Raw genomic sequence first — 57,671 nt, 5'->3', positions numbered from 1 at the left:
CTTATCGGCTGTTAATTTTTAAAGATCATCCGCATCAAACGCGCCTTGCGCTGTTTGCATCGCTGCGAATCGTTTTGTTCGTCAGCAGCAGAGAAGCGAGATTATGTAGCAGTTAGTTCATCGCGTCAACTACTTTTTTGCGATTCGTTTTAAATTTTTTCGTCTTCGCTTTTACTGCCTGCTCGACTACTTTCATTTAAAACGTACTTCAAACTGCTTCACTACTCACCTGCTTCGCCCACCTTCGTCGCTTTGTTTTTCAACTTCGCTTCGTGTGTCGCGTCAGCAGGGGGCGAACTATAGCAACGCTCCCCACACCGCGCAAGCACTTTTTGAAAAATATTCGAAAATAATTTAGCCAAGCCGGGAACCCAGCATGGTCGATGCCACGCAAACCCTTGCCCGGCATGGCTTTGAGCTCAAAATCTGGAAACAGAGACCCTACAAACAAAAATGGCCGCCCTGGCGGGCGGCCATTTTTCATCTTATCTATTCAGGCATTCTTGAAGACTGCCGGCCGCTTTTCCAGGAAGGCTTTCATGCCCTCCTTCTGGTCTTCCGTCGCAAAGCAACTATAGAAGAGTGCGCGTTCATACCGGATGCCATCGGCCAGGCTGCTCTCAAAGGCCCGGTTGACGGAATCCTTCACCATCATCGCTACCTGACGCGGCATCTCGGTAATGGCCACTGCCGCCGCCATCGCCTCTTCCATCAGCTTGTCTGCGGGAACGATGCGCGACACCAATCCGGCGCGCTCGGCTTCCTGCGCATCCATCATGCGCGCCGTCAGCGCCATGTCCATGGCCTTGGCCTTGGAAACGGCACGTGGCAGACGCTGCGTGCCGCCGGCACCGGGAATGATGCCCAGCTTGATTTCCGGCTGACCGAACTTGGCGTTGTCGGCGGCAATGATGAAATCGCACATCATCGCCAGCTCACAGCCGCCACCGAGCACGTAGCCGGCCACCGCCGCAATGACCGGCTTTCGGATGCGACGCACGGTTTCCCAGTTACGGGTAATGAATTCCCCGTTGAAGACGTCCATATAGTCATAGCCCGCCATCACGCTGATATCGGCGCCGGCGGCAAATGCCTTCTCGCTGCCGGTGACGATGACGCATCCGATCTCATCCTGGGCATCGAATGCCAGCAGGGCCTCGCCCAATTCGATCATCAGCGCATCGCTCAGTGCGTTGAGCGCCTTGGGGCGGTTCAGGCGGATCAGGCCAACCTGGCCGTGAGTCTCAACCAGGATGTTTTCGTAGCTCATGTAGGTCTCCTTCTTATGGATGAATCGGGGGAACCGCCCGGACGTGGCACAAACCCGGTACGGCGATGTGCAAGAATAAGCCAAAAATAATGAGGAAGTCCGACCTGGCGCAATGACTGCCGATAATTTCATGCGGGCAAGGCGGCACCAGACTATATTGGAGTCATCTAACCAACGTCACGCGTGAACCCAACTTCATCGACAAGGAGGCCTCCATGTTCAAGACCATACTCGTGCCCACCGACGGCTCCGAACGTTCGGACAAGGCCATCGCCACCGCAGTGGATTACGCCAGGCACTGCGGCGCCCGCCTCATCGGCATCTCGGTCGCAGAACCGTATCCGTTCTCTCCACTGGCCGAGAGCTCGATGGCGATCGATCCCGCCCTCTATGAGGAAAACGTCAAGACCCTGGCCAACCAGCACATCAAGAAAATCTCGGATGCCGCTGCAGCAGCCGGCGTGCCATGCCAGACCGAGATCGTCATGTCCTTCAACCCGGATGAGGAAATCATCAAGGCCGCCCAGCTTCATGGCTGCGACGCCATCTTCATGGCATCGCACGGTCGCAGCGGGCTCTCGCGCATGTTCCTCGGCAGCAAGACCCAGAAGGTACTGGCCCACTCCACCATTCCGGTGCTGGTACTGCGCTGACTGGCCCCTTCAACGGAAAAAGCCTGGTCCATCTCCGGACCAGGCTTTTTTATTACTTCGAGGAAATCTGAAGTTCAGTTACCACCAGGCGGATTCATCCCCTTAGGCAGCAGCACCCACATCATCCCGCGCTGCTTCATCGAGCCCGCGCGGTCCTCGGCTTCGTCGCCAAAGCCCCAGAAGTAGTCTGCGCGCACCACGCCGCGAATGGCACCGCCAGTATCCTGTGCCACCACCAGGCGCTGGAGCGGCCTATCGCTATTGGGAAGGGTCGTTGCCAGGAAGACCGGTGCACCCAGCGGGACGTGCTGCGGATCGATAGCGATCGAGCGCTGCGGCGTCAGCGGGATACCCTGGGCGCCCTTCGGCCCCTTGGACGGATCGGGCAGCTTTTCCTCCTTGAAGAAGACATAGCTGGGATTGGCGTTGAGCAACTCTTCCTTGCGCGCCGGATTTGCCTGGACCCAGGCCTTGATGTTCTGGGCCGACGCCTGGGACAGCTCCATCTCTCCCTTGTCCACCAGATAGCGGCCTATGGATTTATAAGGGCGGCCATTCTGGTCAGCATAGGCCAGGCGAATGGTCTCGCGTGACTCCGGCAGATAGACCCGGCCGGAGCCTTGTACCTGCAGGAAGAAGGCCTCCACTGGATCATCCACCCATACGATCTCCTTCCCAGCCAGATTATTGCCCTGCATCAGCTCGGCGCGGGTGGGATAGGGCACTACCTTGCGCCCCACCACCTTGCCGCGCAGGCGCAGGTTCTTCAATTCCGGATAGACGCTGGCCATGTCGATGGTCAGCAGGTCGTCCGGCGCCTGGTACAACGGCGTCTGGTAAGGCCCGGCACGACGGCGTGAGCCACGCAGCAGCGGCTCGTAATAACCGGTGACCAGACCGGTATCGGTCCCGTCCGGGTTGAACAGCTGGTAAGGCGTGAAATAGGTCTCGAAATACTGGCGCAGGAAACCGAGGTCGCCGGCATTGACCTGTTGGGCTGCACCACAGGCGGCGCGCCACTCCGGCTTGCGGATTAGCACCGAGCAGGAAGACTGCAAGGCCGGCCAGGCCTCGCGCAGGTCATCATTACCCCATCCCGGCAGCTGCGAGAAGGTGGTGGCGCGCATGGTCGGCCCCGGCTGGGCGGTCGGCTTGGCCGGCGGCTGGCTCACGGGCGGAGTGGTCAGCGGCGTGGTCTGGCAGGCCGCCAGCAGGACGGCGACCGAGACTGCCAATGCGGGTACACTGAGGCGCCTGAGCGAGGCCAGGCTGAAGGAACGATTCAAGCGATTCAAACGATTCAATGACATCGGAGACAAATTCATGTTGTGGTTGATCCTGGAGGCCTGCGCCGCCTTCTTTCTGCTGGTCTTCATCGTCTGGTGGACCATGTTCTCGGGCCGCAAGGAAAAGAACGGCAGGCCAGTCACCCGGCAACAGCAGGCGCAGCAGCAGGCACGAGAGCAGACAGACAGCGACCAGCGCTGAAAAATCCGCTGGACACCTCCAAAACCTTCATTTCAATGCAGCGTGCGCGGAAGGGAAAGGACGAACTCGGGAATCCGGGCGTCGAACTGTTCGCCATCCTCGGCCACGCAGAAGTATTCGCCGTGCATGCTGCCCTGCGGCGTCTTGAGCGAGGTACCGCTGGTGTATTCGAACTGTTCGCCCGGTTGCAGGAAGGGCTGATGGCCTACCACACCCAGCCCGCGCACTTCCTCGACGTGGTTGTTGGCATCGGTGATCACCCAGTGGCGCGAGATCAGCTGGGCCGGCACGGTGCCGGTGTTGGCGATGGTGATCGCATAGGCGAACACGTAGTGCGAACGCGATGGATCGGATTGTTCCTCCAGGTACTGGGTCTTGACCGTCACCGTGAACTCGTACGCTGCCATGGGATTTTTCCTGTGTTGTCGTTATGTCGGGCCGCGCATGAAGAAAACTCGCAGCGACCATCCCCGATTGCACACGAATTCGTCACGCAGCGCAAGCCGCAACGTTCCGTCAGCGCGTCAGCGCCCGGCGACAGGGTAAAATAGCAGCTTTGCCGCCTCCGTGCCGAGCGCCGGGGCCGCCGTCGATTCAGCCATCCTTTCTTTACAGCCATGCCGACCTATCGTATCGCCCCCAGCATCCTGTCCGCCGATTTCGCCCGTCTGGGTGAAGAAGTGCGCAATGTCGTCGCCGCCGGCGCCGATTTCATCCACTTCGACGTGATGGACAACCATTACGTGCCCAACCTGACCATCGGCCCGCTGGTGTGCGAAGCGATCCGCCCGCATGTACAGGTCCCCATCGACGTGCACCTGATGGTCAAGCCGGTGGACCGCATCATCCCCGACTTCGCCAAGGCCGGCGCCAACCTGATCACCTTCCACCCGGAAGCCTCCGAGCACATCGACCGCTCGCTGCAACTGATCCGCGACAACGGCTGCAAGGCCGGCCTGGTGTTCAACCCCGGCACGCCACTGCACTATCTGGATCACGTCATGGACAAGCTGGACATGGTCCTGATCATGTCGGTGAACCCCGGTTTTGGCGGCCAGTCCTTCATTCCCGAAGCGCTTAAGAAGATCGCCGAAGTGCGCCGCCGCATCGATGAATCCGGCCGCGACATCCTGCTGGAAGTCGATGGCGGCATCAAGGTCGAGAACATCGCCGCCGCCGCCCGTGCCGGCGCCGACACTTTCGTGGCCGGCTCCGCCATCTTCGGCAAGCCCGACTACAAGGCCGTGATCGACGCCATGCGCGCCGAACTGGCGCAGGTCTGAGCCCGCCCCTTCTGCCTTTGTCCCAACCCGCCACCCATTGACGAACCGACCACGAGGTTTCCCGCGCACATGAGCAAGCTGACCAACATCAAAGCCGCCATCATCGACCTCGACGGCACCATGCTGGACACCGCAGCCGACTTCCATGTCGCAGTCAACCGCATGCGTGCGGAGTTGGGCCTGACGCCCCTGTCGCAGGAAACCATCGTCAACTTCGTCGGCAAGGGAACGGAAAACCTGATCCGCCGGGTACTGGCCGTGGACTATGCCGAAGACGAAGCGGCGCAATACTTCCAGCAGGCACTGGATGCCTATACCGAGCAATACCTGGCCATCAACGGTGACTACTCCTCGCTCTACCCGGGCGTGCTCGAAGGCTTGCAGGCCATGCGCGAGAAAGGCCTGCGCCTGGCCTGCGTGACCAACAAGCCGCTGGCATTCGCCGTGCCGCTGCTGGAAAAGAAGGGCCTCTCCGGCTTCTTCGAGATCGTCTATGGCGGCGACTCCTTCCCCAGGAAGAAGCCCGACCCCATGCCGCTGTTGCAGGTATGCGAGGATTTCGCCCTGACCCCGGCCCAGGTGGTCGCCATCGGCGACTCCAGCAATGACGCCCAGGCCGCCCGTGCAGCGGGATGCCGTGTCCTGAATGTTCCGTATGGATACAACCACGGTGAATCTATACACGACGTCGATTCGGATGGTATAGTTTCGACGCTTGTAGAAGCAGCGCAGCAAATCTCGGTGGATTGACACCCTGTCAGCCACCGGTCGATAGACCAAAGATCGAACCGCGACCCCACATCCATGTTTCGCAACAACAAACGTACCGCACAAACTACAGCCGCCCCTGAGGCCTGGCTGTGGCGACGCTGGCAATTCCAGGCTCAGTGATTGACGCCTGGACCTGGCCGCACCTGCGCGCCGGGTCGTTTGTTGTAGTACCGCATCCCCTGCATTTCCCGCAATTCAAACAACGACACCGCTGACGAGAGTCCGCACCTGTCCACGTGCTTCGTGTGCATCGCGCTCATTGCGCCTGCGCGCCGCCCGGTGGCCAGCGCCGCGTACCCTACAATGGCGGTCTGGAGTGAAACATGACCGAACTCGAATTCAAATCGCTGGCCACCGAAGGCTACAACCGCATCCCCCTGATCGCCGAAGCCTTCGCCGACCTGGAAACCCCGCTGACGCTCTATCTCAAGCTGGCCCAGAGCCACAACACCGGCAAGAACACCTTCCTGCTGGAGTCGGTGGTCGGTGGCGAGCGCTTCGGCCGCTACTCCTTCATCGGCCTGCCCGCCTCCACCAAGATCCGCTGCAGTGGCAAGCAGATCGAGGTCCTGAAGAATGACGTCGTCATCGAAACCGCCGAAGGCAATGCGCTGGAGTTCATTGCCGAATACCAGTCCCGCTTCAAGGTCGCCATCCGCCCCGGCATGCCGCGCTTCTGCGGCGGCCTGGCCGGATACTTCGGCTACGACGCCGTGCGCTACATCGAAAAGCGCCTGGAAGACAGCGCCCCGCCCGATACCCTGGGCCTGCCCGACATCCAGCTGCTGCTGACCGAAGAACTGGCAGTCATCGACAACCTCTCCGGCAAGCTCTACCTGATCGTCTACGCCGACCCCACCCAACCGGAAGCCTTCTCCCGCGGCCGCCAGCGTCTGCGCGACCTGCGCGCCATGCTGCGCCGTCCTGCCGATGCGCCGGTCACCACCGGCTCGGTGCGCACCGAGACCATCCGCGAATTCCCCAAGGATGAATATCTCAAGGCTGTGGCCCGCGCCAAAGAATACGTGATGGCCGGCGACCTGATGCAGGTGCAGATCGGCCAGCGCCTGAAGAAGTCCTATGTCGATTCGCCGCTGATGCTGTACCGCGCGCTGCGTTCGCTGAACCCCTCGCCCTACATGTACTTCTACAACTTCGGCGACATGCAGATCGTCGGCGCCTCGCCGGAAATCCTGGTGCGCAACGAATCCATCGGCGAAGGCCAGAAGAAGATCACCATCCGCCCCCTGGCCGGCACCCGACCGCGCGGCTCCACCATCGAGCGCGATGAACAGCTGGCCCGCGAACTGCTGGCCGACCCCAAGGAAATCGCCGAGCACGTCATGCTGATCGACCTGGCCCGCAACGACATCGGCCGCATCGCCACCACTGGCAGCGTCAGGGTCACCGACCAGATGGTCATCGAGAAATACTCCCACGTACAGCACATCGTCTCCAACGTCGAAGGCATCCTCAAGCCCGGCATGTCCAACCTGGATGTGCTCAAGGCCACCTTCCCCGCCGGCACCCTGTCGGGTGCGCCCAAGGTACGGGCCATGGAAATCATCGACGAGCTCGAACCCAGCAAGCGCGGCATCTACGGCGGCGCCTGCGGCTATCTCTCCTTCGGTGGCGAGATGGACGTGGCCATTGCGATTCGCACCGGCGTCATCAAGGATGGCACGCTGTACGTGCAAGCCGCCGCCGGCATCGTGGCCGACTCGGTGCCGGAAATGGAATGGGAAGAAACCGAAAACAAGGCGCGCGCCGTATTGCGTGCCGCTGAACAAGTGCAAGACGGCCTGGACGGAGAAATCTAAATGCTGCTGATGATCGACAACTACGACTCCTTCACCTACAACCTGGTGCAATACTTCGGCGAACTCGGCGAGGAGGTCCTGACCATCCGCAATGACGAGATCACGCTGGATGACATCAAGAAGCTCAATCCCGAGCGCATCTGCCTCTCCCCCGGCCCTTGCAGCCCCAAGGAAGCCGGCATCTGCGTAGACCTGTTGAAGGAATTCTCGGGCAAGCTGCCCATCCTGGGTGTCTGCCTCGGCCACCAGGCCATCGGCGAAGCCTTCGGCGGCAACATCGTGCGCGCCAAGCAGGTCATGCATGGCAAGACATCGAAAATCGCCCATACCGGCGTGGGCGTCTTCAAGGACCTGCCCTCGCCCTACACCGTGATCCGCTACCACTCGCTGGCCATCGAACGCGCCACGCTGCCGGACTGCCTGGAAGTGACCGCCTGGACCGATGACGGCGAGATCATGGGCGTGCGCCACAAGCAGTTCGAGCTGCAAGGCGTGCAGTTCCACCCCGAGTCCATCCTTTCCGAGCACGGCCACGCCCTGCTGAAGAACTTCCTGACCGGCAGCGCCCACGGCTGAGGCCGCGCCGGGACCACAACACCAAAAAGAGACCAGACATGCCTATCACCCCGCAAGAAGCGCTGTTGCGCTGTATCGAACACCGCGAAATCTTCCACGACGAAATGCTGACCCTGTTCCGCCAGATCATGGGCGGCGAGATGTCGCCGGTCATGATCGCCGCCCTCACCATGGGCCTGCGTGTGAAGAAGGAAAGCATCGGCGAGATCGCCGCCGCCGCGCAGGTCATGCGCGAATTCGCCACCAAGGTGCCGATGGCCGACACCACCGGCCTGCTGGACATCGTCGGCACCGGCGGCGACGGCGCCCACACCTTCAACATTTCCACCGCCTCCATGTTCGTGGCCGCCGCTGCCGGCGCACGCGTGGCCAAGCACGGCGGGCGTAGCGTGTCCTCCTCCTCGGGCAGCGCCGACGTGCTCGAAGCCCTGGGCGCGGACATCAACCTGCAACCGGAACAGGTGGCGCAATCGATCGCCCAGAGCGGCATCGGCTTCATGTTCGCGCCCAATCACCACGCCGCCATGAAGCACGCCGCCCCGGTGCGCAAGGAGCTGGGTGTGCGCACCATCTTCAATATCCTCGGCCCGCTGACCAATCCGGCCGGCGCCCCCAATATCCTGATGGGCGTGTTCCATGCCGACCTGGTCGGCATCCAGGTACGCGTACTGCAACGCCTGGGCGCGCAACACGCCATCGTGGTCTGGGGGCGCGACAACCTGGACGAAGTCACCCTGGGCGGTGCCACCATGGTGGGCGAGCTGGTCAATGGCGAGATCCGCGAATATGAAATCCACCCGGAAGACTACGGTCTGTCCATGTTCGCCAGCCGCAACCTGCAGGTGGCGAACTCGACCGAGTCCAAGGAGAAGATCTTCGAAGCCCTGCGCGGGGAACCCGGTCCGGTGCACGACATCGTACTGATCAATGCCGCCACCGCCCTGTATGCAGCCGGCGTGGCCCCCTCGATTGCCGATGGCCTGGCCACCGCGCGCGCCACCATCGCCTCCGGCGCCGCCCGCGCCAAGCTGGACCAGTTCGTGCAAGTCACGCGCCAGCTTGGCGGCAAACACTAATCCGACAAGGAAGCCCATGTCCGACATCCTCAACAAGATCCTCGACGTCAAGGCCGAGGAAATCCGCATCGCGCAAAAGCAGCGCGACCTGGCCAGCCTGCGCCGCGACGTCGAAACCGACAGCGAACTGCGCTCCGAACTGCGCAACTTCGAAGCCAGCCTGCGCGACAAGATCGCCAACGGCCAGGCCGGCGTGATTGCCGAGGTCAAGAAGGCCTCTCCCTCCAAGGGCGTGATCCGCCCCGACTTCAAGCCTGCCGAGATCGCCGTCAGCTACGCCACCCACGGTGCGGCCTGCCTGTCGGTCTTGACCGACGAGCAGTTCTTCCAGGGTTCACCCGACTATCTCAAGCAGGCCCGCGCAGCCTGTGCGCTGCCGGTCCTGCGCAAGGATTTCATGGTCGATCACTATCAGATCTACCAGGCCCGCTCCTGGGGCGCCGATGCCATCCTGCTGATCGTGGCCGCCCTGGACCACGGCCTGATGGCCGACATGGAAGCCTGCGCCCACGAACTGGGCATGAGCGTGCTGGTGGAAGTGCACGACCGCGCCGAACTGGATGCGGCACTCAAGCTCAAGACCCGCCTGCTGGGCATCAACAACCGCAACCTGCGTACCTTCGAGACCACGCTGGACACTACGCTGGGCCTGCTGCCGCGCATCCCGCCGGAGAAACTGGTAGTCACCGAGTCGGCCATCGCGACCCCGGACGACGTCAAGCGCATGCGCGACGCCGACGTCCACGCCTTCCTGGTCGGCGAAGCCTTCATGCGGGCGCCGGAACCGGGCGTCGAACTGGCACGACTGTTCGCCTGAACTGATCTTCGCGTGCAGGAAAAAACCTCGCCCGGTGCAAACCGGTGCGAGGTTTTTTTTGCTCTCGGGGAGGACGCAGATCAGGCTGCGAAACCGCCGTCGATGGTCAGGTTCGCGCCGGTGATGTAACCCGATTCCGGACCGGCGAGATAGGCCACGAAGCTGGCGATTTCCTCGGCCTTGCCGTAGCGCGGCAGGGCCATCAGGCCGGTCAGAGCGGCAGCGAAGTCACCGCTGGCCGGGTTCATGTCGGTATCGACCGGACCGGGCTGCACATTGTTGACGGTGATGCCACGCGGACCCAGGTCGCGTGCCAGGCCCTTGGTCAATCCCACCAGGGCCGACTTGCTCATCGCATACACGGCGCCGCCGGCGAAGGGGATGCGTTCGGCGTTGGTGCTGCCGATGCTGATGACGCGACCGCCGTCGCCCATGTAGCGGGCGGCTTCCTGGGTGGCGACGAAGACGCTGCGCACGTTCACGGCGAGGGTGCGGTCCAGATCTTCCAGCTTGAATTCATCGATCGGGCCCATGGCCAGCACACCGGCATTGTTCACCAGGATATCGAGACGACCGAAGGTTTCTGCAGCCAGGCGAATGGCTTGCTGCAGCGCGGTCGCGTCCGAGCTGTCGGCCTGGATGGCCAGGGCGCGGCCACCGGCGGCTTCCACGCTGCTGACCAGGGCTTGCGCCTTGTCCGGCGAGCTGACGTAGGTGAAAGCCACGGTGGCGCCTTCGGAGGCCAGACGCTGCACGATGGCTGCGCCAATGCCGCGCGAACCGCCCTGGACGAAGGCAACCTTGGACACCAGGGTGTTATGGGAAGTCGTAGTGATTTGCTTGGTCATGATCTTGCTCCTTGGATAGATGCGTAAGTGATTGCGTAGGGTTGAACCCGTTGGCGCGTTTCTGTTTGCGTCTGGGTTGAAGCAAGTATCGGCGTTTGATTATGTTGCGACTAGCCTGCAATCACTATCTTCTTTTTAAACAAATGGTTTAGAATCAGCCCATGGAAACCATGACCAGCATCGAATGCTTCGTCGCTGCGGCCAATGCCGGCAGCTTTTCGGCGGCAGCCCGCCAGCTAGGCCTGACGTCGGCCGCGGTCGGCAAGAACGTGGCCAGGCTGGAATCTTCATTGGGGGTGCGCCTGTTCCACCGCAGCACCCGCAAGCTGTCGCTGACCGAGGCGGGCGAACGCTTCCTGCAGGAGGTGGCCGGCGGCCTGCAGGCCATCCGCAGCGCCGTGGCCAACCTGGCCAGCGCCGGCGGGCAGCCGGCGGGCACGCTCAAGGTCAGCATGGGAACGGGGTTCGGGCGCCAGTACATCCTGCCCTTGCTGGGGGAATTCCTGGGCCGCTATCCGGGCATTCAGCCGGACTGGCATTTCGAGAATCGCCCGGTGGATCTGATCACGGAAGGATTCGATGCCGCCATTGCCGGCGGTACCGAACTCTCGCCCGGGGTGGTGGCGCGCGAACTGGCGCCGGCACACCGGGTATTGCTGGCTTCGCCGGCCTATCTGGAGACGCACCCGGCGCTGCGCTCGCCGGCCGATCTGGCCGACCATGCCGGCGTGCTGATCCGCTCGCCGCAGACCGGGCGCATCCGCCCGTTCTCGCTGCGCGACCGCCATGGCCAACAGGCGCCGGTGACCTTGCAACAACGGATGACCATGAGCGACGCCAACGCCGCCTGCGAGGTGGCCGAGGCCGGACTGGGCATCACCCTGGTCTCGATGCCGCATGCCCTGATCTACCTGGATCGCGGCACCCTGGTGCGGGTATTGCCGGACTGGTACGTCGATACCGGCATGCTGTCGCTGTATTTCACGGCGGCACGGCTGTTGCCGGCCAAGACCCGGGTCTTCGTCGATTTCGTGGTGGAACATTTCCGCCAGCAGCGGCTGGCGCAGCGCTTCAACGCACTGGGCTGAAGATCGCCCTCACGCCTTGCCCTGCCGGGTGGCGCGCATGCCGCCGCCAATATTGCTGCCGGCATCGTGCGACAGACCACGGTAGCCGATCACCGAGACCAGCGTCACCAGGCCGGCCATTGCGAAGGCCCACTGGAAGTCGCCCAGCGTAAAGTGGGCGCCGCTGGCGTCCACCTCTTCCCCGCGCAGATAGGCCGCCACGCGCAAGGCCAGCGCGCCAAAGGCGATGCCCATGCCGATGGTCATCTGCTGCGCCACGCTCCAGAGCGTGCTGGCGGAGGATTTGCGGGCATCGCTGATGTCGGCATAGGCCAGCGTGGCGAGCGTGGAAAACTGCATCGAGCGCGACAGGCCGTAACAGAAGATCACCCCCAGGATCACCGGCAAGGGCGTGCCCGGCGTGAGCAGGCCGCAGGCAATGATGAGACAACCGGCGATGGCCGCATTGTTCAGCGCCACGCTGCGGAAACCAAAACGCTGCAGGATGCGCGTGGTGAATGCCTTCATGCCCAGGTTGCCCAAGGCGGTCGCCAGCAGCAACAGCCCCGACTGGAACGCCGTGAGGCCGAAACCGATCTGGAACATCAGGGGCATCAGGTAAGGCACCGCATCCACACCGATGCGCGTGAGCGAACCGGTCAGCACGGTCACCGAATAGGTCGGAATGCGCAGATTGGAAAAGTCCAGCAGCGGATGTTCGATGCGCTGCATATGCCACCAGGCGCACCCGCCCAGCACCACCCCCAGGGCCACGAAGCCCAGCGCCACCTTGATGTTGGATTCCATGTGGCTGGCGATCTCGGTGCCATACAGCAGCGAGGTCAGCGCCGCGCCCGAGAGCAGGAAGCCAATCAGGTCCAGCGGCCGCCGGCTGTGGCCATGCTCGTTGCGCACCACCGTCATCACCGCGATGAAAGCGGCGATACCGAACGGCACATTCATCAGGAAGATCCAGTGCCACGAGGCATAGGTGGTGATAAAGCCACCGATGGATGGCCCCACCACCGGCGCCACGATGGCCGGCCAGGTGATGGTGGCGATGGCCTTCATCAACCGCTCCTTGCCGGTGCTGCGTACCACGATCATGCGTCCGACCGGCACCATCATGGCCCCGCCCAATCCCTGCAAGACCCGCGCCGCCGTGAATTGCCAGACATTCTCCGAATACCCGCACAGGATGGACGCCAGGGTGAAGATGACGATGGCCATGCCGAACACGGTACGCGACCCGAAGCGGTCCGCCACCCATCCACTGATGGGAATGAACACCGCCAGCGTGAGCATATAGGCGGTCATGCCCAGGCTCAGTTCGTTGGGACCGACACCGAAGGACTGAGCCATCTGCGGCAAGGCCGTGGCGATGATGGTGGTGTCCAGGTACTCCATGAAGAAGGTCGCCGCCACGATGTAGGGCAACATGCGCACGCGCGCGTCCGGCAAGCTGTTGTCGTTGGTTCCCACGTCCTCTATCCCTGTCTGCTGGTCCGACATGCGAAACGCCGGCATGTGCCGGCGCTTCTTTTCGAAATTATTTATATCATTTACAAAACCGGCCCTGCATCAATAGAACCTCAGCACATGCATCAGTACCTGGATCACGATGATGCCGCCGATCAGCCCGCCGCCAAAATAGACGATCACCCCGAGCAACATGTTGGTGCGACGCTGCTCGGCAAGGAGCTTGCGCATCAGTTCGGTATTCTGCGGCTGGCCTTCGCCGTTGGTGTAGCGGGTCAACGCCTGATGTGCCAGACGCGGCAGCTCGGGCAGCAGACGGCTGTAGCGCGGCACCTCGACCTTCAATTGCTCGACGAAACCACGCCAGCCGATCTGCTCGCTCATCCAGCGTTCCAGATAGGGCTTGGCAGTCTTCCACAAGTCCAGGTCGGGATCGAGCTGGCGGCCCAGGCCTTCGACGTTGAGCAGGGTCTTCTGCAGCAGCACCAGTTGCGGCTGCACCTCGACATTGAAACGGCGCGAGGTCTGGAACAGGCGCAGCAGCACCTGGCCGAAGGAAATGTCCTTCAGCGGACGATCGAAGATGGGCTCGCAGCAGGCGCGCACGGCCGCTTCCAGTTCATCGACGCGGGTATCCTTGGGCGCCCAGCCGGATTCGATGTGGGCCTCGGCCACGCGCTTGTAGTCGCGACGGAAGAAGGCCAGGAAATTCTGCGACAGGTAATCCTTGTCGAAATCGTTGAGCGTGCCGACGATGCCGAAGTCCAGTGCGATGTAGCGACCGAAGGTCTCCGGCGCCACCGAGACCAGGATATTGCCGGGGTGCATGTCGGCATGGAAGAAGCCATCGCGGAACACCTGGGTGAAGAAGATCTCCACGCCGTCCCGCGACAGCTTGGACAGGTCCACCCCTTCCGCACGTAGGCGCTCGGTCTGCGAGATGGGGATGCCATGCATGCGCTCCATCACGATCACCGAGGGCGAGCAGTAATCCCAGTACATCTCCGGCACCATCAGCAGCGTGGATTCGGCGAAGTTGCGGCGCAGCTGGCTGGCGTTGGCGGCTTCGCGCATCAGGTCCAGTTCGTCGTGCAGGTACTTGTCGAACTCGCCCACGACTTCCTTGGCCTTGAGGCGGCGGCCATCCGCCCACAGACGCTCCAGCCAGTCGGCGGCCACGTGCATGAGGCCGATGTCGTGGTCGATGATGTCGCGCATGCCGGGGCGCAACACCTTGACCGCGACTTCCTTGCCATCCTTCAGGGTGGCGAAGTGGACCTGGGCAATCGAGGCCGAGGCCACCGGGGTGCGTTCGAAGCTGGCGAAGAGTTGGTCGGGATGGGCGCCCAGCGATTTCTCGATCTGCCTGACGGCCAGTTCGGATTCGAACGGTGGCACGCGGTCCTGCAGCAGCGTGAGTTCGTTGGCGATGTCGGGCGGCATCAGGTCGCGCCGGGTCGACAGCACCTGGCCGAACTTGATGAAGATGGGACCCAGGTCTTCCAGTGCGCGACGCAAGCGCTCGCCGCGTGGCGCGGACAGGTCGCGCCAGAAGAAGATGCGGTTGACGATGCGGGCGAAGCGCGGCGGCGCGAATTCGGAGGCGACGATTTCATCCAGGCCATAGAGAATGGCGACGCGGATGATCTTGAGCAGACGCATGGAACGCAGCAGCATTTAGCGACGCTCCAGTTTCTCGATGCGCTTGGACAGACGTTCCAGGTCATCGCGCAGGCGCACGACGTCGGCAGAAAAGTCCTGCAGCTGGCGGGGGCGGATCAGCATCGGTTGTTCTTCCAGGAAATACTCGGCCAGGTTTTCGGTCAGCTTGCGCTGGGTGGTGCGGGCAGCCTCGAACAGGCCGCGCGCGCCGGAGACGATGCGAGTGGCGGCGACATCGCCGACCACGCGTGACAGGTCATCCTCGGCATCCCAGCGCAGCTTCTGGCTCAGTTGCGAAATGGCATTGGCAAAATCGGCATCGCCCTCCAGCTTGACGTAGGACACCGCGCGTTCGCGGTTGGCGGCGAGCAGCGGCAGGTCCGACAGTTTCAGGCGGATGGTGACATTGGCCGGCGCGTCGGCGGGGACATCCTGCAGGTAGCCGTCACCGGCCACCTTCAGGCGCAACTGCATGACGCCGGTATCGATGCAGGCGACCTTGCCGGCATGGGTGATGAGGGTATTGCGCGCCCACGGCTCCTGCGCCAGCAGATGGTTGATCACCGCCGCAGCGGGTTTCATCGGGTCGAGGGCCAGGGTGGACGGGTCGGGCAGCACGGACATGGGTTCCAGAGACGGGTTGAGCCGGGGACAGCAATAAGAACGCGGAAGCGGCGAAGAATTCACCAATATTCAGCTCCGCAAAAACAAAACCGCCCGATCAAGCGGGCGGTCTCAAGTGTAACAGCTTGGCGCACCGGCAAGGTCCACGCACCGCGTGTTCCTTGATCCAGCGCCGCCCGGCGCCGCTACACCTGCTGGATACCGGCCAGCACCCAGCCGCCGCTGCCGTTGAGCGGCTTGGACAGGTTCCAGATCTCGGCGAAGGGCTCGGCCGAGGCGTCCGGAGCTTCCTTGATCAGCCCCTGGAAGCGCACGGTGGCGAGGTAATCGAAGGCCATGGTCTCGATGCCCAGCAGTTCGGCATCCAGCTGCACGACATCGGTGGCATTGGGCGCGGCGCCGCGTTCGGTGAGCTGCATGCGCAGTTCGGCGAACATTTCGGGCGTGGTGAATTCACGGATGTCATTGGCATCGGCGCGATCCCAGGCGGCTTGCAAACGGATGAAGTAGGTCTTGGCATTGCGTACGAAACCGGCAGTGTCGAAGCCCTCAGGGATGCCCCAGTGCTGGATCTGCGCGGGTTGACCAGTGCCACCGTAGCCACCCTGGCCGCTGCCTTGCAGCGCGGCCGGGGAGTTGCCGGGGGCGGCTGGCGGCGGGTTGATGTCACGCAGGCCCGAGCCGATTTCTGGTGTCGCACCGGCGGCGCTGCCGATGGGGCTCACGCCCGGCATCGGCGTGGCATAGGCCGGATTGCTGTTCTGCGCCTCGCGCCCACGGGCAAACATGCGGATCAGGAAGATCACCGCCGCGCACAGCAAGGCGATGGTCAACAGAGAACCCAGCATGCCACCCAGCGCTCCGCCGATGCCGAAGTGCGACATCAGCGCGCCCAGGCCGAAGCCCAGCAAGGCGCCGCCCAGCACGTTGCGCCAGGGGCTGGCAGGCTTGGGCAGGGGGGCGCTTTGCGGCGTGGCAGCTGGCGTCGCGGGCCGATACGGCGTGGCGGCAGGCTGACTGTATGAGGGCGAAGACGGTGCCGCCTGGCGCGAATAATTGGACGATTGCTTGCCAAAGGAACCACCGCCGCCCAGGCGCTTGGCCTCGGCCGGTGACGTGAGCAGGGCTAGCGAAGTCATCGCCAGCAACAGTGCGAGCAGGAATTTTTTCATGGCTTACCTCTTGTGGATGTTGCCGTCAGTGCGGGATGCCGGAGCGCAAAGCAGATTGGCGATCCGACAGGATCATTGTCACCCGGCAAAATTAAGCCAGCCTTAATGCCGGGCCACGCCAGGTCAGCCGCTGCCCGCCTGGCTTACATCTTGATGCCGGTATGCAGCGCGGCCACGCCGGCGGTCAGGTTGAAATACTGCACGCGCTCCAGACCGACCTGTTCCATCATCTGCTTCAGGGTTTCCTGGTCGGGATGCATGCGGATCGATTCGGCCAGGTAGCGATAGCTGTCGGCGTCGTTGGCGACCTTCTTGCCCAGCCACGGCAGGACCGAGAAGGAGTACACGTCGTAGGGCTTCTTCAGCGGCTCCCAGACCTTGGAGAATTCCAGCACCAGCAGCTTGCCACCGGGTTTCAGCACACGGCGCATCTCGGCCAGGGCGGCATCCTTGTGGGTCATGTTGCGCAGGCCGAAGGCCACCGAGACGCGGTCGAAATAGTTGTCCGGGAAGGGCAGCTTCTCGGCGTCGCACAGCATGGTGGGGGTGACGATGCCCTTGTCGAGCAGGCGGTCGCGGCCCACGCGCAGCATGGATTCGTTGATGTCGGTCAGCCAGACTTCGCCGCTGGGACCGGCCTGCTTGGCGAAGGCCTTGGACAGGTCACCGGTGCCACCGGCAATATCAAGTACCTTGAAGCCGGGGCGGATACCGGCCTGGGCGATGGTGAAAGCCTTCCAGATGCGATGCAGGCCAGCCGACATGAAGTCGTTCATCACGTCGTACTTGGCGGCGACGGAGTGGAACACTTCCGCGACCTTGCGGACCTTCTCTTCTTCTTTGACGGTTTCGTAACCGAAATGGGTGGTGTTGGTCATGGCTAGGCCTGTAACGTTGAAGACGACATTATAAGAGACCGGCCACGCTGCGGTTTGCCCTGGATCAGCATGGCCTTGCAGTGTTCAGTGCGAGTGGCCGCAGCCGTGACCACCTGCGGCCTCGGCCTGATGGTCGCGCCCGCTCTCGCGGGTGAAGCCGGCCGCTTCCAGTTTCTGCAGATAGGTTTCCCACATTGCGGACTGGTCACGGCCGAGCTGGTAGAGATAATCCCAGGTGAAGATACCGCTGGCATGGCCGTCCGAGAACAGCGGTTTGACGCCGTAGTTGCCGACCGGTTCGATGCCGTTGATCTCGACCTCGCGCTTGCCGGTCTGCAGCACTTCCTGGCCGGGACCATGGCCGCGTACTTCGGCCGAGGGGGAATACACGCGCATGAGCTCGAAGGGCAGCGAAAACATCACGCCATCATCGAACTCGACCTCCACCACGCGCGAGAGCTTGCGCACCTTGAAGGACACCGGAACCGGAGAAGTCTGGGCGCTCATGGGCTATCCCTTGTGAAATGTGTGAAATCGGTGAGAGGAGAAATGACGCTGGCAGGCTTGCAGCATCACCCATCCGCGACATCTGTGACAGCGGCCGCACCCGGACGCGATGGATCACGCCCGGCGCGACAAAGCCAGCGCAATCAGGCCGTCAAACCCGCCGCATCCAACTGCCGGCGCACGGCTTCGCGCAGTTGCGGCAGCAAGGCGCGACGCGCGGCAAGGCTGGCGACATCGGCCGACCGGCGTGGCTCGGCCCATACCGGACTGGGGAAATGACGATCATCGAGGAAGCGCGGGATCACATGCCAGTGCACGTGCGGGGTCATGTTGCCCAGCGTGGCCAGGTTGACCTTCTCGGGTTGCATGACTTCGCGCTGCGCCGCTTCCACCGCCCAGACGGCGTTGGCCATGCGCGTGCGCTGGGCCGGTGCCAGGTCGGTCATTTCCTTGACGTGGGTGTTGCAGATCACGCGGCAGAAACCGGGGTAATCCGGCTCATCGACCAGCACCACCCGGAACTCCGGATGGCGCCACAGCACTTCGCCGCCGTCACCGGCGCACAGTTCGCATGCAGGGGTCTGGCTCATCATGGGCTCCCGTGCTTACACCAGGATGCGTTCGATGCCGCCATTGTTGGCGCGCTCGACGTATTCCGGCATCCAGTTCTCGCCCAGCAGGTGACGCGCCATCTCGACCACGATGTAGTCGGCAGTGGTGCCGGCATCCTCGTTGTAGCGCGACAGGCCCTGGAAGCAGGACGGGCAGGAGGTCAGGATCTTGACGTCGCCGGTGAAACCATCGGCGCGCACCTTGTCGCTGCCCTTCTTCATTTCCTCTTCCTTGCGGAAGCGGACCTGGGTCGAGACATCCGGACGCGACACGCCGAAGGTACCCGACTCGCCGCAGCAGCGGTCGTTCTTCTCGATCTTCTGCGCATCCACCGTGGTGATGAGCGAGTTGACCGTCTTCAGCGGGTCCTGCAGCTTCATCGGGGTGTGGCAGGGATCGTGGTACATGTAGCGGGTACCGGTCACGCCTTCCAGCTTGACGCCCTTTTCCAGCAGGTATTCGTGGATGTCGATGATGCGGCAGCCGGGGAAGATCTTCTCGAATTCATAGCCCTGCAACTGGTCGTAGCAGGTACCGCAGGAGACCACGACGGTCTTGATGTCGAGGTAGTTCAGGGTGTTGGCCATGCGATGGAACAGCACGCGGTTGTCGGTGATGATCTTCTCGCCCTTGGCGAAGTCGCCGGTGCCGCGTTGCGGATAACCGCAGCACAGGTAACCCGGCGGCAGCACCGTCTGCACGCCCACGTTCCACAGCATCGCCTGAGTGGCCAGGCCGACCTGCGAGAACAGGCGCTCCGAGCCGCAGCCGGGGAAGTAGAACACCGCCTCGGTATCGGCCGTGGTGGTCTTGGGATTGCGGATGATGGGGACGATCTTGTCGTCCTCGATATCCAGCAAGGCACGCGCGGTCTTCTTGGGCAGGTTGCCCGGCATCTTCTTGTTGATGAAGTGGATCACCTGCTCCTTGATCGGCGCCTTGCCGACCGTGGCTGCAGGTTTCTGGGTCTGCTTCTTGGCCAGCTTCTTCAACAGGTCATTGCCCAGGCGCTGCGCCTTGAAGCCCCACTGCGTCATCACCTTGCGGGTGGCGTTGATGGTGGCCGGGTCGGTGGCGTTCAGGAAGAACATGGCCGCATTGGTGCCGGCATTGAAGGACTTCTTGCCCATCTTGCGCAGCAGGTTGCGCATGTTCATCGAGACATCGCCGAAGTCGATATCGACCGGGCAAGGCGTGACGCACTTGTGGCAGACCGTGCAGTGGTCGGCCACGTCCTCGAACTCTTCCCAATGCTTGATGGAGACCCCGCGACGGGTCTGCTCTTCATAGAGGAAGGCTTCCACCAGCAGCGAGGTCGCCAGGATCTTGTTGCGCGGTGAGTACAGCAGGTTGGCGCGCGGTACGTGGGTCGAGCAGACCGGCTTGCACTTGCCGCAGCGCAGGCAGTCCTTGACGCTGCTGGCAATGGCACCGATGTCGCTCTGCTGCATGATCAGCGATTCGTGACCCATCAGGCCGAAGGACGGCGTATAGGCATTGCGCAGGTCGGCTTCCATGCCGGGCAGGTCCAGCAGCTTGCCCTTGTTGAAGCGACCTTCCGGATCCACGCGCTTCTTGTAGTCACGGAACTCGCCGATCTCGTCCTCGGTCAGGAATTCCAGCTTGGTGATGCCGATGCCGTGCTCACCCGAGATGACGCCATCCAGCGAACGCGCCAGCTTCATGATGCGGGCCACGGCGACGTGGGCATCCTGCAGCATTTCGTAGTGGTCGGAATTGACCGGGATGTTGGTGTGCACGTTGCCATCGCCCGCGTGCATGTGCAGCGCCACGAAGACCCGGCCACGCAGCACGCGCTTGTGGATGGCCTGGCATTCTTCCAGGATCAGCTTGAAGGCCGCACCCGAGAAGATCTGGCGCAGTTGCGCGCGCACTTCCTGCTTCCAGGAGATGCGCACGGTGCGGTCCTGCACCACGTGGAAGACGGCGGCTCCGGGCTGGTCGAGCAGGCGTTGCTCAAAGACCGGCAGCATCTTCTCCAGGCCCAGTGCAGCCAGTTCGGCCTTGGCCTCGGTCAGCGGCTTGTCCAGGTTGGCCAGCAGATAGGACCAGCGTGCGTGGGTCTGCTCCAGCAGGGTTTCAGCCTGGTGGACGCGGTCTTCCAGCATTTCGGCGGCGGGGATGTCGTCACCCTCGGCGTCGTCGCTCTTGCCCAGCGGCAGGTTGCCCTTGACGAAGAAGCTGTCCAGTTCGGCCAGCAGTTGCAGCTTGTTCTTGATCGACAGTTCGATGTTGATGCGCTCGATGCCGTCGGTGTATTCGCCCATGCGGTTCAGCGGGATCACCACGTCTTCGTTGATCTTGAAGGCGTTGGTGTGCTTGGCGATGGCGGCGGTGCGCGAACGGTCCAGCCAGAATTTCTTGCGCGCTTCCGGGCTGACGGCGACAAAGCCCTCACCCACGCGGTTGTTGGCCATGCGGATCACTTCCGAAGCGGCAGCGGCCACGGCGTTTTCGTCGTCACCGACGATGTCGCCGATCAGCACCATCTTGGGCAGCACGCCGCGCTTGGACTTGGTAGCATAGCCAACCGCGCGCAGGTAGCGCTCGTCCAGGTGTTCCAGGCCGGCCAGGATGGCGCCGCCCTTCTTGGTCTCGGCGTCGAGGTAATCCTTGATCTCGACGATCGAGGGAATCGCATCGCGCGCCTGGCCGAAGAACTCCAGGCAGACCGTGCGGGTCTGCTTGGGCATCTTGTGCAGGATCCAGCGGGCCGAGGTGATCAGGCCGTCGCAACCTTCCTTCTGCACGCCGGGCAGGCCCGAGAGGAACTTGTCGGTGACGTCCTTGCCCAGACCTTCCTTGCGGAATTTCTTGCCGGAGATTTCCAGGATCTCGGTCTTGAAGACTTCGGTCTTCTGGCCCTTTTCGCCGGGGTGCGACCATTCCAGCTTGAAGCGCGCCACTTCGACGTCGTGGATCTTGCCCAGGTTGTGGTCCAGACGGGTCACTTCCAGCCAGTCGCCTTGCGGATCGACCATGCGCCAGCTGGCCAGGTTATCCAGGGCGGTACCCCACAGCACGGCCTTCTTGCCGCCGGCATTCATGGCGACGTTGCCGCCGATGCAGGAAGCTTCGGCCGAGGTCGGGTCCACCGCGAAGACGAAACCGGCCTTTTCAGCCGCATCCGAGACGCGCTTGGTGACCACGCCGGCACCCGAGTAGATGGTGGCGTAGGGCTTGTCCAGGCCGGGCAGGATTTCCATCTCCACCGCGCCCAGCTGTTCCAGCTTTTCGGTATTGATGACGGCCGACAGCGGCGTCAGCGGAATGGCGCCGCCGGTATAGCCGGTGCCGCCGCCACGCGGGATGATGGTCAGGCCCAGTTCGATACAGGCCTTGACCAGGCCGGCCATCTCGTCTTCGGTGTCCGGGGTCAGCACCACGAAGGGGTACTCGACGCGCCAGTCGGTGGCGTCGGTGACGTGGGAGACGCGCGAGAGACCGTCGAACTTGATGTTGTCCTTGGCCGTATAACGACCCAGTACCTTGTTGGCGCGCTTGCGCAAATCATAGGTCTGACGGAATTCCTCGGCGAAGTCGGCGATGGCCTTCTTGGCCGCCTTCAGCAGGGCTTCCACGCTGGCGCTGCGGCGCTGGGCTTCGGCGTCGCCGGCTTCGGCCAGATCGGTGGCCAGGCGGCGCTTGTCCACTTCGTTCAAGCGATGGTTGAGCGCCTCGATCAGCGCAGCGCGGCGCTTGGGGTTGTCCAGCAGGTCATCCTGCAGGTAGGGATTGCGGCGGACCACCCAGATATCACCCAGGACTTCATATAGCATGCGCGCCGAGCGACCGGTCTGGCGCTTGCCGCGCAGCTCGTCCAGCAGGGACCAGGACGCTTCGCCCAACAACCGGATCACGATCTCGCGATCTGAGAAGGAGGTGTAGTTGTAGGGGATTTCGCGCAAGCGCGGAGGCGTGGCGCCGTGCGGCGCGTCTGTAAGCAAGGCCTGGATCTGTGCGGGGGCGTTCATCTATGTATGAGGTCAATCTGCTGCCGGAGGAGCATTTTAGCCTATTGGCAAAACTCGCGACGGGATGGGCCGGTTTTGGGGAGCGACCGGACGACGTTTGCAGGGGCGCCTGGCGGAGGAAAAGCAATAGCCAGGCTCAATTGAATTTATAAATACAATAAATTTCAACAAATCAATTGAATAAATCTATACTTCGTTCAGACCTCAGGTGAACATTCCTGAACCAATACCAGAGAGGCGGCTCCCATGTTGCAAGCACTGATGACGGAATTCCTGGAAAACCTGGCCATTACCCTGGCCGACTATGCCCAATGCAAGGCGTGAGGAAGAGATCATGAACACAATGAACACCGCGACAACCTTCAGTGACACCGGCCTTTACCTGAAGCTCAAGACACGCCACCTGGCGGTACTGGGCGTGACGGCCACCTTCCTGGCCATCCGCGTGGTGGAAGGCCTGCTGCCAGCCTTGAGTGCCTGAGTTGACCGCGTGAGCGCTTGCTCCGGCCAGCCAGACGGCACCTTCGGGTGCCGTTTCCATTTGCGTTATCGCTGACCTATCGACCCAGGGCCCGGATCACGCCAGCCAACTCCCCAGCTTGTGCCAGAAGCCGTCCGGAACATTCAACAGCAGCCAGGTCATCAGTACATAGCGGATGAACTTGCCGATGGCCATGTACACCACCGAGGGCCAGAACGGCAGGCGCAGCCAGCCGGCCAGGGTACAGATGGGGTCGCCGATGCCGGGCAGCCAGGCCAGCAGCATGGTCTTGGCGCCAAACCTCTCCAGCCAGTGGAACCAGCGCGAGGAACGCTCCTTGGCGAAGGCCTGCTTGGCGCCATAGCCCATCCAGTAGTCGACGATGCCGCCCAGGGTATTGCCCAGCGTGGCCACCAGGATCACCGGCCAGAACATCTCCGGACTGGCCTTGATGACGGCGAACACCGCCGGTTCCGAGCCCAGTGGCAACAGGGTGGCGGAGATGAAGCTGATCAGGAAGACCGACGTCAGGCCGACCGTGGGGATAGCGAGGATATTGAGCAGCCAGAGGACGGCGGATTCGATCATGCAGACGGGGGGTAGATTGAAGGCTGGCCGCGGCCAGGCGGAATGTGTTGCGAAACTTGCCATCCATCAAGCCCGGTCGAATGGCGCAGCGTGCATTCTAGCTGGTGCCATCGGGGCTGAATTCAAGAACTGAAGAAAGATTCACCCCCACCCGGAACTTCTCCCCCGGCTTGCCGGTGCCCTGCCCTGCGCCGGTGGGCTCCTTTATAATGTCCAGTTCCCCTGGACCGGAGCGGCTACCGCTCTCCGCGCCCAGGAGGAATCCCGACCGGCTTACCGAGCCGCTTTTTCCCTTTGCCTGATTGCGATATGACCGCGCCTGAACCCGCTGCTGCTCGCCTGACCTCACTTCACTGAAGACCGACATGAGTAACGATTATCTGAAAAAAATCCTGACTGCCCGCGTCTATGACGTCGCCCAAGAAACCCCGCTGGAACTGGCGAACACGCTGTCGCAAAGGATTGATAATCGAATTTACTTCAAGCGCGAAGACATGCAGAGCGTGTTCAGCTTCAAGCTGCGCGGCGCCTACAACAAGATGGCCCACCTGACGCCGGCGCAACTCAAGCGCGGCGTCATCTGCGCCTCCGCCGGCAACCACGCCCAGGGCGTGGCACTGTCGGCCGCCCGCCTGGGCTGCCGCGCCGTGATCGTGATGCCCACCACCACCCCGCAGGTCAAGATCGACGCCGTCAAGGCGCGGGGCGGCGAAGTGGTGCTCTTCGGCGACTCCTTCACGGACGCCTATGAACACGCGCTGACGCTGGAAAAGAAGCAGAAGCTGACCTTCGTGCATCCCTTCGACGATCCGTATGTGATCGCCGGCCAGGGGACGGTGGGCATGGAAATCCTGCGCCAGCACCCGGACCCGATCCACGCCATCTTCGTGGCCATCGGCGGTGGCGGCCTGATCGCCGGTGTGGCCTCCTACGTCAAGGCAGTGCGCCCGGACATCAAGATCATCGGCGTGCAGACCACCGACTCCGACGCCATGGCCCGCAGCCTCAAGGCCGGTCGCCGCGTGGCCCTGCCGGACGTGGGCCTGTTCTCGGACGGTACGGCCGTCAAGCTGGTCGGTGAAGAAACCTTCCGCATCGCCAAGGAACTGGTGGACGAGATCATCATCGTCGATACCGATGCTGTCTGTACCGCCATCAAGGACATCTTCCAGGACACCCGCAGCATCGTGGAGCCGGCCGGTGCACTGGCCGTGGCCGGCGCCAAGGCCTACGTGGAGCGCGCGCGTGCCAGCAAGAAGCCGATCAAGGGCGAGTCGCTCATCACCATCGCCTGCGGCGCCAACATGAACTTTGACCGCCTGCGCTTCGTGGCCGAGATGGCCGATGCCGGCGAGGCCCGCGAAGCCGTCTTTGCCGTCACCATCCCGGAAGAACGCGGCAGCTTCCGCCGCTTCTGCGAGACTGTCGGCCCGCGCAACGTGACCGAGTTCAACTACCGCATCAGCGATGACAAGGCCGCGCACGTCTTCGTCGGCATCCAGGTCTCGGCCGCCGACGAGGCCGGCAAGATCGCCCGCAACTTCGAGAAGGCCGGCTTCGGCGTGCTGGACCTGACCCACGATGAACTGGCCAAGGTCCACATCCGTCACCTGGTTGGCGGCAAAAGTGAACTTGCCAGCGACGAACTGCTGTATCGCTTCGAATTCCCGGAGCGCCCGGGTGCGCTGATGAAATTCCTCTCCAGCATGAACCCGGGCTGGAACATCAGCCTGTTCCACTACCGCAACCAGGGTGGTGATGTCGGCCGCATCTTGATCGGCTTGCAGGTACCCAAGAAGGAGATGAAGGAGTTCCGCGCCTTCCTGGCGCAACTGGGCTATCGTCACTGGGACGAAACCAGGAACCCGCTGTACAAGCTGTTCCTCGGCTAGCACCGCTGGCCGCGCCCCACCCGGGCGCGGCCACGGCAATACCGAACGTCATCGTCAGCCAAGGCTGGCATCGCAGGAGCCTCACCATGAACCACACCACCCCGCCCGCCTCGACCGTCGCCACCACCGGCCATTCGCCGGAAAGCTCGCCCCTGGGCAAGAGCTCGGAATATCCCACCCATTACGATCCGACCCTGCTGTTCCCCATCCCGCGCGCGCCCAAGCGCGCCGAATTGCAGATCAGCGGCACCCTGCCCTTCTTCGGCGTCGATATCTGGACCGCCTATGAAATCTCCTGGCTGAACCTGCGCGGCAAGCCGCAGATCGCCATCGCTACCTTCATGGTGCCGGCCGATTCGCCCAACATCATCGAATCGAAGTCCTTCAAGCTGTACCTGAATTCGTTCAACCAGGAGCGCCTGGAAAGTGCCGACCGACTGGTGGAAAAGCTGCGCACCGACCTCTCTGCTGCCGCGGGCGCGGGGGTGCAGGTGATGCTGACCGAATCGTCGCAGTTCGGCCAGTTGCAGTTCGGCGAACTGGCCGGCCTGTCGCTGGACCGCCTGGATGTGGAAATCGAACCCGCCAGCGGCGGCGCCCACCCCGACGGCAGCCAACTACGCGCCAACCACGAGGAAGCCCTGGTCGAGGAAACCCTGGTCTCGCACCTGCTCAAGTCCAATTGCCCGGTGACCAGCCAGCCGGACTGGGGCAGCGTACAGATCCACTATGTGGGCGCGCCGATCGACCAGGAACGGCTGCTGAAATACATCATCGGATTCCGCGAGCACAACGAATTCCACGAGCAATGCGTGGAACGCATCTTCAGCGACATCCTGCGCTACTGCAAACCGCAGAAGCTGGCCGTCTATGCGCGCTACACGCGACGCGGCGGCCTGGACATCAATCCCTGGCGCAGCAACTTCTCCAGCGCCAAACCACCCTCGCAATTGCGTAACGCCCGTCAATAAGGCGGCGCCACTGGACCCGCCCATCGGCTGCCAGTTGTAAAAACAACGTCAGTAAATTGTTACCGGATCTTGCCACGCAAGCACTTGCCTCCTTTAAGGGACAGGCGGCGTAACCAAGGTTTGGTAACATTTTCCGTTTTACAACAATGCAGATGAAGGGATATTTTTTCCTTCATGTCTGTCCACTCATATGTGCATGAGCTTGCCAATCAGGCAGCGCCTTCGCACACCCGATCTTTCTTCAACCCCGTGCTACCACGTTCCAGCTCCGCGCCCCGGAGTCATGGGACTTCTGCTTTACGTCCACAATAACGATGACAACCACCACCCCACTGCGGCCTGCGACCGCTTCTGAACTTCGCGCTGCCCCTGCCCGTCGCACCCTGTGTCGCGCCGCGTTTGTCGCGGCTGCCACCCTCGCGCTGGTGCCGGCGGCCCACGCCGAAGACAACCAGTACAGCCTGTGGCAACAGACCAAGGACCACGCCGCCCACATCTGGGACCAGGGCGACAGCGCCATCTACCTGTCCGGCGTGGCCCACCACGGCCGCAGCACCTATACCCCGCAGAAGCTGGATGAGCTCAATGAACACGCCTGGGGCCTGGGCTACGGCAAGACCCTGCGCAACGAAAGCGGCAATGATGAGTCCCTGTATGGATTCGTGATCAAGGACTCGCACCGCCATCCGCAATACATGGCCGGTTATGCCTATGAATGGGTGTTTCCGATTGCCAAGACCGGCCTGGAAGTGGGCCTGGGCGGCACTGCCATGCTCATGAGCCGGCAGGATTACTTCCACAGCGTTCCCTTCCCGGTACCGTTGCCGCTGGCCTCCATCGGCACCCAGAAGGGCAAGATCATGTTTGCCTACGTGCCACGCCTGTCCTCCAACAAGAACAACGGCGACGTGTTGCTGATCTTTGGCCGTATCGAGATGTAATTCGATTTGTCATTCGAGATATCATTGCCGGTGATGCGATGACCGATGAGCGGGGCGGTGATGGATAAATCACCAACCCTCATCGGCACTGGGGTCGGCAAAAATATTTCCACCTATCTCTACAAAAGTCGTACCTTGGGGCAAATCTGCTCTATCCGCCCGAAATCACCTGCTGTTCGGCGCTTTCAAAGCGTTCCTCCGGGTCCAAAGAGGCCTATAATCCTGCTCAAAGCTTCAGCCCGTGGCAATTCCTTGAGCGTCATGACTAATCTCGCAAAAATCCTGTCTCCAGAAAATGTGGTTCTGGATCTGGAAGTCTCCAGCAAAAAAAGAGCCTTCGAACAAGCCGGCCTGACTTTCGAAAACAACAGCGGCATCGCCCGCTCCACCGTTTCCGAAAACCTGTTTGCCCGTGAGCGTCTCGGTTCCACCGGACTGGGTCACGGCGTGGCCGTGCCGCACGGGCGTATCAAGGGCCTGAAGGCGCCGCTGGCGCTGTTCATGCGGCTGGCTGCACCGATCCCCTTCGAATCGCCCGACGGCCAGCCGGTCAAGCTGCTGATCTTCCTGCTCATTCCTGACAACGTGACGCAACAGCACCTGGAAATCCTCTCGGAAATCGCCGAGATGTTTTCCGACGACGCGTTCCGCAACGAGCTCGCCGTCGAAGCCGACCCTGCCGTAGTGCATGCACGCATCGTGACCTGGCAGACCTCGATGGAGAAGGCCGGCTGATCAGCCCGGCCGCTCCCGCTCGCCGCCCACCCGCCAGCAGACCAGACCGGATCTACATGCCCACTTATTCCGCGTTGTCGATACAGCAGCTTTACGAAGAAAACCGTGAATCCCTGCAATTGGGCTGGTTTGCCGGCTTCCCCGGCGGCGAACGCCTCATTTCCGGCGACGCCGTTTCGGCCTCCGACCAGGTGGGCCACCTGAACCTGATCCACCCGGGCCGCCTGCAGGTCTTCGGCCACCAGGAAATCGAATACTACAATCGCCTCTCCAACACCTCGCGCGCCTACCAGACCGCCGAGCTGGTGGCCGGCGAACCGCCGGCTTTCATCATCGCGCAGGGTCTCTCGACGCCGCCCGATCTGCTGGCGGTATGCGACGAAAAGAATATCCCGTTGTTCTCCACCCCGCTGCCGGCGGCGCAGGTGATCGACTACCTGCGGGTGTACCTGTCCAAGAAACTGGCGCAGCAGATCACCATGCATGGCGTATTCATGGACGTGCTGGGCGTGGGTGTGCTGATCACCGGCGAATCCGGCCTGGGTAAGAGCGAGCTGGGGCTGGAACTGATTTCGCGCAGCCACGGCCTGGTGGCTGACGATGCCGTGGAGTTCGCCCGCATCGCGCCTAACATGATCGAGGGGCGCTGCCCGCCGCTGCTGCAGAACCTGCTCGAAGTGCGCGGACTTGGGCTGCTGGACATCAAGGCGATCTTCGGTGAGACCGCGGTGCGCCGCAAGATGCGCCTGAAGCTCATCGTGCACCTGGTCCGCCGCAGCACGCTGGAAGAAAACTACGAACGCCTGCCGCTGGATGCGCAGTATGAAGAAGTGCTGGGCCTGCCGATCCGCAAGGTGGTCATTCCCGTGGCGGCCGGCCGCAACATCGCGGTGCTGCTGGAAGCCGCCGTGCGCAATACCATCCTGCAGTTGCGCGGCATCGATACCCTCAAGGAATTCATCGAACGCCAGCGACGGGCAATGAACGGCGAATAGGCAGCGCGACGACGACGCACCAGCACCAGCCCGCCAGCAAGCCTTTCCCGCCGTTCGGGAAAGGCCATCCCCTCCCACGAATCGACGCCCCATGCGTTATGATTGCCGCCATGAGAATCGTTCTGATCACCGGCATCTCCGGCTCCGGCAAATCGGTGGCACTCCATGTGCTGGAAGACGCCGGCTATTTCTGCGTCGACAATCTTCCACCCTCGTTGCTGTGCGACCTGGTGCAAACCCGCATCAAGGAAGGCGCCAGCATGCTGGCCGTGGCTACCGATGCGCGCAGCGCCGATTCCCTGGCCACCCTGCGCACCGACATCGAGACCCTGCGCGCCGAGGGACATGACGTCAAGGTCTTCTTCCTGACCGCCTCTGACGATACGCTCATCACCCGCTTCTCCGAAACCCGCCGCAGCCATCCGCTGTCGCACCGGCTGCTGCCCGGCCGCAATCCGGCCGACCGCCTCACGCTCACCGAATGCATTGCGCTGGAAAAGGAAATGCTGGGCGACATGCAGGACATCGGCCTGGTCATGGATACCTCGCAGCTGAGCTCCAACAAGCTGCGTCGCTGGATCAAGGAACTGGTGGACCTGGAACGCTCGCCGCTGACGCTGCAGATCGAGTCCTTCGGCTTCAAGCACGGCCTGCCGCTGGACGCCGATCTGGTGTTCGACGTGCGCATGCTGCCCAATCCCCACTACGATGCCGAATTGCGTCCACTGACCGGACGCGATGCACCGGTCATCGAATTCCTGACGGCCTATCCCGAGGTGGCCGACATGTTCAACGACATCCGTGGCTTCGTGGAGAAATGGCTGCCGGCCTTCAAGGATGACAACCGCAGCTACCTCACCGTGGCCATCGGCTGCACCGGCGGTCAGCACCGTTCGGTCTATCTGGTCGAATTGCTGGCCAGCCACTTCCGCGCCACCGAGCAGGTGGTGAGCCGGCACCGCCAGTTGAACTGATCGCCCGGGCCGGCGCCGCCGGCTACACCACCGAGAGCAGGTCCCGCGTCCCCAGCACGCCCAGCAACAGCTTCTTGACCGGCGCCGGCAACGGCGCATCGGCCAGCCTGTGGGCGGGATACCAGACCAGTCCGCGCTCGGCGATGGCCTGGCTGCGACTGCTCAGCGCCACCTGGAAGGGCGCCACGTGCAGCTTGAAGTGGGTAAAGACATGCGAGAACGGCTGCAGCTTGCGGCAGCCTTCCAGCTCGCCGTAGGGCGCCACCAGGGTGCGCACGGCGGTATCGAAGCGCGCCGCATCGGCCACGCCGATCTCCGGCAGCGACAGCAGGCCGCCCCAGATGCCACTGTCGGGCCGCTGTTCCAGCAAGACATCCTCGCCATGGGTGATGACCAGCATCACGGTTTCCTTTTCAGGAACCGCCTTCCTGGGCTTGCTCACCGGCAGTTCCGCCACCCGGTCCTGGGCCAGGGCCACGCAGCGCCCGGCCAGCGGGCAGCGCTCGCAGGCGGGCTTGCCGCGCACGCACAGGGTGGCGCCGAGGTCCATCAGGCCCTGGGTATAGGATTCGATATCCTGTTGCGGCAGGAGCGCCACGGCACGCAACCAGAGCTTGTCTTCGACCGGCTTGGCGCCCGGATAGCCATCGACCCCGAACACCCGCGCAAAGACGCGCTTGACGTTGCCATCCAGGATGGCGGCGCGGCGGCCATAGGAAAAGGCCGCAATCGCCGCCGCCGTGGAACGGCCGATGCCGGGCAGGTCGGCCAGCAGTTCGGGATCCTCCGGAAAGCGTCCACCGTATTCGGCCACCACGCGCTGCGCGCACTTGTGCAGGTTGCGCGCACGGGTGTAGTAGCCCAGCCCGCTCCAGAGCGCCATCACATCCTCCGACGGAGCTGCGGCCAGCGAGAAGACATCCGGGCAGCGCTCCAGGAAGCGCTGGTAATACGGGATCACGGCCGCCACCTGGGTCTGCTGCAGCATGATTTCCGAGAGCCAGACGCGATAGGCGTCGCGGGTGTTCTGCCAGGGCAGCTTGTGGCGACCGTGCTGTTTCTGCCACGCGATCACCTGAGCCGAGAAGGAGGAATCTTCATATTCCGACATATCACCGGCAGCAGCCTTGCCCCGTGATTCGACAATACCCTTCATTTCTGGCAACTCACGCAATAAAAAGTGGAACGCTGCCCCTGCTTGATCTGGCGGATCGGCGTGGCGCAGATGCGGCAGGCCTCGCCGGTGCGGTTATAGACGAAGTAACTCTGCTGGAAATAACCCGACTGGCCATTGACGGCAATGAAGTCGCGCAGCGTGCTGCCGCCCTGCTCGATGGCCGCGGCCAGCGTTTCACGGATGGCCTCGGCCAGGCGCTCGTAGCGCGCCAGGCTGATCTTGTAGGCCGGCGTCCTGGGATTGATGCGCGCCTTGAACAGGCTCTCGGACGCGTAGATATTGCCCACCCCCACCACGATGTCGCCGGCCAGCAATACCTGCTTGATCGGCGCGCTGCGGCCACGGGTCTGCTTGAACAGCTCGCGGGCGCTGAACTTGTCTTCCAGCGGCTCCAGCCCCAGGCTGCGCAGCAGCAGGTGTTCCTCGACGGCGCCATCGGCGATGTCATGCCAGAGAATCGCGCCGAAGCGGCGCGGATCGGTCATGCGCATGACCTGGCCGCCCACTTCCAGATCGAAATGATCATGCTTTTGCGGCGCGATGCCCGGCGGCAGGATGCGCAGGTGACCGGACATGCCCAGGTGCACGATCAGGGTGCCGTGGTCGAAATGGATCAGGAGGTATTTGCCGCGACGTCCGGTACGCCGGATCACCCGCCCCGCCAGCAGGCCCTGCAAGCCCGTCGGGAACGGCCAGCGCAGGCCGGTGTGACGCAGGACGACGCCGCTGACGGTCTGGCCTTCGAGATAGGGCGCGACCCCGCGACGGGTGACTTCGACTTCTGGTAATTCTGGCATCGGCTGGCGGATAAGGGAGGACGGGCGTGAAGCTGCATATGATAATGCAGATGCCGAAAACAAGACCTGAAGCCGCAGGTGCAACCTGCGCAGGGAAGCTTGTCAAAGATGGATTACACTGCGCTGTCAGCAAAGCCACGTTTGTTACGCGTAAAATCGAAACTCTCCGAATCGTCAGGATGAAATCTTGAAAAAAACCATCGCTCTCCTCACCAGTTCCCTGCTGCTGACTGCCTGCGCAAGCCTGCAACAGCCCGGCGACAAGGCGGATGCCCAGGCGGCCCAGGACCAGAAGAGCGCGTCGGCCAAGTCGGCCGCCAATCGCAAGAAAGCCCCCAAGGCCAAGGTCCAGCCGCAGGAAGACACCCTGCCTGCGCTGGAGCTGAGCGAGGACATCCTTTACAAAGTGCTGACAGCCGAGATCGCCTTCCAGCGTGGTCAATGGCAGTCGGCCTACGTGACCATGCTGGCGGCCGCGCAGCAGACACGCGACCCGCGCCTGGCCAAGCGTGCTGCCGAGATGGCGGTAGCGGCGCGCCAGGCGGGCGAAGCACTGGTGGCAGTGCGCCTGTGGACCGAACTGGCACCGCACTCCGATGAAGCCCTGCAGAACTACCTGGGCCTGATCATGCTCTCGGACAGCGTCGATGAAATCGAACCGCTGCTGACCCAGCGCCTGGCCGATGCCGCGCCCCAGGCGCGTGGCCCGATGATCCTGCAGATCCAGCGCCTGCTCTCGCGGGCCAAGGACAAGCAGGCCAGCTTCACCATCCTGCAGAACATCACCAAGCCCTATGGCGACCTGATGGAAACCCACCTGGCCCTGGCCCAGGGCGCCTTCAGCATCGGCGACGGCGCCCAGGCCCAGCGCGAGGCGCGCGCGGCCCTGAAGATCAAGCCGGACTCCGAACTGGCCGTGCTGACCGCCGCCCAGGTGGCCTCCGACAACAAGGACGCCACCAAGCTGGTGACCGACTTCCTGCGCAAGTATCCCGATGCGCGCGAAGTGCGCGTGGCCTACGCCCGCAGCCTGGTGGAACAGAAGGATTACAAGCAGGCCCGCAGCCAGTTCGAGACGCTGTTGAAGGAAGACGGCGAAGACGCCACCACCCTCTTCGCACTGGGCGTGCTGTCGGCCCAGACCGACCAGTTGAAGGACGCCGAATACTATCTGCAGCGCTACCTGCAGGTGCTCTCGGCCCAGCCTGAAGATGATCGCGACCCCAGCCAGGCGCTCCTGCTGCTCTCGCGCATCGCCGAGGAACGGCGCGATCTGGATTCGGCGCTGCGCTATCTGGACCAGGCTGAACCGGGTAGCGAAGGCTACGTCAACATCCAGGTCCGCCGCGCCCAGCTGCTGGCACGCAAGGCCGACATCGAAGGTGCCCGCAAGGCGCTGGAACAGGCCCAGTCCGAATCGGCCAATGATGGTGAGCAACTGCAACTGCTGCTGGCCGAATCGAGCCTGCTGCGCGACGCCAACCGCAACCAGGAAGCCGCCGATGTGCTCAAGGGCGGTCTGGAACGCTTCCCCAACAATACCGACCTGCTCTACGACTATTCCATGGTCCTGGAAAAGCTGGGCAAGTACGACGAGATGGAAAAGTCCCTGCGTCGCGTGATGCAACTGGCCCCCGGCAACCAGCATGCCTACAACGCGCTGGGCTATTCGCTGGCCGATCGCAATGTGCGCCTGCCGGAAGCGCTGGAGCTGATCCAGAAGGCCGCCGACCTGGCCCCGGAAGATGCCTTCATCGCCGATAGCCTGGGCTGGGTGCTGTTCCGCATGGGTCGCGCAGAACAAGCAGAAACCCAGATGCGTCGCGCCTATGGACTGCGTCCGGATGTCGAGATCGGTGTCCACCTGGGCGAAGTGCTCTGGACCAACGGCAAGCAGGATGAGGCGCGCAAGGTATGGCGTGAGGCTGCGCTGAAGGAACCCAACAATGAAGTCCTGAAAAGCACGCTGGCGCGGCTCAATGTGAAGTTATGAGTCGCTTGCGTTCCTATCATGGCTTCCTGAAGGCGGTACCTTTCTGTCTTGCCATCCTGCTGGCCGGCTGTGCCACGGTACCGCAGGACAGCGTGGCGCCCAACGCCAGCGCGCCGGCCTACCAGTCCAGCATCGAGATCGATGGCCGCATCTCGGTCCAGTACGAGCAGGACCAGCGCCCGCAGTCTCTGCACGGCAGCTTCTTCTGGAAGCAGACCCCGCAGGAACTGAACCTGGACATGTTCTCGCCCCTGGGCCAGACGGTCGCCACCATCAACGTCAAGCCCGGCATCGCCACCCTGGCGCAATCCGGGCGCGCACCGCAGGTGGCGCCCGATGTGGATGAACTGGCCGCGCAATCGCTGGGATGGCCGCTGCCGGTGTCGGGCATGCGCCAATGGCTGCAAGGCAGCGGCACCGATGCCAGCGGCAAGCCCTTCACCGCCCGCGCCGGCACGGAAGCAGCCAGCTTCGACACGCGCGATGGGTGGCGCATCACCTACGCCAACTGGGAGACCGATGCCGCCAGCGGCCAGGCCCGCCCCAAGCGCATCGACATGACCCGCAGCACCGCCCAGGCCGGCAAGGTCGCCATCCGCATCGCCATCGATGGCTGGAAAAAGCCCTGAACGCTGCCCTGAGACCACCCGTCTTCACTTGCACTCACCCGACCACGCAACACGCATGACCACCACGCTCACCGCCTGCCCGGCACCGGCCAAGCTCAATCTGTTCCTGCACGTGACCGGCCGCCGTCCGGATGGCTATCACCTGCTGCAATCGGCCTTCCAGTTGATCGACCGGTGCGATACGCTGGACTTCGCCCTGCGCGACGACGGCCGCATCGTCAGGACCAATGAGGTGGCGGGCGTGCCGGCCGAGTCCGATCTGGTGATCCGCGCGGCGCACCTGCTGCGCGAGGCCAGCGGCAAGCCCCACCTGGGCGCCGACATCACCGTGCACAAGATCCTGCCGATGGGAGGTGGCGTGGGCGGTGGTTCATCCGACGCGGCGACCACGCTGATGGTCTTGAATCACCTGTGGAATTGCGGCTACAATCGCGCCTCTCTGATGGAGATGGGCCTGAAACTGGGCGCCGACGTTCCCTTCTTCCTGTTTGGCCGCAATGCATTCGCAGAAGGCGTGGGTGAAGAGCTGGCGGCACTGCGCACCTCGGATTGCTGGTTCGTGGTCATCGAACCAGGCGTATCTGTTCCAACTTCTTTAATATTTTCTTCAAAGTTGTTGACAAGGGATACCGAACCCGTCAGAATAACGGACTTTCCTGATGCGACGAAACAAATCGCTTCCAGCTTCGGGAAGAACGATCTGGAAATGGTGGCAACTGCGCATTTCCCCGAAGTTGCGGCGGCAGTCGAATGGCTGAGCAGGTTCGGGAGCGCAAGAATGACCGGATCTGGCGCCTGTGTGTTTTGTGCATTCGAACACGAACATCAGGCAGACGAAGTGCTCAAGCAATTGCCTTCGCGCTGGATCGGCTGGAAAGCCAAAGCGATGCAGGAACATCCTCTCGCCCATTTAGTGCAGTCGTAAAGAAGAATTGGTTTGACGTGAGCGCAGCGCCTGGCATAGAGCGCGCGACACGGCGAGCAGCAAGTTGCGTAGGGGAATCGCCAAGCTGGTTAAGGCACCGGATTTTGATTCCGGCATTCCAAGGTTCGAATCCTTGTTCCCCTGCCATTTAATTCGGACAGGCCGCAGTACAGGCCCGGGTCCAGTCAGAAAAATAAGCCGTCAATGTGAGACCGATCAAGTCAAGCATTGTCGGCTTTTCGACTTTTTAACGATTGCATTCAGGGATACCCACATGGCACTTGAGAACCTGATGGTTTTTACGGGCAACGCCAACCCCGAACTGGCGCGCGGCGTCGCTGAGAAACTCGGTATCCCGCTGGGCAAGGCCAATGTTTCCAAGTTCTCCGACGGCGAAGTCATGGTCGAGATCAATGAAAACGTTCGCGGCAAGGACGTCTTCGTGCTGCAGTCCACCTGCGCACCGACCAATGACAACCTGATGGAAATCATGATCATGGTCGACGCTCTGAAGCGCGCTTCGGCCGGTCGCATCACTGCCGCCATCCCCTACTTCGGTTATGCCCGCCAGGATCGCCGCCCGCGTTCGGCACGGGTGGCCATCTCGGCCAAGGTCGTGGCCAACATGCTGCAGGAAGCCGGCGTCGAACGCGTCCTGATCATGGATCTGCACGCAGACCAGATCCAGGGCTTCTTCGACATCCCGGTGGACAACATCTACGCCTCGCCCATCCTGCTGGGTGACCTGGTCAACAAGAACTACGACGACCTGCTGGTGGTCTCGCCCGACGTCGGCGGCGTGGTGCGCGCCCGCGCGCTGGCCAAGCGCCTGAACTGCGACCTGGCCATCATCGACAAGCGTCGTCCCAAGGCCAACGTCTCCGAAGTGATGAACATCATCGGTGAAGTCGAAGGCCGCAACTGCGTCATCATGGATGACATGGTCGACACCGCCGGCACCCTGACCAAGGCTGCCGAAGTGTTGAAGGAACGTGGCGCCAAGAAGGTCGTGGCCTACTGTACCCACCCGGTGCTGTCGGGTCCGGCCATCGACCGCATCGCCAATTCGCCCCTGGACGAACTGGTGGTGACCGACACCATCCCGCTGTCGCCGGCTGCACGTGGCTGCGCCAAGGTACGCCAACTGACCTGTGCCGACCTGCTGGCCGAGACCTTCAAGCGCATCACCAAGGGTGACTCGGTGATGTCGCTGTTCGCTGAATAAGATTTTGCATTCGCCTCGCTGCGGTTTTCCGTGGCGAGGTTTTTTCATATTCCCTGGTCGCGGGGAATATTTAACTTGCGGGGCAACCGTCGATTGAATGATTCAACGACGAGCCCTGCCAACATTGGAGCTTCAACATGAAAGTGATCGCCTTTCCGCGTAATGAACAGGGCACCGGAGCGAGCCGCCGCCTGCGTCGCGCGGGTCAAACCCCGGGTATCGTCTACGGTGGCACCGCTGCCCCGCTGAACATCGCCGTTGACCACAACGCCCTGTACCACGCCCTGAAGAAGGAAACCTTCCACTCGTCCATCCTGGACCTGGAAATCGACGGCAAGGTCGAACAAGTGCTGCTGCGTGACTTCCAAGTCCACGCGTTCAAGCAACTGGTCCTGCACGTTGACTTCCAACGCGTGGACGCTTCCCAGAAGCTGCACACCAAGGTGCCCCTGCACTTCGTGAACGCTGAAGTGTCGCCGGCCGTCAAGCTGCACGCCGGCATCATCAGCCACGTGGCTGCTGAACTGGACGTGACCTGCCTGCCGAAGAACCTGCCCGAGTTCATCGAAGTCGACCTGTCCAAGCTGGACGTCGGCCAATCGATCCACCTGGCTGACCTGAAGCTGCCCAACGGCGTGACCGCCGTCACCCAGGAAAACCTGACCATCGCCACCGCCACCGTGCCGGCCGGTCAAGTTGCCGCTGAAGGTGAAGCTGCTGCTGGCGGCGCCGAAGAAGCCAAGTAATCCGCTTTCTTCCGCTGCAAGAAAAAACCCGCCGAATCTGATTCGGCGGGTTTTTTCGTTAACAGCGCGGGCTCGCGCGCCGCCGTCATCGTGATTACTTCCGGCCCGCTTCGCCAGCTACCGCAGCCGCCGTCGGATTGCCCGTCACCGCTCCCACCAGCGCGCCAGTGGTGGCACCTTGGGCTAGCAGGGGCGCTAGCTGGTCCAGCAGCTGCTTGCCTTCCGCTGTCTGGCTCAGTGCCGCCAGCATACCTGTAAGCTTGGTACCGCCAGCCGGCGTGAAGAGGTCCCCCAGCCGGGCCACGCCCTGTTGCATATCACCCGCATTGGCAATCACCTTCAGGTCGGCGTGTTGCATGGCCTTCGCCATTTCCAGCCCGACATCACGGCCCACTTCGACTTGCTTGATGGTGATCAGGTATTGCTGATAGCCGGCATTGGCACCGATTTCCTTGGCCAGCTGGATCTGCGTGGTGACCGGTGCCATCAACATGGCCTGCTCGGCCGCAGCTGACGCCTCGCCGCGGGCGCGGATACCATCGGCTTCCTTGAGCGCCGCCGCCAGATCACCCTCGGCCTTGGTAGTGATGGCCTGTTTCTGCGCATCCGCATTGATGACCTGCACCTGTTTCTGCGCGTCCGCATTGACGACGGCCACCTGCTTCTCCTGCTCGGCGCGCACGGCGGCGACGTCCCGGGCGATTTCAGCGCCCCGCACCTGCTGCACCTTCTTGACGTCCATGTCACGCTCGGTAGTCATCTTGGCCGCGGCCTTGATCTCCTGCTGCGCCTGCTCATTGGCGATACCGACTTGCTTCTCCTTTTCCGCCGTGCGCAGGCCCACCTGCTGGGCCGCATCCTGGCGTTGCACCTCGACGGTACGCGTGGCATCGATTTCCGCCAGCTCGGCCTGACGCTGGTTCTCAGCGACCTTGACCCGACTTTCCATCTCGATGCGTGACTTTTCCTTGGCCATCACATTATTGATGACGGTGCTGCCATGAGCGTCGCGCAAATCCATGAATTCGATGGTCTTCACAGGCAGCACACCCCACTGCGAGATCTGCTCCTTCACTTCCATGGTGAACTGGGCACCCAGCTCGGCTCGGGATTGCATGATGTCTTCCAGCGCATTGGTAGCCAGCACGCGCCGCACGGCACCCTGCAGCACGGCCTTGAGGTCGGTGTGCAATGCATCGAAGGTGGCGACGCGCTGGGCCGCCGTCTCGGCATTGTCTACACGAAAGAAGGCCACCGCATCGATGACGAAGGGCAAGCGCTCCTTGTCATAGGCTTCATAGTCATTCAGCGCAACCTGGAAGATGCTTTCGGGGAATTCGGTGACCGTGATACCCAGTTTGGGCAACCAGCTTGGCCAGGCGTAATAGGCATTGCCGGCTGGCTTGCCACGCCCGTAGGGCGTACTTGAATGGGATGTCTGGACGATATGCACCATGTTGGTCGGCACCACGCGACGCAGGGTGATGGCGATAACGAATACCAGCAACAGCATGGCGGCGACAACGGCCGCAATCAGACTCAACTGCAAGATGCTCATACCTCTCCTTGTGGATGAAAGAACGGTCGCCGTAAAACGGCAATCCGTAGATCAGACATCGCGCGCGCGGTGCTTTTGCTGCCGACAGTACTACGCCGGGCGCAGCGCAATTTCCGGGGGGATCTCATCCTACAGGAGCTTTCCATGTTGCAATACCTGCACCATGGTCGAAAAAAGAGGGCTGCTCCCGCCACGACAGACGGAGCAGCCCTTATTGACTCAGCCCCGGCTCTTGAGCCAGGCCTCGCGCTGGCGCACCGTCGCCACCGGCTTGGGCAAGGCCTTCAGGCTCACCTGCGGTGCCGTATCGGCCTTGAGCTTGACGTTGAATTCCATCAGTTCATCACGACGGAAGGCATGCACACGCACCGTATCGTTGAGTCGGTAACGCGCCAGCAAGCCATCGGGACCGGATGCAGGCACACGCAAGCCATCGATGGCCACCAGCTTGTCTCCGGCCGACAGGCCCGCCTGCATCGCAGGGCCGCCTTCGTACAGCGCTGCCAGCTTGGCGTCGCTGCCTTCCTTGGTGATACGCGCGCCCAGCCAGGGCTTGGCGTCCGCCGGCAACGCTGCCTCATAGGCCAGTCCGAAGGCCGGCAGCAACGCTTCCAGCGGGACGTCATCGGTACCGCGGATGTAGCGGTCGTGGAAGCGCTTGAGGTCGACGCCGGCGAATTGCTCCATCAGCTCCAGGATGCCCTCTTCCGGCACGCCCCGCGGCTTGCCCTGGTAGAAGTCGCGGCCAAAACCGGTCCACAGCCCGCGCATGACATCGTCCAGCGAACGGCGGCCGCCGGTTTGCTGGCGGATCGTCAAGTCCAGTCCCATGGCTACCAGCGAACCCTTGGTGTAATAGCTGACGATGGCATTGCTGGCGTTTTCGTCCTGACGGTAATACTTGACCCAGGCATCGAAGCTGGATTCGGCCACGCTCTGCTTCTTGCGACCGCTGCCGCGCAGCACGCCGGTGATGGTCTTGCCGATCAGCTTCAGATAGTTGTCGGTATCGATGACGCCGGTACGCACCAGGAACAGGTCGTCGTAATAGCTGGTGAAGCCCTCGAACAGCCATAGCAGCGAGGTGTAGTTCTCCTGGCGCAGGTCGTAGGGGGCGAATACGGCTGGCTTGATGCGCTTGACGTTCCAGGTATGGAAATATTCGTGGCTGCACAGGCCCAGGTAGGTACGGTAGCCATCGGTCTGCTCCGGCTTGCCCTTGACCGGGAGGTCGGCGCGCGAGCAGATCAGGGCGGTGGAAGCACGATGCTCCAGGCCGCCGTAGCCATCGCCGACGGCCAGCGTCATGAAGACATAGCGGTCCATGGGCGCGCGCTTGGTACGTGGCTCGAAGAAGGCGATCTGGGCTTCACAGATCTTCTTGAGGTCGTCGCACAGGCGCGCCATGTCGAGATTGGGCACGCGGCCGGTAATGACCACGTCATGCGGCACGCCATACGCCTGGAAGCTGGCCAGGGTGAAATCGCCGATTTCCACCGGATGATCAATCAGCTCATCGTAGTTCTGCGCCACATAGGTGCCGAAGCCATAGCGCTTGGCCTTGAGTTCAGCCATGGCCGTGGCGACGCGCCAGCGCTTGAACTGGTCGCCCTCGGGACGGCGGATCTCCACCACCTGCTGAGCCTGCTCGAAACCATGCGCGGCCAGGAACACGCTGGTGCCGTTGAAGAAGCCATGGGTGTCGTCCAGGTGCGCGGTGCGCACCGACAGGTCCCAGGCATAGACCTGGTAATGCAGGGTGAGCGCGCCCTTGCAGGGAGCGGCTTGCCAGGTGTGCTTGTCGAGCTTTCTGACCTGCACCTTGCGACCGGCTGACTCACCGCGCAAGGTCACGATGTTCTTGCCGAACTCGCGGATCATGTAGCTGCCCGGAATCCAGGCCGGTAGCGAAAACACCTGGCCCTCCGGCGCTGGCGAATCGACTGTGACGCTGACCTCATAGACATGGGAGGCGGGATTGAGGGAAGTGATGCTGTAGCGGATCGGGGTGGCCATTGCAGTGTGGAGATGATGCCGGCGGGCGGCGATGGCCCATTTTACACGCGGCAAAAATAAAAAAACCGGACCGACTTGCGTCGGCCCGGGTCCAGGGTCAAATGAAGCTAACCGTTAAAACTATTTAAATCATATAAATCGTTTGATGCAGTCCGTCATGCGGGATCAACGCGGCAGCAGCGAGCTGCCCATCAGGAACTCGTCCACTGCGCGTGCGCATTGGCGACCTTCGCGGATCGCCCACACCACCAGCGACTGGCCACGACGCATGTCGCCTGCGGCAAAGACCTTGTCCACCGAGGTCTTGTAGCAGCCTTCGCCATCGGTGGTGGCCTTGGCGTTGCCGCGGGCATCCTTGTCCACGCCGAAGGCATCCAGCACCTGCGCCACCGGCGAGACGAAGCCCATGGCCAGTAGCACCAGGTCGGCCTTGATCTCGAATTCCGAATCGGGGACTTCGACCATCTTGCCGTCCTTGAACTCGACGCGCGCGGCGATGAGCTTCTCGACCTTGCCGCCCTTGCCTTCCAGACGCTTGGTGGTGACCGCGAAATCGCGCTCGCAACCTTCTTCGTGCGAGGATGAGGTGCGCAGCTTGATTGGCCAATAGGGCCAGACCAGCGGCTTGTTTTCGGATTCCGGCGGTTGCGGCATCAGTTCGAACTGGGTCACGGCAGCAGCGCCATGACGGTTGGAGGTACCCACGCAGTCGGAGCCGGTGTCACCACCGCCGATGACGACCACGTTCTTGCCGGTGGCCATGATCTGGTTCTTCAGCTTGTCGCCGGCGTTGACCTTGTTCTGCAGCGGCAGGAAGTCCATGGCGAAATGCACGCCCTTGAGCTCACGACCGGGCACCGGCAGATCACGCGGAGCCTCGGCGCCACCGGCGATGATGACGGCGTCGAATTCTTTCTTCAGCTCGTCGGGGGAGACGGTTTCCTTGGACCAGTTGTTGACGGTCTCGGGGAAATCCTTGCCCACGAAGACGCTGGTACGGAAGGTCACGCCTTCGGCCTTCATCTGTTCCACGCGCAGGTCGATGTGCGACTTTTCCATCTTGAAGTCGGGGATGCCGTAACGCAGCAGGCCGCCCACGCGATCACTCTTCTCGAACACGGTCACGTCGTGACCGGCGCGGGCCAGTTGCTGGGCAGCGGCCAGGCCGGCAGGACCGGAACCGACCACGGCGACCTTCTTGCCGGTCTTGACGGCAGCCGGTTGCGGCACCACCCAGCCGTTTTCCCAGCCCTTGTCGATGATGAAGTGCTCGATCGACTTGATGCCCACGGCGTCATTGTTGATGCCCAGGGTGCAGGCGGCTTCGCAGGGTGCCGGGCAGATACGGCCGGTGAACTCAGGGAAGTTGTTGGTCTGGTGCAGGGTGTCCAGGGCTTCCTTGTAGTTGCCGCGATAGACCAGATCATTCCAGTCGGGAATGATGTTGTTGACCGGGCAGCCGTTGTTGCAGAAGGGGATGCCGCAGTCCATGCAACGCGCGCCCTGGATCTTGGCGTCGGCGTCGCTCAGGTGCAGGACGAATTCCTTGTAGTGCTTGGTGCGCGCTGCTGGCGCTTCACTGGCCTCTTTCAGGCGCTGGTATTCCATGAAACCGGTTGCTTTTCCCATTTTCCTCTCACATTCTCGCTAAGGATGCGGCGGGCGGCGCTCTTCATTTCTGGCGCCACGCCCGCCGGCGTGCTTGATTGACTCGAAAGTTACGCTGGCTGATGACGATCAGGCAGCGACCTTCTCCTTCTTCGATTGGGCAGCGGCAGCCAGCTCGGCCAGCGCGCGCTTGTACTCCGTCGGGAACACCTTGACGAACTTGGCACGCGATGCCGCCCAGTTATCCAGCAGGTAGCGCGCACGCGTGCTGCCGGTGTACTTGAAGTGACGCTCAATCAAGCCGCGCAGGATGGCTTCGTCGGTCTGGCGATCGCCACCGCGCAGCAGGCTGTGCCAGATGTCGCGGTTGACGGTCTGTTCCTGTTCGGTGTCCGACAGGACCTTTTCCAGGCTGACCATGGCGGTGTTGCACTTGCCGGCGAAATCACCTTCCGGGTCATACACGTAGGCGATGCCGCCCGACATGCCGGCTGCGAAGTTGCGGCCGGTATTGCCCAGCACCACCACGGTGCCGCCGGTCATGTATTCGCAACCGTGGTCGCCGGTGCCTTCCACGACGGCGGTAGCGCCCGAGTTACGCACTGCGAAACGTTCGCCGGCCACGCCGTTGATGAAGGCTTCGCCATTGATGGCGCCATACAGCACGGTGTTACCGGAGATCATGTTGTCCACGGCGCGGCCACGGAACTCGGTGTTGGGACGCACGATGATGCGGCCACCCGAGAGACCCTTGCCGACGTAGTCGTTGCCTTCGCCGACCAGGTCCAGGGTCACGCCCTTGGCCAGGAAGGCGCCGGCCGACTGGCCTGCGGTACCTTGCAGCTGGATGTGGATGGTGTCATCCGGCAGGCCTTCGTCGCCGTAACGCTTGGCGACTTCACCCGAGAGCATGGCACCGACGGTACGGTTCAGGTTCTTGATCGGGGAGATGAAGGAAACCTTCTCGCCCTTTTCCAGCGCGATCTTGGCTTGCGCGATCAGCTTGTGGTCCAGTGCCTTGTCCAGGCCGTGATCCTGGAAGTCGGTGTGATACACCGGCAGCTTCGACTCCGGCTGATGGAAGATGCGGCTGAAGTCCAGACCCTTGGCCTTCCAGTGGGCGATGGCCTTGGAGCGGTCCAGCAGGTCGGCGCGGCCGATCAGCTCGTCGAACTTGCGGATACCCAGCTGGGCCATGATCTGGCGCGCTTCTTCGGCGATGAAGAAGAAGAAGTTGACCACGTGTTCCGGCTTGCCGGAGAACTTGGCGCGCAGCACCGGATCTTGCGTGGCCACGCCCACCGGGCAGGTGTTCAGGTGGCACTTGCGCATCATGATGCAGCCTTCGACCACCAGCGGTGCGGTGGCGAAACCGAATTCGTCCGCGCCCAGCATGGCGCCGATGACGACGTCGCGACCGGTCTTCATCTGGCCGTCAGCCTGCACGCGGATGCGGTTGCGCAGGCCGTTCAGGACCAGGGTCTGTTGGGTTTCGGCCAGGCCCAGTTCCCACGGCGAACCTGCATGCTTGATCGAGGACAGCGGCGAAGCGCCGGTGCCGCCATCATGGCCAGCGATGACCACGTGGTCCGACTTGGCCTTGGCCACGCCTGCAGCCACGGTACCCACGCCCACTTCGGAGACCAGCTTGACCGAGATCGAAGCACGCGGATTGACGTTCTTCAGGTCGTGGATCAGCTGTGCCAGATCTTCGATGGAGTAGATGTCGTGGTGCGGCGGCGGCGAGATCAGGCCCACACCTGGCACCGACACGCGCAGCTTGGCGATGTATTCGGAGACCTTGTGGCCCGGCAGCTGACCGCCTTCACCCGGCTTGGCACCCTGCGCCATCTTGATCTGGATCTGGTCGGCGGAGATCAGGTATTCGGCGGAGACGCCGAAACGGCCCGATGCCACCTGCTTGATGCGCGAGCGCAGCGAATCGCCTTCCTGCAGCGGGATATCGACTTCGATGTGTTCGCGACCGATTTCCGAGGCCAGGGTGGCGCCCTGCTTGATGGGGATGCCCTTCAACTCGTTGCGGTAACGGTTGACGTCTTCACCACCTTCGCCGGTGTTGGACTTGCCGCCGATGCGGTTCATGGCGATGGCCAGGGTGGCGTGGGCTTCGGTCGAGATCGAGCCCAGCGACATGGCGCCGGTGGCGAAGCGCTTGACGATTTCCTTGGCCGGTTCCACTTCATCGATGGAGATGGCGCGCGACGGATCGATCTTGAACTCGAACAGGCCACGCAGCGTCATGTGGCGCTTGGACTGGTCGTTGATGATCTGGGCGTATTCCTTGTAGGTGTTGTAGCTGTTCGAACGGGTCGAGTGCTGCAGCTTGGCGATCGCGTCCGGGGTCCACATGTGCTCTTCGCCGCGGATGCGGAAGGCGTATTCGCCACCGGCGTCCAGGGCGTTGGCCAGCACCGGGTCGCTGCTGAAGGCGGCGGTGTGCAGGCGCAGTGCCTCTTCGGCCACTTCGAACACGCCGATACCTTCGACGTTGGAGGCGGTGCCCTTGAAGTACTTGTCCACCAGCGCCTTGGACAGGCCGATGGCTTCGAAGATCTGCGCGCCGCAGTAGGACATGTAGGTCGAAATGCCCATCTTGGACATGACCTTCAGCAAGCCCTTGCCGACTGCCTTCTGGAAGTTGTAGATGGCCTTTTCCGGCGACAGGTCGCCCGACAGGCCCTTGGCCATGTCGGACAGGGTGTCCATGGCCAGGTAGGGGTGGATGGCTTCGGCGCCATAACCTGCCAGCAGGGCGAAGTGGTGCGTTTCGCGGGCCGAGCCGGTTTCCACCACCAGGCCGGTGGAGGTGCGCAGGCCCTTGCTGACCAGGTGCTGGTGGATGGCGGAAGTGGCCAGCAGTGCCGGGATGGGCAGCTGGTCGGCATCGACCTTGCGGTCCGAGATGATCAGGATGTTGTGGCCCGACTTGACCGCATCCACGGCCTTGGCGCACAGCGAGGCCAGGCGGGCTTCGATGCCTTCCTTGCCCCAGGCGACGGGGTAGCAGATGTTCAGTTCATAGGACTTGAACTTGCCGCCGCTGTGGGCGCTGATGTTGCGCAGCTTGGCGATGTCGTCATAGTCCAGCACCGGCTGCGACACTTCCAGGCGCATCGGCGGGTTGATGTTGTTGGTGTCCAGCAGGTTGGGCTTGGGGCCGATGAAGGACACCAGCGACATGACCAGGGCTTCGCGGATCGGGTCGATCGGCGGGTTGGTCACCTGGGCGAACAGCTGGCGGAAGTAGTTGTAGAGCGTCTTGTTCTTGTTGGACATGACCGCCAGCGGCGAGTCATTGCCCATGGAACCGATGGCTTCCTCGCCGCCCGTGGCCATGGGGGCCATCAGGAACTTGATGTCTTCCTGGGTGTAGCCGAAGACCTGCTGCAGGTCCAGCAGCTTCAGGGACGACGACGGCTGGCGTGCCTCTTCTTTCAGTTCGTCCAGCTTGACGCGCACCGAGTTGATCCACTGCTTGTAGGGCTTGGCGTTGGCGTAGGTGTCCTTGAGTTCCTTGTCGTCGATGATGCGGCCGGCGTCCAGGTCGATCAGGAACATCTTGCCCGGTTGCAGGCGCCACTTCTGGATGATCTTGGATTCGGGAATGGGCAGCACGCCGGATTCGGACGCCATCACCACCAGGTCGTCATCGGTGACGATGTAGCGTGCCGGACGCAGGCCGTTACGGTCGAGCGTGCCGCCGATATGGCGACCGTCGGTGAAGGCCAGCGCGGCCGGGCCGTCCCACGGCTCCATCATCGCGGCGTGGTATTCGTAGAAGGCGCGACGATTGTCGTCCATCGAGGTGTGGTTTTCCCAGGCTTCGGGCACCATCATCATCATCGCCTGCGGCAGCGGATAGCCGGCCATGACCAGCAGTTCCAGCGCGTTGTCGAAGCTGGCGGTGTCGGACTGGCCTTCATAGATCAGCGGGAACAGCTTCTTCAGGTCCGAACCCAGCACGGCGGACTGCATCACGCCTTCGCGGGCGCGCATCCAGTTGAAGTTGCCCTTGACGGTGTTGATTTCACCGTTGTGGGCGATCAGGCGGTACGGGTGGGCCAGCGGCCATTCCGGGAAGGTGTTGGTGGAGAAGCGCTGGTGCACCAGGGCCAGGGCCGAGACGCAGCGCTCGTCCTGCAGGTCCTTGTAGTACACGCCGACCTGGTCGGCCAGCAGCAAGCCCTTGTAGACCACGGTACGGGCCGACATCGAGGGCACGAAGAATTCCTTGCCGTGCAGCAGGTTCAGCGCCTGGATGGCGTGACCGGAAGACTTGCGGATCACGTAGAGCTTGCGTTCCAGCGCGTCGGTCACCATCACGTCGGGGCCACGGCCGATGAAGATCTGGCGGATCACCGGCTCTTTTTCACGCACGGTCGGGGACATCGGCATGTCGCGGTCCACCGGCACATCGCGCCAGCCCAGCACGATCTGGCCTTCGGCCAGCACCGCGCGTTCGATTTCCTGTTCACAGGCGATGCGGGAGGCGTTTTCCTTGGGCAGGAACACCATGCCCACGCCGTATTCGCCGGGCGGCGGGAGGTCCACGCCCTGCTTGGCCATCTCTTCGCGGTAGTACTGGTCGGGAATCTGGATCAGGATACCGGCACCATCACCCATCAGCGGGTCGGCACCGACCGCGCCCCGGTGATCCAGGTTCTTCAGAATGAGCAAACCCTGGTCAACGATGGAATGGGATTTCTTGCCCTTGATATGGGCGATGAAACCGACGCCACAGGCGTCATGTTCATTTGCTGGGTCGTAAAGGCCTTGCGCGTGCATAACGGAACTCCACCACATTGACAGTAAGGATTTGAAGAATAGTGCACTGCACCCAATAGTTCAATGAAAATAATTAGGGTCTGAGTGCAATTTTAACCCCTAGAAATTTCATGATTTTTTAATTAGGGACAGAGTTATTGCGAACGAGTGCAAGTCGTTGATAAGAAAAGAGAATTTTTAATGACTACGCATCCTGGGTTGCCGCCGCGTCTTCGTCGTCGATGACCACCCGCGCGTTGGCAGGCCGGCCACGCTTGGCTGGACTGACGCGTCGATGGGTCTGGCGCTCCAGGCCCTGCTTGAAATCTTCCGAGCCCAGCGCCCAACCCTTGAGCGTGGCATCGGTGATGCGCTCCACTTCGGCTCGCGCCAGCCCATCTTCGGTGAGCTGTCGATAGGCGATCTCGCGATCGAAAGGAGTGTTGCCAATCGACCAATATTGGGGATGGTCGGTGATCAGGCCATCCTGCTTGGCGCCGATGTGATGCATGTAGCTGGACCACGGGTACTCCCCGGGGCTGGCCACCAGGCCATTGCGCACGGGGTTGAGCTCGATGTAACGGCAGACGGCGAGCAGGTAGAGCTCGGCGTCGATGACGGTGGCGCGATAGCGCCCCTGCCACAGCGTGCCACTGCGCCCATGCTTCTGGTTGAAATAGGGAACATAGTGGCGCCCTATCCATTGCATCATCCGTGCCAGGCCCTGGTCATCGGCAGGCGTAGCCAGCAGGTGCAGGTGATCCGGCATCAGCACGTAGGCATGTACCGCCACCTTGAATTGCCGCGCAGCATCCTTGAGCCAGCCCAGGAAAGCCTGGTGATCGTCGGCATCGCGGAAGATGACCAGACCGTCATGACCGCGTTGGATAATGTGATGAGGCTGGTTGGGAACGACGAGACGGGGAAGGCGGGCCATGGCGAACGCTGCAAACCGGTAGGGAGGAGGCGCTATTCTAATGCACTCCGTCCCCAATAAAAGCACGTTGCCGAATCGGCATGACCGAATTGCAAAAATCCGGAATCATCTCGAACGGTGACGAGCATAAAAAAACCGGCCAGATTGCTCCAGCCGGTCAAGCCCCACGTTGATCTGTCTGCAAGTGTCGTTAGCTGGCGCTCTTTTCCTTACCTCTGGTCATCACCAGGCTGGCGATGATGGAAATCAGCAGGATGGCGCCCACGATGGACAGCGACACCAGCACCGGCACGTGGAACCAGTAGGCCAGCAACATCTTGCCGCCCACGAACAGGAGCACCAGGGCCAGGCCGTACTTGAGCAGGTGGAAGCGCTCTGCCGAATCAGCCAGCAGGAAGTACAGCGCCCGCAAACCCATGATGGCGAACATGTTCGACGTGAAGACGATGAACGGATCCTTGGTAATGGCGAAGATGGCCGGGATGCTGTCCACCGCGAAGATCACGTCGGAAATTTCGATCAGCAGCAGGACCAGCATCAGCGGGGTGAAATAGCGCACGCCATTGATGCGGGTGGTGAACTTTTCACCGTCGTAGTCGTTGCTGATCTTCATATGGCCACGCAACCAGCGCAGCAGCGGATTGTCGCCCAGGTCGGCTTCCTTGTCGGCGAAGATCAGCATCTTCACGCCGGTGAAGACCAGGAAGGCACCGAAGACGTACAGGATCCAGCTGAACTGCGCGATCATCCAGGCACCCAGCAGGATCATCACGGCACGCATGACGATGGCACCCACCACGCCGTACAGCAGCACGCGGCGCTGCATCTCGGGCGGCACGGCGAAGTAGCTGAAGATCATCAGGAAGACGAAGATGTTGTCGACCGACAGCGCCTTCTCGATCAGGTAGCCGGAGAGGAATTCGGCACCCTTCTGGTTGGCGAATTCACGGCCGACGTTGGCATCCAGGTACCACCACATCAGGCCGGCGAACAGGAAGGCCAGCGACACCCAGCCCAGCGACCAGCCCAGTGCCTCCTTGGGAGTGACGCGGTGGGCATGGCGGCCGCCGAGGGCGAACATGTCCAGCGCCAGCATGCCCAGCACGAATACGATGAAACCGCCCCACATGGGCAGGCTTGCGAAACTCTCTACGCCGTTCACGATAGACCTCTCTCTTCTTTTCTATTTTCTGACTGCATTGATGCGTGATGGGTGGCCGGACTCAGTCGAAATCGAAGATCTCGCCGAGGAAGCCCTTTTTCCTGCGCTTGTGATCATGACCGTAGCTGCCGTGGTCATGGCGAGTGCCATGGCCGAAGCGCGGGTCGTAGCCCGGCGGCTGCGGCTGCTGTGGCATAGGCACGCGTACTTGCTGCGGCACCGGTGCTGCCGCCGTCATCTGGCTGGCTGCAGAGCGCTCGATCAGTTTGTCCAGCTCGCCGCGATCAAGCCATACACCGCGGCATTGTGGGCAGTAATCGATCTCGATGCCCTGGCGCTCCGAGATCAGCAGGTTGTGAGATGTACAGACGGGACATTTCATCAGGCTTCTCCTTGATGTCAGTGATGGCAACTGCGGCAGACATGTTGATAACTCATGTTCACACCGGACAAGGCGCTACTTTAGGCCAAAGCCTGATGAATGAAAATTCGAATATTCTGAGATAATCCATCGGAAAAACCGAAGTATTGAAAGCGGGAGTTCCACATGGCCAGCCTCAACTACAAGCATCTGCACTACTTCTGGACGGTCGCCAAGAGCGGTGGCGTGGCACGCGCTGGCGAACGGCTGCACCTGACGGCGCAGACCATCAGCGGCCAGATCAGCCTGTTCGAGGAAAGCCTGGGCTACAAGCTCTTCAAGCGGGTGGGCCGGCGGCTGGAGCTCAACGATGAGGGGCGCATGGTGTTCGATTATGCCGAACGCATCTTCAGCCTGGGCGAAGAACTGGAAGAAGCGCTGCGCCTGCGCCCTGGCGGACGCGCCCTGCAGTTACGCGTCGGGGTGGCCGACGCGGTGCCCAAGGCGATTGCCTACCTGCTGCTGGAAAGCGCACTGGCGATGCCGGATCCGATCCGCATCATCTGCCGCGAAGGCAAGCTCGACGTGCTCCTGGCTGACCTCGCCATCCACAAGCTGGACATCATCATTGCCGATAGCCCCATGCCGCCCAATGTAGACGTGCGCGGCTACCACCACCTGCTGGGAGAGTGCGACACCAGCTTCTTCGCCACGCCCGAGCTGGCCCGGCGCTATCGCAAGGATTTCCCGCGCAGTTTCGATGGTGCGCCCTTCCTGATGCCCGGCGAGGACGCCGCCGTCAGGCCGCGCCTGCTGCGCTGGTTCGAAAAGGAAAAGATCCGCCCGCAGATCAGCGGCGAATTCGACGACGGTGCGCTGCTGCTGGCCTTCGGCGACGCCGGCGCCGGCATCTTTGCCGCACCGTCCGCCATCGCCGCGCAGATCCGCAAGCAGTACGGACTGGTGGAAATCGGCAGGACCGATGCCATCCGCGAACAGTTCTATGCCATCTCGGTGGAGCGCAGACTGACGCATCCTGCGGTGCTGGCCATCCAGTCGGCCGCACGCGGCAACCTGCTGGTCGGCAGCGCGGGCAGCACGTCCGAAGAGCCACCTGCACGGCGCAAAGCCACAACGGCCGCAGGTGGGCGCCGGGGCTGAACCTGGAAGGTCAAGCAGACAAGAATCACCACGAAGAAATCGGCAACGGTGAGCATATGCACTCACCAAACATCACAGGCCTTACACAAACCGCCCATCACTTTGGTACAAGGCTAATTGTCACGGTCGCGCCACGTCAGAAAAACCGGAGGGACAAAAGAAAAACCCCACGTCCCTTGCGAGCCGTGGGGTAAATCCCATTCTCGGGGGGGAGAATGGAGGGGGAACTTCAATATAGGGAAATCAATGTGCCGTCGCAGCGGTTTTTACAAATGGTTACACCCTCTTCATATGCTGCACAGCACTACATATTTGCATCAATTCATATGATCAAATATATCAAACACTCGCCATAAGTAAAGAACGCAACGCCAGGAAGGACGCGGAGTAGCGATCCCGTCTACTGATCAGATAAGTGGTGACACGACCATCTCGGCCCAGCGAATGGGTAGCAAATCCATGAGGTTCCATCTGCATTGCAATCACCGAGCGCGGCACCACCGCCACGCCGGCCCCGGCCGCCACGCACGCCAGGATGGCGTGATAGGACGCCAGTTCCAGCGTACGCACCGGCACACCACCGCGACCATGGGTGGCAAACCAGGTCTGCGCGTGGCGGCGATAGGCGCAGCCTTGCTCGAAGACGATCAGCGTGTCCAGCGTGACATCCTCCGGTGAACGCACGCGGCGATGGCTGCGCGGTGTCACCAGCATGAGTTCTTCCTTGAACAACGGCGTGGCATCGAAGGCCGGATCATCCAGATGACCGGCCACCAGTGCAGCATCAAGCTTGCAGGCGCGGACCTGGGCCACCAGCACGTCAGTGGGCGCGGTGGAGAGCTCCAGACGCACTTCCGGCCAGCGTTGGTGGAATTCGGCCAGGGGCGTCGGCAACCGGCTGGCAGCAGTGCTTTCCATCGACCCGATGCGCAGCCGACCGCGCGGGCTCTGCGGAGCGACAGCGTGGCGAGCCTCCTGCACCAGATCGAGGATGCGCTCGGCGTAATCCAGCAGCGCCTCGCCAGCCGCGGTCAGGACCAGGCGCCGGCGGTCGCGGACGAACAGCGGCACGCCCATGGACTCCTCCAGTTGCTTGATGCGCGTAGTCACATTCGACTGCACCCGGTTCAGGCGCTCGGCCGCCCGGGTCACGCCGCCCTCAGCCACCACGGTGCGGAAAATCTCCAGTTCAGCCAGTTCCATGCGGTTCTCTTGCCTTTTCCTGTGTTCTCGAAAAAAGATGAAGTCATTCTAATTATTCATTTTTTCGAATGACCGGAAAACGATAGCATAGACACCTGTCCCTGACACTCCCCCCATCCATCGATCACCGCCATGACCGCCCTCCCTCCCTCCGCCCGCCCCCTCGCCACCCCATCCCGCCACGGCATGGCATGGAAGGTCTGCCTGTCGGGCATGGTGGCGCTGTCGGTGGCGATGGGGATCGGTCGCTTCGCCTTCACGCCGCTGCTACCGATGATGCTGCACGAGGGTAGCCTGTCACTGCAGATGGGCGGCTGGCTGGCCACGGCCAACTACCTGGGTTATTTCGCTGGCGCCATGCTGTGCGCCTTCCATCGCAGCAAACGCGGCGTGGCAATGCTGCGCGGCGGGCTGGTGGTGACCATCCTGCTTACCCTGGGCATGGGTGTGCTGCATCAGGACTGGGCCTGGTTGTGGATGCGCTTTCTCTCCGGCGTAGCCAGCGCCTACGTATTCGTCTATACCGCCGGCTGGTGCCTGCAGCAGCTGACACAACTGGGCCGGCCGGAACTGGGCGGGGTCATTTTCTGCGGCCCCGGCCTGGGGATCGCCATCACCGGGCTACTTTCCGGCCCCATGATCGCGGCCGGCTGGCTGGCCGCGGGCGGCTGGATCGCCTTTGGCGTCATAGCACTGGCCCTGACGGCAGTCGTCTGGAAATCCTTCAGCTTCGATGCCGGGCGCGGCCTGAGCGTGCACTGCGACCCGCTCCATGGCGAGGCATCCAAGGCCGTCGAGAGCACCCAGCAGAAACGCGAAGTGCTGGTGCAGGTGATCGCCTATGGCATCGCCGGCTTCGGCTACATCATCACCGCCACCTTCCTGCCCGTGATCGCGCGCCAGGCGCTGCCGGGCTCGGCCTGGCCGGACTACTTCTGGCCCATCTTCGGCCTGTCGGTCGCGCTGGGCGCCTTCAGCGCCACCCGCTTGTCGGTACAGGGCGATCAGCGCCTGCTGCTGACCGGCGCCTACCTGATGCAGGCGGCCGGGGTGTTACTGTCGATCCTCTTCCCCAATGCGCTGGGTTTCGCGCTGAGCTGCCTGTTGCTGGGCCTGCCCTTCACCGCCATCACCCTGTTCGGCATGCGCGAGGCGCGCCGCCTGCGCAAGGAACAGGCCAGCAGCCTGATGGCCCTGATGACGGCCGCCTACGGCATCGGCCAGATTGCCGGACCGCCGCTGGCCACCGCGCTGGTGCACGGCAGCGGGTCCTTCACGCCTTCGCTGTGCGTGGCGGCGGCCACCTTGCTGATCGGTGCCTGGCTGTATTACCGCCTGACGCGCAGCCATCCGTTGCCACGCCAGAGCGCCTGAATGAAAAACGCCCGCGACATCCATTGTCGCGGGCGCACTCCTGCCGCATTGCCGATCAGCGGAACGCCGGTTCCGCAAAGCTGCGCAGCTTGCGGCTGTGGACCTGTTCGATACCATTGTTGCGCAACAGCTCCAGCGCGCGGATACCGATCTGCAGGTGCTGTGCCACGCGCTGCTCGTAGAAGGTATTGGCCATGCCGGGCAGCTTGATCTCGCCGTGCAGCGGCTTGTCCGACACGCATAGCAAGGTGCCATAAGGAACCCGGAAGCGGAAGCCGTTGGCCGCAACAGTGGCGCTTTCCATGTCCAGCGCAATGGCGCGACTCTGCGAAAAACGCAGCAGCGGCATGCGGTGGTCACGCAACTCCCAGTTGCGATCATCGACCGAGGCCACGGTACCGGTGCGCATGATGCGCTTCAATTCATAACCTTCCAGCCGGGTGATGCTGGCCACTGCATCCTGCAGCGCCAGTTGCACTTCGGCCAGCGCCGGAATCGGCACCCACAGCGGCAGGTCGTCATCGAGCACGTGGTCATCGCGTACATAGGCGTGCGCCAGCACATAATCCCCCATCCGCTGCGACGCCGACAGCCCGGCGCAATGTCCCAGCATCAGCCAGCCGTGCGGACGCAGCACCGCCACGTGGTCGGTGACCGTCTTGGCATTGGAAGGACCGACACCGATGTTGACCAGCGTGATACCACTGCCATCGGCCCGCTGCAGGTGATAGGCCGGCATCTGCGGCTGGCGTGCCGGTGCCACGCCGGAAGCGGCACGCGTCTCCAGGCCCTCCTGGTTGGCGCTCCAGGTGGTGACATTGCCGGGCTCCACGAAAGCGGTGTACTGACGCCGATAGGCCAGCTCCTCCGGATCGTCGGTCGGCTCCATCAGGCGCCGTCCGAGGCGCACGAACTCATCGACGTAGAAGGCATAGTTGGTGAACAGCACATAGCGCTGGAACTGGTCCGGCGAGGTCGCCGTGTAATGGCGCAGGCGATGCAGTGAATAGTCGATGCGCGGCCCGGTGAACAAGGCCAGCGGATGCACACCCTCGCGCCAGGCGCCGTTGTCCACCTCGTAGCTACCGTTGGCGATGCGATCGTCCATGGTCGCCAGGTCCGGCAGATCGAAGTAGTCGGGCAAGGTACGCAGGTGCTCAGGGTCGAGACTGCCCTCGACGTGTATGCCCTCGGGGAAGGCGAAATGTACCGGAATGGGCATGTCGCTCACACCGATTTCCAGTGGCACCTCATGGTTCTGCAGCACCAGCTTGAACTGCGCCAGCAGGTACTGGTGGAACAACTGCGGTCGCGTCAGCGTGGTCTCGTAACAGCCAGGGCCGGCCACGAAGCCGAAGGACTGGCGGGTATCGGTATGGGTGGATTTTTCGGTGGTGATGCGCACGAAGGGATAGCAGGCGCGCACCCGCTGCGACATGCCCTGCCCGCTGGAGAACTGGCGGAAGGCATCGCGCAGGATGGCGGTGTTGTGCTCATAGATCTCCAGCACGCGTGCGTAGGCGGCTTCGGGATTGGTGAATTTTTCTGTGGCAAACATCGTGTTCTCCATCATTGCCGCGCGCCGCGCCGGTGTGGGGTCGAACTGCGCTGGAGCGGCGCGGCCGGTCTGGCCGGTCATTCATCGAAACAACTTGTGCGCAGCACCATCTTACCTGAGAGCGGCGCGTTTCATGCAGCACGCAGCAGGCTGCGATGAGGCGGCACAACGGCCGGCTTGTCCGCCTTTCCGACCGGCGCATTCGGTGATATCTTCCAAGCTCTTCGCTGCGGTTTACTTAATTTCCCCCGTCATCCCCCGACCTTTGCCGCAGACCTGCGGCACGTGTGTACAGCGATCCGTCAGCGCGCTGTCAGTTGCGAGTCATTCTGCCCGCCTGACAACCTTCAAAGCAGCCATTTTGCACGAAACTTGCATTCCATCCCCTCACAAAGCCTTTTGCGATGCGGCTTTCTCACCGCGTAAAAAATCCTTTGATCGTCACGCGAGCCGGTGCTATCGTGTCGGCGCTTTTGCCGTGATGACAATACGCAGCCAGCCTGTGTCCTTCCCGGTGAAGCAAGCCAATAAAACTAACAAAAATCCGCTCAGAGAAATCCGTACAACCACAGCTACCGAGGTACACATGCTCATCAGAAAATTCTTCCAGCAGATGCTGGTCCTGCTCTGCCTGGCCGCAGCCGCCGCTGCACAGGCCCAAACCCTGCCCAACGTGGTCATCCTGGCCACCGGCGGCACCATCGCCGGCACCGGCGCCACCAGTACCACCACGGTTGGCTACACCGCCGCCAAGGTCGGCGTGGATGCGCTCATCGCCGCTGTCCCTGAACTCAAGAAGGTCGCCAACGTGCGCGGCGAGCAGGTCATGCAGATCGCCAGCGAGAACATGAACAACGACGCCTGGCTCAAGCTGGCCAAGCGCGTCAACACTCTGCTGGCACAGAGCGACGTCGACGGTATCGTGATCACCCACGGCACCGACACCATCGAAGAAACCGCCTACTTCCTCGACCTGGTGGTCAAGAGCAAGAAGCCAGTGGTGATCGTGGGCGCCATGCGTCCGTCCACCGCCATCAGCGCCGATGGTCCGATCAACCTGTACAACGCCGTGCTGCTGGCCGGCTCCAAGGAAGCCGTCGGCAAGGGCGTGCTGGTGACCCTGAACGACCAGATCAACGCCGGTCGTGAAGTCACCAAGACCAACACCTCCACGATGGACACCTTCAAGACGCCGGAACTGGGCTTCCTGGGTTACATCCAGGGTAGCAAGCCCTACTTCTACCGCCAGTCCACCCGCAAGAACACGGTCGACACCCCGTTCGACATCATGAACCTGGACAAGCTGCCGCAAGTGGACATCGTCTATGGCTACGCCAACATGAACCCGATCGCGCTCAACGCCTTCGTCGCTGCAGGTGCGCAAGGCATCATCCACGCCGGCGTGGGTGATGGCAGCCTGAACAACACCGTGCTGCCGTCCCTGAGCGAAGCACGCAAGAAGGGCGTGGTCATCGTGCGTTCCAGCCGCGTCGGCCAGGGCATCGTGGCGCGCAATGGCGAAGCTGACGACGACAAGCTGGACTTCGTCGTCTCCGACACCCTGAACCCGCAGAAGGCGCGCATCCTGCTGATGCTGGCCTTGACCAAGACCACCGACAGCAAGGAAATCCAGAAGATGTTCTGGGAATACTGATCCGGCCTGCGGCGTCAGTCTTACGCATTACTGCACTACCCGCCCGCTGCCCGCCCTGTGCGCAGCGGGCTTTTTCTTGGCCGGAACCAAGCTCGTCAGGCAAGACTCTGTAGAGTTTCCAAAGAGATCGGAGAACCGCCCATGCCCAGCCGCCGACATTTCCTTACCGCCTCCGGCGCAGCCGCCGCACTGGCCGCCCTGGGCCTGCCACCACAGGCGCTGGCCGCGCAGTCCATGAAGATGGGCCCGGCCCAGACCTTCAGCTTCGACCAGCTCATCACGCGCGCCCGCGACATGGCCAGGACGCCCTACCAGGCGCCGCCGGCGGTGCCCGCCGCGGTGCTGGACCAGATCGACTACGAAGCCCACGGCAAGATCCATTTCAAGTCCGATTACGCCGTCTTCGCCGACGGTCCTGGCCCGTTCCCGCTGACCTTCTTCCATCTCGGCAAGTTCTTCCGCGTCCCGGTGCGCATGTTCGTGCTGGATGGCCCGGGTAATGCATCCGCCCCAGGCTCCACTCCCACTCCCACGCCCACCCGTGCCCGCGAACTGCTGTATCGCGACGACTACTTCGACATGCCGGCCGACAGCCCGGCCCACCGCCTCCCGGCCGGCAGCGGCTTT

General features: G+C 62.4%; 49 protein-coding genes and 1 tRNA gene (1 of these 50 only partly in view). 26 read left to right on the top strand and 24 right to left on the bottom strand.

All coding sequences use genetic code 11. The features are described 5' to 3' along the window. Positions 1–493: 493 nt before the first annotated feature. Positions 494–1,270, bottom strand: coding sequence for an enoyl-CoA hydratase (locus HWE04_RS18330; protein WP_241813304.1), 777 nt, complete (start codon positions 1,268–1,270; stop codon positions 494–496). A gap of 215 nt (positions 1,271–1,485) precedes the next feature. On the opposite strand from HWE04_RS18330, the gene HWE04_RS18325 reads away from it, so the two are divergent. Further along, a complete protein-coding gene (locus HWE04_RS18325; RefSeq protein ID WP_006465094.1) occupies positions 1,486–1,923 on the top strand; it encodes a universal stress protein in 438 nt (145 codons plus the stop codon). Positions 1,924–1,997: 74 nt separating this feature from the next. Here HWE04_RS18325 and mltA read toward each other — a convergent pair whose 3' ends face one another. Then, complete coding sequence (gene mltA / locus HWE04_RS18320; RefSeq protein WP_241813303.1) at positions 1,998–3,248, bottom strand: murein transglycosylase A; 1,251 nt, start codon at positions 3,246–3,248, stop codon at positions 1,998–2,000. On the opposite strand from mltA, the gene HWE04_RS18315 reads away from it, so the two are divergent. Continuing rightward, entirely contained in the window at positions 3,247–3,411 is a 165-nt protein-coding gene (locus HWE04_RS18315; RefSeq protein ID WP_166758470.1) for a hypothetical protein, read from the top strand. The two genes, mltA and HWE04_RS18315, sit on opposite strands and share 2 nt — an antisense overlap. A gap of 32 nt (positions 3,412–3,443) precedes the next feature. Here HWE04_RS18315 and apaG read toward each other — a convergent pair whose 3' ends face one another. Beyond that, the gene (gene apaG / locus HWE04_RS18310) at positions 3,444–3,818 is read right to left on the bottom strand and encodes a Co2+/Mg2+ efflux protein ApaG (RefSeq protein WP_006465097.1); all 375 of its coding nucleotides are present in this window, start codon (positions 3,816–3,818) and stop codon (positions 3,444–3,446) included. Positions 3,819–4,028: 210 nt separating this feature from the next. Here apaG and rpe point away from each other — a divergent pair, with 210 nt between their 5' ends. From rpe to trpC, 6 genes are all read left to right on the top strand, one after another. Next, positions 4,029–4,694, top strand: coding sequence for a ribulose-phosphate 3-epimerase (rpe, locus tag HWE04_RS18305; RefSeq protein WP_006465098.1), 666 nt, complete (start codon positions 4,029–4,031; stop codon positions 4,692–4,694). Between the two features lie 69 nt (positions 4,695–4,763). Continuing rightward, the gene (locus HWE04_RS18300; protein WP_241813302.1) at positions 4,764–5,444 is read left to right on the top strand and encodes a phosphoglycolate phosphatase; all 681 of its coding nucleotides are present in this window, start codon (positions 4,764–4,766) and stop codon (positions 5,442–5,444) included. 344 nt (positions 5,445–5,788) lie between these two features. Further along, on the top strand, positions 5,789–7,285 hold the full coding sequence (trpE, locus tag HWE04_RS18295) for an anthranilate synthase component I (protein ID WP_241813301.1): 1,497 nt from the start codon (positions 5,789–5,791) through the stop codon (positions 7,283–7,285). Next, positions 7,286–7,861, top strand: coding sequence for an aminodeoxychorismate/anthranilate synthase component II (locus HWE04_RS18290; RefSeq protein ID WP_077235926.1), 576 nt, complete (start codon positions 7,286–7,288; stop codon positions 7,859–7,861). It begins immediately after the preceding gene. A gap of 38 nt (positions 7,862–7,899) precedes the next feature. Then, complete coding sequence (trpD, locus tag HWE04_RS18285) at positions 7,900–8,937, top strand: anthranilate phosphoribosyltransferase (protein WP_077235927.1); 1,038 nt, start codon at positions 7,900–7,902, stop codon at positions 8,935–8,937. A 16-nt stretch (positions 8,938–8,953) separates the two neighbouring features. Beyond that, on the top strand, positions 8,954–9,754 hold the full coding sequence (gene trpC, locus HWE04_RS18280; RefSeq protein WP_241813300.1) for an indole-3-glycerol phosphate synthase TrpC: 801 nt from the start codon (positions 8,954–8,956) through the stop codon (positions 9,752–9,754). A gap of 80 nt (positions 9,755–9,834) precedes the next feature. Here the strand turns inward: trpC and HWE04_RS18275 are convergent, their stop codons facing one another. Further along, positions 9,835–10,602 (bottom strand): 3-oxoacyl-ACP reductase family protein, encoded by a 768-nt coding sequence (locus HWE04_RS18275; protein WP_241813299.1) that lies wholly within the window; start codon positions 10,600–10,602, stop codon positions 9,835–9,837. Positions 10,603–10,763: 161 nt separating this feature from the next. Between HWE04_RS18275 and HWE04_RS18270 the strand changes: the two genes are divergently transcribed. Then, positions 10,764–11,690, top strand: a complete 927-nt coding sequence (locus tag HWE04_RS18270; RefSeq protein WP_241813298.1) for a LysR family transcriptional regulator — start codon at positions 10,764–10,766, stop codon at positions 11,688–11,690. A gap of 9 nt (positions 11,691–11,699) precedes the next feature. On the opposite strand, the gene HWE04_RS18265 is transcribed toward HWE04_RS18270, so the two are convergent. The 8 genes from HWE04_RS18265 to HWE04_RS18230 form a co-directional block, all read right to left on the bottom strand. Then, positions 11,700–13,196, bottom strand: coding sequence for an MFS transporter (locus HWE04_RS18265; protein ID WP_006465106.1), 1,497 nt, complete (start codon positions 13,194–13,196; stop codon positions 11,700–11,702). A gap of 54 nt (positions 13,197–13,250) precedes the next feature. Then, positions 13,251–14,825, bottom strand: a complete 1,575-nt coding sequence (gene ubiB, locus HWE04_RS18260) for a ubiquinone biosynthesis regulatory protein kinase UbiB (RefSeq protein WP_006465107.1) — start codon at positions 14,823–14,825, stop codon at positions 13,251–13,253. Next, positions 14,826–15,434 carry a ubiquinone biosynthesis accessory factor UbiJ gene (locus HWE04_RS18255; protein ID WP_241813297.1) on the bottom strand — a complete coding sequence of 203 codons (609 nt, stop codon included), beginning with the start codon at positions 15,432–15,434 and terminating at the stop codon, positions 14,826–14,828. It lies immediately after the preceding gene. Between the two features lie 185 nt (positions 15,435–15,619). Next, positions 15,620–16,606, bottom strand: coding sequence for a Tim44 domain-containing protein (locus HWE04_RS18250; RefSeq protein ID WP_241813296.1), 987 nt, complete (start codon positions 16,604–16,606; stop codon positions 15,620–15,622). 143 nt (positions 16,607–16,749) lie between these two features. Beyond that, positions 16,750–17,484 carry a bifunctional demethylmenaquinone methyltransferase/2-methoxy-6-polyprenyl-1,4-benzoquinol methylase UbiE gene (gene ubiE, locus HWE04_RS18245; protein WP_077235934.1) on the bottom strand — a complete coding sequence of 245 codons (735 nt, stop codon included), beginning with the start codon at positions 17,482–17,484 and terminating at the stop codon, positions 16,750–16,752. 84 nt (positions 17,485–17,568) lie between these two features. Then, on the bottom strand, positions 17,569–17,991 hold the full coding sequence (locus tag HWE04_RS18240) for a gamma-butyrobetaine hydroxylase-like domain-containing protein (RefSeq protein WP_006465111.1): 423 nt from the start codon (positions 17,989–17,991) through the stop codon (positions 17,569–17,571). A 143-nt stretch (positions 17,992–18,134) separates the two neighbouring features. After that, complete coding sequence (locus tag HWE04_RS18235) at positions 18,135–18,581, bottom strand: HIT family protein (protein ID WP_241813305.1); 447 nt, start codon at positions 18,579–18,581, stop codon at positions 18,135–18,137. Positions 18,582–18,596: 15 nt separating this feature from the next. Continuing rightward, positions 18,597–22,598 (bottom strand): DUF3683 domain-containing protein, encoded by a 4,002-nt coding sequence (locus tag HWE04_RS18230; protein WP_077235937.1) that lies wholly within the window; start codon positions 22,596–22,598, stop codon positions 18,597–18,599. Between the two features lie 334 nt (positions 22,599–22,932). Here HWE04_RS18230 and HWE04_RS18225 point away from each other — a divergent pair, with 334 nt between their 5' ends. Then, positions 22,933–23,079: a hypothetical protein gene (locus HWE04_RS18225; RefSeq protein ID WP_166758461.1), complete on the top strand. Its 147-nt coding sequence runs from the start codon at positions 22,933–22,935 to the stop codon at positions 23,077–23,079. A gap of 96 nt (positions 23,080–23,175) precedes the next feature. Here HWE04_RS18225 and HWE04_RS18220 read toward each other — a convergent pair whose 3' ends face one another. Next, positions 23,176–23,667, bottom strand: a complete 492-nt coding sequence (locus tag HWE04_RS18220) for a YqaA family protein (RefSeq protein WP_006465114.1) — start codon at positions 23,665–23,667, stop codon at positions 23,176–23,178. 353 nt (positions 23,668–24,020) lie between these two features. Between HWE04_RS18220 and ilvA the strand changes: the two genes are divergently transcribed. The 6 genes from ilvA (at position 24,021) to rapZ (ending at position 30,175) form a co-directional block, all read left to right on the top strand. After that, the gene (ilvA, locus tag HWE04_RS18215) at positions 24,021–25,559 is read left to right on the top strand and encodes a threonine ammonia-lyase, biosynthetic (RefSeq protein ID WP_255411916.1); all 1,539 of its coding nucleotides are present in this window, start codon (positions 24,021–24,023) and stop codon (positions 25,557–25,559) included. An 86-nt stretch (positions 25,560–25,645) separates the two neighbouring features. Next, on the top strand, positions 25,646–26,530 hold the full coding sequence (gene queF / locus HWE04_RS18210) for an NADPH-dependent 7-cyano-7-deazaguanine reductase QueF (RefSeq protein WP_241813295.1): 885 nt from the start codon (positions 25,646–25,648) through the stop codon (positions 26,528–26,530). Positions 26,531–26,844: 314 nt separating this feature from the next. After that, on the top strand, positions 26,845–27,471 hold the full coding sequence (locus tag HWE04_RS18205) for a hypothetical protein (RefSeq protein ID WP_241813294.1): 627 nt from the start codon (positions 26,845–26,847) through the stop codon (positions 27,469–27,471). 261 nt (positions 27,472–27,732) lie between these two features. Then, on the top strand, positions 27,733–28,206 hold the full coding sequence (locus HWE04_RS18200) for a PTS sugar transporter subunit IIA (RefSeq protein WP_039876855.1): 474 nt from the start codon (positions 27,733–27,735) through the stop codon (positions 28,204–28,206). Positions 28,207–28,262: 56 nt separating this feature from the next. Further along, positions 28,263–29,201, top strand: coding sequence for an HPr(Ser) kinase/phosphatase (hprK, locus tag HWE04_RS18195; RefSeq protein WP_006465120.1), 939 nt, complete (start codon positions 28,263–28,265; stop codon positions 29,199–29,201). A gap of 110 nt (positions 29,202–29,311) precedes the next feature. After that, positions 29,312–30,175, top strand: a complete 864-nt coding sequence (gene rapZ / locus HWE04_RS18190) for an RNase adapter RapZ (protein ID WP_241813293.1) — start codon at positions 29,312–29,314, stop codon at positions 30,173–30,175. A 22-nt stretch (positions 30,176–30,197) separates the two neighbouring features. Here the strand turns inward: rapZ and mutY are convergent, their stop codons facing one another. Beyond that, complete coding sequence (gene mutY / locus HWE04_RS18185) at positions 30,198–31,331, bottom strand: A/G-specific adenine glycosylase (RefSeq protein ID WP_241813292.1); 1,134 nt, start codon at positions 31,329–31,331, stop codon at positions 30,198–30,200. Next, positions 31,328–32,149 carry a bifunctional DNA-formamidopyrimidine glycosylase/DNA-(apurinic or apyrimidinic site) lyase gene (gene mutM, locus HWE04_RS18180; RefSeq protein WP_006465123.1) on the bottom strand — a complete coding sequence of 274 codons (822 nt, stop codon included), beginning with the start codon at positions 32,147–32,149 and terminating at the stop codon, positions 31,328–31,330. Before mutM ends, mutY begins: the two co-directional genes overlap by 4 nt. 187 nt (positions 32,150–32,336) lie before the next feature. Here mutM and HWE04_RS18175 point away from each other — a divergent pair, with 187 nt between their 5' ends. From HWE04_RS18175 to HWE04_RS18150, 6 genes are all read left to right on the top strand, one after another. Continuing rightward, entirely contained in the window at positions 32,337–34,142 is a 1,806-nt protein-coding gene (locus HWE04_RS18175) for a tetratricopeptide repeat protein (protein ID WP_006465124.1), read from the top strand. Then, positions 34,139–34,771 carry a lipoprotein insertase outer membrane protein LolB gene (gene lolB / locus HWE04_RS18170; protein WP_241813291.1) on the top strand — a complete coding sequence of 211 codons (633 nt, stop codon included), beginning with the start codon at positions 34,139–34,141 and terminating at the stop codon, positions 34,769–34,771. Before HWE04_RS18175 ends, lolB begins: the two co-directional genes overlap by 4 nt. 55 nt (positions 34,772–34,826) lie before the next feature. Then, the gene (ispE, locus tag HWE04_RS18165) at positions 34,827–35,696 is read left to right on the top strand and encodes a 4-(cytidine 5'-diphospho)-2-C-methyl-D-erythritol kinase (protein ID WP_241813290.1); all 870 of its coding nucleotides are present in this window, start codon (positions 34,827–34,829) and stop codon (positions 35,694–35,696) included. Between the two features lie 70 nt (positions 35,697–35,766). Next, a tRNA-Gln gene (locus tag HWE04_RS18160) sits at positions 35,767–35,843 on the top strand. 127 nt (positions 35,844–35,970) lie between these two features. Beyond that, positions 35,971–36,921, top strand: coding sequence for a ribose-phosphate pyrophosphokinase (locus HWE04_RS18155; RefSeq protein WP_006465127.1), 951 nt, complete (start codon positions 35,971–35,973; stop codon positions 36,919–36,921). Between the two features lie 137 nt (positions 36,922–37,058). Further along, a complete protein-coding gene (locus HWE04_RS18150) occupies positions 37,059–37,667 on the top strand; it encodes a 50S ribosomal protein L25/general stress protein Ctc (protein WP_006465128.1) in 609 nt (202 codons plus the stop codon). 94 nt (positions 37,668–37,761) lie between these two features. On the opposite strand, the gene HWE04_RS18145 is transcribed toward HWE04_RS18150, so the two are convergent. From HWE04_RS18145 to HWE04_RS18115, 7 genes are all read right to left on the bottom strand, one after another. After that, positions 37,762–39,225: an SPFH domain-containing protein gene (locus tag HWE04_RS18145; RefSeq protein ID WP_241813289.1), complete on the bottom strand. Its 1,464-nt coding sequence runs from the start codon at positions 39,223–39,225 to the stop codon at positions 37,762–37,764. 219 nt (positions 39,226–39,444) lie between these two features. Beyond that, the gene (locus HWE04_RS18140; protein WP_241813288.1) at positions 39,445–41,241 is read right to left on the bottom strand and encodes a M61 family metallopeptidase; all 1,797 of its coding nucleotides are present in this window, start codon (positions 41,239–41,241) and stop codon (positions 39,445–39,447) included. A 165-nt stretch (positions 41,242–41,406) separates the two neighbouring features. Further along, entirely contained in the window at positions 41,407–42,870 is a 1,464-nt protein-coding gene (locus tag HWE04_RS18135; RefSeq protein WP_241813287.1) for a glutamate synthase subunit beta, read from the bottom strand. Positions 42,871–42,978: 108 nt separating this feature from the next. Then, a complete protein-coding gene (locus tag HWE04_RS18130) occupies positions 42,979–47,655 on the bottom strand; it encodes a glutamate synthase-related protein (protein ID WP_241813286.1) in 4,677 nt (1,558 codons plus the stop codon). 184 nt (positions 47,656–47,839) lie between these two features. Further along, the gene (locus HWE04_RS18125) at positions 47,840–48,571 is read right to left on the bottom strand and encodes an REP-associated tyrosine transposase (protein ID WP_241813285.1); all 732 of its coding nucleotides are present in this window, start codon (positions 48,569–48,571) and stop codon (positions 47,840–47,842) included. 190 nt (positions 48,572–48,761) lie between these two features. Next, on the bottom strand, positions 48,762–49,733 hold the full coding sequence (locus HWE04_RS18120) for a TerC family protein (RefSeq protein ID WP_039877220.1): 972 nt from the start codon (positions 49,731–49,733) through the stop codon (positions 48,762–48,764). A 61-nt stretch (positions 49,734–49,794) separates the two neighbouring features. After that, complete coding sequence (locus HWE04_RS18115; protein ID WP_077235955.1) at positions 49,795–50,115, bottom strand: TFIIB-type zinc ribbon-containing protein; 321 nt, start codon at positions 50,113–50,115, stop codon at positions 49,795–49,797. A 165-nt stretch (positions 50,116–50,280) separates the two neighbouring features. Here HWE04_RS18115 and nhaR point away from each other — a divergent pair, with 165 nt between their 5' ends. Further along, on the top strand, positions 50,281–51,255 hold the full coding sequence (gene nhaR / locus HWE04_RS18110) for a transcriptional activator NhaR (protein WP_241813284.1): 975 nt from the start codon (positions 50,281–50,283) through the stop codon (positions 51,253–51,255). 339 nt (positions 51,256–51,594) lie between these two features. Here nhaR and HWE04_RS18105 read toward each other — a convergent pair whose 3' ends face one another. Further along, positions 51,595–52,458: a LysR substrate-binding domain-containing protein gene (locus HWE04_RS18105; protein WP_006465617.1), complete on the bottom strand. Its 864-nt coding sequence runs from the start codon at positions 52,456–52,458 to the stop codon at positions 51,595–51,597. 132 nt (positions 52,459–52,590) lie between these two features. Between HWE04_RS18105 and HWE04_RS18100 the strand changes: the two genes are divergently transcribed. Beyond that, positions 52,591–53,832 (top strand): YbfB/YjiJ family MFS transporter, encoded by a 1,242-nt coding sequence (locus tag HWE04_RS18100; RefSeq protein ID WP_241813283.1) that lies wholly within the window; start codon positions 52,591–52,593, stop codon positions 53,830–53,832. A gap of 55 nt (positions 53,833–53,887) precedes the next feature. Here the strand turns inward: HWE04_RS18100 and HWE04_RS18095 are convergent, their stop codons facing one another. Further along, positions 53,888–55,390: an AMP nucleosidase gene (locus HWE04_RS18095; protein WP_077235958.1), complete on the bottom strand. Its 1,503-nt coding sequence runs from the start codon at positions 55,388–55,390 to the stop codon at positions 53,888–53,890. A gap of 586 nt (positions 55,391–55,976) precedes the next feature. Here HWE04_RS18095 and HWE04_RS18090 point away from each other — a divergent pair. Both HWE04_RS18090 and HWE04_RS18085 read left to right on the top strand, forming a co-directional pair. Next, positions 55,977–57,044, top strand: coding sequence for a type II asparaginase (locus tag HWE04_RS18090; protein ID WP_241813282.1), 1,068 nt, complete (start codon positions 55,977–55,979; stop codon positions 57,042–57,044). 141 nt (positions 57,045–57,185) lie between these two features. Then, a protein-coding gene (locus HWE04_RS18085; protein WP_241813281.1) for a glucan biosynthesis protein crosses the window boundary here: on the top strand, positions 57,186–57,671 show its 5' portion. Its footprint extends 1,161 nt past the window's final position; the window shows 486 of its 1,647 coding nt (coding positions 1–486); its start codon is at positions 57,186–57,188; its stop codon lies beyond the right edge, outside the window.

The organism is Herbaspirillum sp. C7C2, assembly GCF_022627865.1.
Classification (GTDB): Bacteria; Pseudomonadota; Gammaproteobacteria; order Burkholderiales; family Burkholderiaceae_D; genus Herbaspirillum; species Herbaspirillum frisingense.
Note: the sequence above shows the minus strand (reverse complement) of the source record. Positions and strands in the feature narration are given on the sequence as shown.

Coding starts and splice junctions, on each gene's coding strand:
- HWE04_RS18265 (WP_006465106.1), bottom strand. CDS start 13,196: ATGCCGGCGTTTCGCATGTCGGACCAGCAGACAGGGATAGAGGACGTG.
- mutM (WP_006465123.1), bottom strand. CDS start 32,149: ATGCCAGAATTACCAGAAGTCGAAGTCACCCGTCGCGGGGTCGCGCCC.
- HWE04_RS18130 (WP_241813286.1), bottom strand. CDS start 47,655: ATGCACGCGCAAGGCCTTTACGACCCAGCAAATGAACATGACGCCTGT.
- HWE04_RS18230 (WP_077235937.1), bottom strand. CDS start 22,598: ATGAACGCCCCCGCACAGATCCAGGCCTTGCTTACAGACGCGCCGCAC.
- HWE04_RS18250 (WP_241813296.1), bottom strand. CDS start 16,606: ATGAAAAAATTCCTGCTCGCACTGTTGCTGGCGATGACTTCGCTAGCC.
- HWE04_RS18140 (WP_241813288.1), bottom strand. CDS start 41,241: ATGGCCACCCCGATCCGCTACAGCATCACTTCCCTCAATCCCGCCTCC.
- rpe (WP_006465098.1), top strand. CDS start 4,029: ATGCCGACCTATCGTATCGCCCCCAGCATCCTGTCCGCCGATTTCGCC.
- ubiB (WP_006465107.1), bottom strand. CDS start 14,825: ATGCTGCTGCGTTCCATGCGTCTGCTCAAGATCATCCGCGTCGCCATT.
- HWE04_RS18315 (WP_166758470.1), top strand. CDS start 3,247: ATGTTGTGGTTGATCCTGGAGGCCTGCGCCGCCTTCTTTCTGCTGGTC.
- trpE (WP_241813301.1), top strand. CDS start 5,789: ATGACCGAACTCGAATTCAAATCGCTGGCCACCGAAGGCTACAACCGC.
- queF (WP_241813295.1), top strand. CDS start 25,646: ATGAACCACACCACCCCGCCCGCCTCGACCGTCGCCACCACCGGCCAT.
- HWE04_RS18200 (WP_039876855.1), top strand. CDS start 27,733: ATGACTAATCTCGCAAAAATCCTGTCTCCAGAAAATGTGGTTCTGGAT.
- HWE04_RS18225 (WP_166758461.1), top strand. CDS start 22,933: ATGAACACAATGAACACCGCGACAACCTTCAGTGACACCGGCCTTTAC.
- trpC (WP_241813300.1), top strand. CDS start 8,954: ATGTCCGACATCCTCAACAAGATCCTCGACGTCAAGGCCGAGGAAATC.
- HWE04_RS18205 (WP_241813294.1), top strand. CDS start 26,845: ATGACAACCACCACCCCACTGCGGCCTGCGACCGCTTCTGAACTTCGC.
- HWE04_RS18220 (WP_006465114.1), bottom strand. CDS start 23,667: ATGATCGAATCCGCCGTCCTCTGGCTGCTCAATATCCTCGCTATCCCC.
- HWE04_RS18290 (WP_077235926.1), top strand. CDS start 7,286: ATGCTGCTGATGATCGACAACTACGACTCCTTCACCTACAACCTGGTG.
- HWE04_RS18150 (WP_006465128.1), top strand. CDS start 37,059: ATGAAAGTGATCGCCTTTCCGCGTAATGAACAGGGCACCGGAGCGAGC.
- HWE04_RS18330 (WP_241813304.1), bottom strand. CDS start 1,270: ATGAGCTACGAAAACATCCTGGTTGAGACTCACGGCCAGGTTGGCCTG.
- HWE04_RS18235 (WP_241813305.1), bottom strand. CDS start 18,581: ATGAGCCAGACCCCTGCATGCGAACTGTGCGCCGGTGACGGCGGCGAA.
- apaG (WP_006465097.1), bottom strand. CDS start 3,818: ATGGCAGCGTACGAGTTCACGGTGACGGTCAAGACCCAGTACCTGGAG.
- HWE04_RS18145 (WP_241813289.1), bottom strand. CDS start 39,225: ATGAGCATCTTGCAGTTGAGTCTGATTGCGGCCGTTGTCGCCGCCATG.
- HWE04_RS18135 (WP_241813287.1), bottom strand. CDS start 42,870: ATGGGAAAAGCAACCGGTTTCATGGAATACCAGCGCCTGAAAGAGGCC.
- HWE04_RS18275 (WP_241813299.1), bottom strand. CDS start 10,602: ATGACCAAGCAAATCACTACGACTTCCCATAACACCCTGGTGTCCAAG.
- HWE04_RS18255 (WP_241813297.1), bottom strand. CDS start 15,434: ATGTCCGTGCTGCCCGACCCGTCCACCCTGGCCCTCGACCCGATGAAA.
- HWE04_RS18105 (WP_006465617.1), bottom strand. CDS start 52,458: ATGGAACTGGCTGAACTGGAGATTTTCCGCACCGTGGTGGCTGAGGGC.
- ispE (WP_241813290.1), top strand. CDS start 34,827: ATGACCACCACGCTCACCGCCTGCCCGGCACCGGCCAAGCTCAATCTG.
- HWE04_RS18155 (WP_006465127.1), top strand. CDS start 35,971: ATGGCACTTGAGAACCTGATGGTTTTTACGGGCAACGCCAACCCCGAA.
- HWE04_RS18090 (WP_241813282.1), top strand. CDS start 55,977: ATGCTCATCAGAAAATTCTTCCAGCAGATGCTGGTCCTGCTCTGCCTG.
- lolB (WP_241813291.1), top strand. CDS start 34,139: ATGAGTCGCTTGCGTTCCTATCATGGCTTCCTGAAGGCGGTACCTTTC.
- HWE04_RS18125 (WP_241813285.1), bottom strand. CDS start 48,571: ATGGCCCGCCTTCCCCGTCTCGTCGTTCCCAACCAGCCTCATCACATT.
- HWE04_RS18300 (WP_241813302.1), top strand. CDS start 4,764: ATGAGCAAGCTGACCAACATCAAAGCCGCCATCATCGACCTCGACGGC.
- rapZ (WP_241813293.1), top strand. CDS start 29,312: ATGAGAATCGTTCTGATCACCGGCATCTCCGGCTCCGGCAAATCGGTG.
- mutY (WP_241813292.1), bottom strand. CDS start 31,331: ATGAAGGGTATTGTCGAATCACGGGGCAAGGCTGCTGCCGGTGATATG.
- HWE04_RS18325 (WP_006465094.1), top strand. CDS start 1,486: ATGTTCAAGACCATACTCGTGCCCACCGACGGCTCCGAACGTTCGGAC.
- HWE04_RS18100 (WP_241813283.1), top strand. CDS start 52,591: ATGACCGCCCTCCCTCCCTCCGCCCGCCCCCTCGCCACCCCATCCCGC.
- HWE04_RS18115 (WP_077235955.1), bottom strand. CDS start 50,115: ATGAAATGTCCCGTCTGTACATCTCACAACCTGCTGATCTCGGAGCGC.
- HWE04_RS18095 (WP_077235958.1), bottom strand. CDS start 55,390: ATGTTTGCCACAGAAAAATTCACCAATCCCGAAGCCGCCTACGCACGC.
- trpD (WP_077235927.1), top strand. CDS start 7,900: ATGCCTATCACCCCGCAAGAAGCGCTGTTGCGCTGTATCGAACACCGC.
- nhaR (WP_241813284.1), top strand. CDS start 50,281: ATGGCCAGCCTCAACTACAAGCATCTGCACTACTTCTGGACGGTCGCC.
- hprK (WP_006465120.1), top strand. CDS start 28,263: ATGCCCACTTATTCCGCGTTGTCGATACAGCAGCTTTACGAAGAAAAC.
- HWE04_RS18270 (WP_241813298.1), top strand. CDS start 10,764: ATGGAAACCATGACCAGCATCGAATGCTTCGTCGCTGCGGCCAATGCC.
- mltA (WP_241813303.1), bottom strand. CDS start 3,248: ATGAATTTGTCTCCGATGTCATTGAATCGTTTGAATCGCTTGAATCGT.
- ubiE (WP_077235934.1), bottom strand. CDS start 17,484: ATGACCAACACCACCCATTTCGGTTACGAAACCGTCAAAGAAGAAGAG.
- HWE04_RS18240 (WP_006465111.1), bottom strand. CDS start 17,991: ATGAGCGCCCAGACTTCTCCGGTTCCGGTGTCCTTCAAGGTGCGCAAG.